Source organism: Thiohalocapsa marina (assembly GCF_008632335.1).
Classification (GTDB): Bacteria; Pseudomonadota; Gammaproteobacteria; order Chromatiales; family Chromatiaceae; genus Thiohalocapsa; species Thiohalocapsa marina.
Genome location: NZ_VWXX01000030.1, coordinates 1 through 48,989, shown reverse-complemented (window position 1 = coordinate 48,989; position 48,989 = coordinate 1). Strand labels below are relative to the sequence as shown.

Here is a 48,989-nt window from a genome sequence, read left to right as displayed (position 1 = left end):
GCGCTTGTCCACCCTACGCAAAATCATCATACCCGTAGGGTGGACAAGCGCAGCGCCGTCCACCAATGGCAGCGCGGGGTTCGGTGGACTTTGCTCTGGCTCGTCCACCTTACCGGCCGGCCCGATGATCAGGGCCGTTGTGGTGTTCGATCTGTTTTCTGGAGGGTGTCATGAGTTGGAAAGAGCAGCTGGACAAGGCGATCGAGACGGTGAAGGAGGCGGCGGAGAGCGACAAGGCGCGGGATATTGCGGCGCGGGCGAAGGCGTCGGCGAGTTCGCTGATGGCCAAGGTGAAGGAGGGCGCGGTGGGCGCGGCGGAGGCCTTTCTGGAGGCGAACCGTGATCCGTCGTCGCTGGAACTGCATTACCTGAATGCGCATCTGGTGGTGTTGTCGCCGTCCGGTGGGCTGGCGGTGACGCGGCCGGATGCGGGCTCGCTGGTGATTGCAGACGGTCATGGCAATGGCCTGGTGATCAATGCGGCGGCGGATCCGGCGTTTGTGGTGGAGCAGATCGGCACCGTGGCCCAGGTGAGCGGCAATACCTTCGATCTGGGGCCGGAGGACGGCGAGAACCTGGTGCTGACCAAGTTCTAGGCACCCGTTCCAGATCGCCGTTGCAGGCAGCAGGTCCAGGCAATGGTGGCCATGACCAGGGCGAGTGGCGATATCAATGATCCGGCCCGGGCGGAGGCCGGTCGGTCGCGGATCGACTGGGCTGCCGCGGAGATGCCGGTGCTGGCGGGCATCCGCGAGCGCTTTGCGCGTGAGCGGCCGCTGCAGGGGCTGCGCATCAGCGGTTGCCTGCACATCACCAGCGAGACGGCCAACCTGGCGCGGACCTTGCGCGCCGGCGGTGCCGGCCTGGTACTGTGCGCCAGCAATCCGCTGTCGACCCAGGACGATGTGGCGGCGTCGCTGGTGGTGCACGACGGCATCCCGGTGTTCGCCCGGCGTGGCGAGGACACCGAGACCTACTATCGGCATATCCGCGCGGCGCTGGCGCATCGCCCCCGGATCACGCTGGACGACGGGGCGGACCTGGTCAGCGAGCTGCACAAGACCCAGCGCGATCTGCTGGACGGCATGCTCGGCGGCACCGAGGAGACCACCACGGGCGTGATCCGCCTGCGCGCCATGGCCGCGGAGGGCGCGCTGCGCTATCCGGTGGTCGCCGTCAACGATGCGCTGACGAAACACCTGTTCGACAACCGCTACGGCACCGGCCAGAGCGCGCTGGATGGGGTGATCCGGGCCACCAACAGTCTGATCGCCGGGCGCGTGTTCACGGTGGTGGGCTATGGCTGGTGCGGGCGGGGCCTGGCGATGCGGGCCAAGGGCCACGGCGCGCGGGTGGTGGTGACGGAGGTGGAGCCGCTGCGGGCGCTGGAGGCGGTGATGGACGGTTTCGAGGTGATGCCGCTGGTGCAGGCGGCGGCGCGCTCGGACTTCATCGTCACCGTGACCGGCGACAAGCATGTGCTGGACCGGTGCCATTTCGAGGTGATGAAGGACGGCTGTGTCATCGCCAATTCCGGCCATTTCAATGTCGAGATCAATCTGCCGGCATTGGCGGCCATGGCGGTGCGCCGGCAGCGTCCGCGCGAGAGCGTGGAGGAGTTTGTGCTTGCGGATGGCCGGCGTATCCGTGTGCTGGCGGAGGGTCGGCTGGTGAATCTGGCGGCGGCGGAGGGCCATCCGGCGGCGGTGATGGACATGAGTTTTGCCAATCAGGCGCTGGCGGTGGCCTGGCTGGTGGAGCATGGTCCGCAGCTGGCGGCGGAGGTGCATCCGGTGCCGCGGGAGATCGATCAGGCGGTGGCGCGGTTGAAGCTGGATGCGCTGGGGCTGCAGATCGATCGGCTGACGCCGGAGCAGTCGGCCTATCTGGCCTCATGGGGCGAGGGGACCTGAGAGATACCTGTTGCAAACGCTCAGGGCGCTCTGTGTCAGGCAGCCTGTTGCTTGCCGAGCAGTTTGCGCTTGGCGCGTTGCAGGCCCAGCCAGACGGCGCCGACCACCAGGGGCAGGGCCAGGGCGATGGCCAGGTCGGCGTCGATGGGCAGGCCGCCGGCGCCCAGGCCCTTGAGCAGGTAGCCCACCAGGCCGAGCCCGTAGTAGCTGATGGCGACCACGGACAGCCCTTCGACGGTCTCTTGCAGGCGTAGCTGCAGGCGGGCGCGTCGGTCCATGGAATCGAGCAGGCTGCGGTTCTGCTCCTGCAGTTGCAGTTCTACCCGCGCGCGCAGCAGGGCGGTCATGCGGGCGGCGCGTTCGGCCAGGGCCTGCTGGCGCTCGCCGGTGGCGGCGCAGGTGGCGATGGCGGGGGCGACCCGGGCCTCGAGGAATTCGGTAAAGGTCTGCAGGCCCTGGATGCGTCGCTCGCGCAGCTGTTCCAGCCGTTGGCGCATGACCTGGTGGTAGGCGCGGGAGGCGTCGAAGCGAGAGGTGGTGCGGGCGGTGACGGATTCCACCTCGGTGGCCAGGCTGGTCAGCTCGTTGAGCAGGGCGCGTTCGGTGAGTGGGGCCTGTGGATCATTGCCGCTCGGGGGACGGGCGGCGTCCGGTCTTGGGTTGGCGGTCATGCGCAGGGCCAGGTCGGCGAGCTGTTGCTCGGCCTCGGACAGGATGGCGGCTGCCTTGCGCGCCGGCGGCAGGCCGAGCAGGGCCATGGCGCGGTAGGCGTCGACGTCGAGGATGCGCTTGATCAGGCGTCCGGCCTGGCCGTCGGACAGGTTGATGTCGCGCAGCAGCATGCGGCCGAAGCCGTCGGGATGGATGCGCATGTCGGACCAGGCGATGCCGGCGCCGCCGGCCACCTCGGCGCCGATCACGGGATTGCCGCCGAACAGCTCGGTGAGTTCGCCCAGGCCGTGCTCGGGATGCTCGCGTGACTCCAGGGCCAGCAGGATGGCGCTGACCACCCGGCCGGGCAGCTGCTGCAGCCAGTTGGCGGGCAGTGTGTCCAGCAGGGTGTCGGCGAAGGGCCGCTCGAATGGGCCCGGGCGGAAAAAGGTGTAGGTGACGAACTCGGTATGGCGCTCCCAGCGCAGCCGCAGTTCGCCGATGTCGACATAGAACTGCTGTCCGGGATCGCTGGGCGCGGGCACGCCGAAGTGGGTGAGCAGGCGCTCAAGATGGCGGATGTTGATGCCGCTGCCGCGCTCGCCGCACTGGTACACCAGGTGTGCCAGTCGCGTGGGTGCGCGGATGGGCTCGAAGGTGCGGACATGCAGCTCCGAGGTCAGTTCGTGACGTAGTGGGTGTTGCGGGTAGGCTGAAGGCATGGGTGTGGCGGTGCTCAGCTTGGGCGGGGCAGCGAGATCAGCACCTCGTCGCGGCGGTGCGCCGGGTCGAAGGCGAGTTCCAGCAACCGTTCGGCGACGAACGCCGGGGTGCTGAAGCTGTCGGCCTGTTTCAGGTCGAGAAACTTCTGCACCATGGGAAATTGTTCCGGCGAGCAGCGGCGGATCTCGGCCTGCATGTCGGTGTCGACGATGCCGGGGGCGACAGCATGCACGCGCAGGCCGTGCTCGGCCTGTTCCAGTGCGATGGACTCGCTCATGCGATCGACGGCGGCCTTGCCCGCGCAGTAGGCGGACCAGCCGGCATAGGCGTTGCGTGCGGCGCCGGAGCTGATGTTGATCAGCACGCCGCCGGCGGCTGCCTGTGTCTGTGCGTTGATGCCCTGAAGCCGGTGGCGAATGAAGGCGCGGCTGCCGTTGAACACGCCGAGCACGTTGACCTCGATGTGGCGACGGAAGTCGTCCGGGTCGACTTCATGCAGCGGCCCGATGGGCGCGAGCAGGCCGGCGTTGTTGATCCACAGGTCGATGGGGCCGAACTGCCGGGCGGACTCGGCGCAGAAGGCGTCGACGGCCTGGCTGTCGGTGACGTCCAGGGCGCGGCTGAGGCAGCGGTCGCCGTGGGTGCCGCAGTCTGGCGCGGTGCGGGCGCAGACGGCCACGCGCAGGCCATGCTGCAGGAAGCTGCGCGCCAGCCCGGCGCCCAGGCCACGACTGGCGCCAGTGATGACCGCAACACGATCCGTGAAATCAGGCATCGGGTGTCTCCGCTCAGTCGGCCTTCAGCCAGCCCTGCAGTGCGTCCACCAGGGCCTGGGCCTGGGCGCGGCTGGAGATGTTGAACTTGGACTGCTGGCGGTATTCGCCGCCGCGTTTCTGGTAGCGGCGGATGGTGAAGCGCTCGGGGCCGTATTCCTCCTTGGCGCGGTCCCAGTCCTGGTAGCGGAACAGGATGGTGGTCCAGCTGCCCTTGGACAGGATGACCTTGTCCAGTTCGCGCGTGGTTTCGATGCCGCCGTCGATATAGGTGACGGTCAGCTCGTCGATTGTCTCGGCCATCGGTTCGCTTCCTGAGAGAGTGCTGTTTGGGTGTTGCCGGACCGGTTGTACCCGCTATTGCAGGGCCCCGTACTGACGCAACAGGCCGGCCATGATGCCGGCGGTGCTGGGGTCCGGGATCCGCTCGGCCAGGGCCAGCGGGGTGTTGCCGGCGGTGTCGGTCAGATTGACCTCGGCGCCGGCGCTGATCAGGTGCTTGGCCAGCTTGACGTTGCCGGCGCTCACGGCCTGGTGCAGCGGCGGTGTGCCGGATGGGCCGGCGGTGTTCAGTGCTGCGCCCTGGCTGAGCAGAAAGTGCAGGCTGTCGCGGTCGGCGGTCTGATCTGCGACCAGCTGGAACAGCAGCGCCTGGGGGTCGTCATCGGTGCCGTGCTGCCAGAGCAGTTCCGCCGCGGGCAGTTTGCCGTTGGCCAGGGCCAGGTGCAGCGGGGTGCGGCCGAGCCGGTCGCGGACATCGGTGTCGGCGCCGTGGTCGAGCAGCTCGCGGGCGATGGCGACGCGTCCCTGGCTGACGGCCACATGCAGCGGGTAGGCGCCGTCGGCCCCGGGCTGGTTGATGTCGGTCTTCCAGAACAGGTGGCGCTTGATCTGGTCCAGGTCGCCGATGTGCACGGCCCGGTACAGGTTGACCGTGGGCTCGGGCGGGGCGCCGCAGCCGGCAACGAGGGCCAGGAGGCAGACGGACAGCAGAGTGGTTGGGGCGAGGCGCATGCGACGGGGTGCCTTGGCTTGGTGCGGAAATGGTACGCGGTTCATCGGGCGCTGGGCAAGCGCGCGGCAAACGCAAGGTTTCTTTGCCGCAGCGCGATTCACCGCAGAGACGCAGAGCACAAAAACTGAACGCAGGGGCGCGGACGAGAACGCTGGCTGGTCTCTGCGTGCTCTGGGCCTCTGCGGTTTGAAATTGGAATTGCTGCCATTCAACGTCCGAGGGTGAGAAAGGGGACGAGCATCAGGTAGAGTATGGCGGCGATGCCGGCAAGGTGGAAGGCGGTGCGAAACGGGTGCTGCAGGGCGCGTTGCCAGGCGGTTTCGGCGCGGCCGGCGTCGCACAGGGCGCGGTATTCCGCGGACAGTCGGGCGGCGCGCTGTTGCTGGTAGGCGTCGATCAGGGCGCGGGCTTCGCGCTTGTGTTCGGCCTGCAGCAGCCAGAGTCCGGCGGTGCCAAGGCCGAGGAAACCGGCGCCGGTCTCGTGGTAGGGAAAGCCGTTGTCGTCGAGCAGCTGGCGCACGTCAGCGGCCTCGTCGTCGTCGACTCCGTTCAGGCGAAAGATCAGTACGGACATCATGCTACTCAAGTTTCTGGTGACGGCGGCGGTGGTTTACGTCGCTTTTCTGGTGCTGCGCAACCGGCGGCGTGAGGCCGATGGCTCGGGGCCGGCGGTGCCGGTGCTGCCGGGCTGGTTGCCGCCGGGCTCGATGCGGGCAGCGGCCCATGCGGTGCTGGCGTTGATGGTGCTCGGCAGCGGATTTTACCTGTTCCAGCGCTGGGAGCACGCGCAGCAGGTGGTGGAGGTGCAGGTGGTCAATCCGTACAGCGGGCAGGTGCAGTCGTACGAGGCGCGACGGGGCGACATCGAGGGGCGGACCTTCGCGACGCTGGACGGGCGCCGCATCCGGGTTGCGGAGATGGAGCGGCTGATCGTGGTGGAGCCGGCGCATTAGCCGCGCCTGTTGCCGGTAACCTCCCGCCGTTTTCCCGTAGGGCGGATAAGCGTAGCGCCATCCGCCGCGGCGGTGGTGGCTGCTTTGGCATCTGGTGGAAACGCTGCGCTTATTCCACCCTACTGCTGTTGGTTTCCTATCCCGGTTTTCGTAGGGCGGATAAGCGTAGCGCCATCCGCCGCGGCGGTGGTGGCTGCTTTGGCATCTGGTGGAAACGCTTCGCTTATTCCACCCTACGGGCATCTGGTGGAAACGCTTCGCTTATTCCACCCTACGGGCATCTGGTGGAAACGCTGCGCTTATTCCACCCTACGGGCATCTGGTGGAAACGCTTCGCTTATTCCACCCTACGGGCATCTGGTGGAAACGCTGCGCTTATTCCCCCCTACGGGCATCTGGTGGAAACGCTTCGCTTATTCCACCCTACGGGCATCTGGTGGAAACGCTGCGCTTATTCCACCCTACGGGCATCTGGTGGAAACGCTTCGCTTATTCCACCCTACGGGCATCTGGTGGAAACGCTGCGCTTATTCCCTACTGCTGTCGGTTTCCTATCCCGGTTTTCCGTAGGGCGGATAAGCGTAGCGCCATCCGCCGCGGCGGTGGTGGCTGCTTTTGCATCTGGTGGAAACGCTGCGCTTGTTCCACCCTACTGCTGTTGGTTTCCTATCCCGGTTTTCGTAGGGCGGATAAGCGTAGCGCCATCCGCCGCGGCGGTGGTGGCTGCTTTTGCATCTGGTGGAAACGCTTCGCTTATTCCACCCTACGGGCATCTGGTGGAAACGCTTCGCTTATTCCACCCTACGGGCATCTGGTGGAAACGCTTCGCTTATCCAAAAATAGGAAAACCCCCGGCTTTGCCGGGGTGGCAGTAGAAGTTTGACATTTCCTGGAGTCCATCGGGGAAACTCCTCGCCGTGAGCCGCCAAGCACACGAAAGAGGAGAAACCCGATGGACGACAGCGAAAGCTTAAGCCACTCCAAGTGGGAGTGTAAATACCACGTAGTGTTCATCCCGAAGTGCCGCCGCCGGACGCTGTACGCGCAGTTACGTCGGCACCTTGGGGAAGTGTTCCGCACCTTGGCGGAGCACAAAGAGAGTCGGATCTTGGAGGGACACCTGATGCCCGACCATGTGCACATGCTGATCTCGATTCCGCCGAAATATGCGGTGTCACAGGTGGTGGGCTACATCAAGGGGAAGAGTGCCATTCACCTGGCGCGGGTGTACGGCGAGCGCAGGCGCAACTTCGTTGGCCAGCACTTCTGGGCACGCGGCTACTTCGTGTCCACGGTCGGGCGGGACGAGGAGGTTGTGCGGCGCTACATCCGACACCAGGAGCAGGAAGATCAGCGACTGGAGCAGCTGAACCTATGGCGCTGATCCGCCGCCTTTAGGCGGCCCCCAAACCGCGGGGACGCGTTAGCGTCCCCATAAGCCGCTTTGAGCGGCTCACGAATTCAATGCCCCCGGCTTTGCCGGGGGATTGTTACTCCACCCTACGGGCTTCTGGTGGAAACGCTGCGCTTATTCCACCCTACGGGCTTCTGGTGGAAACGCTGCGCTTATTCCACCCTACGGGCATCTGGTGGAAACGCTGCGCTTATTCCACCCTACGGGCATCTGGTGGAAACGCTGCGCTTATTCCACCCTACGGGCATCTGGTGGAAACGCTGCGCTTATTCCACCCTACGGGCTGCGGTTGTTCCACGCTACGGGTTCAGCTGGCCTCGGTTGCGTCGTCGGATTCTACGGTCTTGGCCATGCGCTTGGCGAAGTAGTAGATCCGCTTTAGCTTTTCGATGATGTCGATCTCGATGGTGTAGGCGGGGATGCGGTTGGGTTCTTCGGCCACCAGGCGTTGTGCCTGGTGGGCGGCGGCGGAGTCGGCGATGCGCGTGATCTCCTGTTTCTTTGACGTGACGGTGCGTGCGGCGAGTTCGCTTTTCTGCGCCACGGCGAGCACGGCGGCCTCCACGGCCTGGTTGACGGCGACGTGGAAGTTGTTGAGGATCTCGCGGGTGGGCTGGCTGATGGACACGCCCTGGTCGATGCGTTCGTTGCCCAGCACGATGAGGTTGGTTTCGATGACGTCGCCGATGTTTTCCAGGTCGTTGACGGCCTCCATCAGGCGGATCATCTCGGCGGTCTGATTCTCGGTCAGCGACAGGCGGCTGATCTTGCCCAGATAGGTGATGATCTGCGCATGCAGTGTGTCGACGTCGTCGTCCATGCGTTCGATGTCGTGCAGGGTCTCGCGGTTGCCGCTGAGGATGGCGGGCATGATGCGTCTCATCATGTCCTGCACCCGCTCGCCCATGTGCAGCACCTCCAGACGCACCCGGTCGAGGGCCAGCGAGGGTGTGCTCAGCAGTTCTTCGTCGAGGTACTTGGCGCGGACCACCAGCGCCTCTTCTTCCAGCGGTTTGTCCGGCACCAGCCATTCCGCCAGGCGCGCGAACTGGCCGGTGAGACCGATGAACAGGATGGTGTTGGCGACGTTGAACAGGGTGTGGGCGTTGGCGATCTGCCGTGGCGTCTCGGCGGCGATGCGCTCGGTGCCGGCGAGTTCGGGGTATTGCGGCGAGATCCAGGTGACGAACTCCGCCAGCTGGCCGATGAGGCCGACCCAGACCAGCACGCCGGCAACATTGAACAGGATGTGAACGACAGCGGCGCGCACGGCCTCGCGGGGTTTGCCGATGGCGGCCAGCAGGGCGGTGACGCAGGTGCCGATGTTGGCGCCGAAGGCCAGGGCGATGCCGGTGGGCAGGTTGACGAAGCCCTGGCTGGCCATGACGATGACGATGCCGGTGGTGGCCGCGGATGACTGGATCAGCCCGGTGAAGGCGGCGGCCACCAGGATGCCGATGAGCGGGTTCTGCATCGTCTGCATCAGGTCCAGGAAGGGCTGGTAGCTGCGCAGCGGGGCCATGGCGTCGCTCATCACGCCCATGCCGAAGAACACCATGCCCAGGCCCATGAGCATGCCGCCGTAGTGGCGGATGCGCTCGCGCTTGGAGGCGAACAGCATGGTGAAGCCGATGCCGATCATCAGCAGCGCGGCCTTGGTGACCTTGAAGGCGATGAGTTGCGCGGTGACGGTGGAGCCGATGTTGGCGCCCATGATGACGCCGACGGATTGCGCCAGGGACATCAGGCCGGCGCTGATGAAGCCCACCACCAGCACAGTGGTGACGGACGAGGAGTTGATGACGGCGGTGACGAAGGCGCCGGTCAGGGCGCCCATGAAGCGATTGGTGGTGAGCCGCGCCAGGATGTCCTTCATGCGCTCGCCGGCCACGGCCTTGAGCGCGTCGGCCATCTGATCCATGCCGAACAGGAACAGGGCAAGGCCGCCGAACAGGCCCATGCCCATGGTGAGCCAGTCGATCTCGACGCCGTTGCTGCTGCCGTCGTCGGCCCAGACCGCGAGGGCTGCGACCAGCAGGGCCAGGCCGGCCAGGCCGGGCAGCCAATAGGGGGCGGCCTGTTGGGCGCGGCGGGACAACAGGTTGGCAATCAAGGCGGGCTTCCTCCTACTTTTTTTGCGGCGGGCACTTGACCACCGTGACCGGGATGCGTGCCAGGTGTACTACCTGTTCGGCCACGGAGCCGATGAGCAGGTGTTTCCAGCCGGTCAGACCGGTGCTGCCCATGACGATCAGGCCGGCGCCGATCTTGTTGGCCACCTCCAGGATACGTGAGGTGGGCAGCCCCTTGACCAGCATGGAATCCAGCCGCTTGAGCTTTTTCAGCTCGCGGTGCTGGGCGATCACTCGCTGCAGGAACTCGTCGAGCATGTCCGCGGCGCCGTCTTCGATGCGGCTGAGCTGCTTTTTCTTCAGCGCGCGGCTGTAGTACCCCGGCATCGAGCCCGGGTCATGCACCACGTGCATGACCATCAGCGGCCGGTTGAGACAGCGCGCCAGATCGACGGCATGGATCAGCGCGGCCTCCGAGGGGGCGGAGAAGTCCACCGGTACCAGGATGGGGCCGCTGTCCGATTTGTTGGTCACGGCTTTGGTGTCGCTGTGGCTGTCGGTGGTCGTCTTTTTGGTGTCGCTGTGGCCGGTGTTGTCGGTGTCCGGTGCTACGGGCGGGGTCTCCCTGGGGTCGTTCATGGGTACCTCGGCTGAAGTCGTCCGCATTATGACATTTGTGTTACTTGAGTGTTACGCAAGGTTGCCGTGGCGGCGCCCGTTCAGGCCGTGAGGCGGCCGGTCCGTATCAGGCGGTTGATCACCGGCAGCAGGGGTTCCACCGGGTAGGTCAGCGGTAGCAGGTGGCCGCCGGAGCGGGTGATGACGCCGATGGTCTGCGGATTGGCGCCGAACAGCACATGGTGGTGCTGGATGCCGCCAGCGTTGAGCCATAGGGTGCCGTCGCTGCTGAGCGGCGTGTGGCCGACGATGAACGGGGTGTCTGGCGCCACGCCGAGCCGCTTGCACAGGCGGCGCACGTCGCCGGGGCCGTAGCCGCTTGGCGAGTTGGACTTGCGCAGCCGGATATGGGTGAGCTGGTGTTGCAGTTTCGGCTTGCGGTGGGCATTGATCAGGTCGGCGCGGGAGGCCTTCATGGTGGGCGCGCCGGCATGGCAGGCGACGTAGTGCGGCGAGACGGCGATGTAGGGCAGGGCGTCGTAGAGGCGCTGCATGGCGTTGCGATAGTGCGCGCCGCGGCGGTCGTACAGGGCCTGTTCCCACAGCACGCCCTGGGGCACGCCGCCCTTGCTGATGTCATCGGCGAAGCTGTCGTGATTGCCGCGCAGGTAGAACACGCGCTCGGGAAACTGCAGCTTCAGCCGGAAGATCAGGTCCATCAGCAGCATGGACATGTCCATCTCGGCCTCGTGGCCGGGGGTGTCCGGGTGGACCGCGTCGCCGACCAGGATGAGCACGCCGCTGCCGTCGCGCAGGGCGTCGAGAAAGGCGTTCTGGGTGAGCAGCACCAGCAGGTTGTCGATGCTGGCGTGCAGGTCGCCGACGAAGATGGGGGCGGGCCTGCCGGGCAGCCGCAACACGCTGCCGGGCCGCCCGTCGCGCGTGCTCAGGCGGTAGGCCTCGCGCTCCATCACCTGCGTCACCCGCTCGAGCAGGTCCAGCGCGGTGCTGCGCGAGGGTTCCTCGATGGGATCCTTGAGGATGCTGGCCAGGGCCTCGAGCTTGCCCTTGCGCCAGCGTAGCATCCGGTCGAGCAGCACCTTTTTGGTCAGGGGCATGACGCAGGCGCCGCGCTTCGGCGATTTGTTCTTCAGCGCCAGCCCGTTTTCCGTCAGCTTCAGCCGCAGGTGCTTGTCGGCGACGCTGGAGGGATAGGCCAGCAGTCGCCGTTGCAGCGGGTCTTCGCGGCCCAGGGTGAGCGACTCGCCGGCGGACAGCCGGAGAAAACCGCTGATGGTGGAGAAGAAGCTGTCCGGATCGAACAGCAGATAGTCGCCGCTGCGCTGGAAGTGGCCATCGGCGCCGATGACGATCTCGGGGTCGAGGGTGAGGCTGTAGCCTTCCTCCGTGCCGAGCATCAGCCGCAGCGGCAGCGATGGCTCCGGAATCCGCACCTTTTTCTCGCCGAGCCGCAGCGATCCGCTGAGTTCCATGTCGTCGCACTCCTCCATGTCCTGGAGCAGATCCTGGAAGTAGCGCAGGAAGGTGTTGCGGGATTCGGTGGAGAATTGAGTCATGGCTTATGGCCCGTCTTGGGCTGGCGCAACGGGGGTGGCGAGGCGGTAGGGTCGGCTTCTGACCCGCTGGCGCAGATAGACCTGCATGCCTCGTCGATGAAACAGTGCGCACACGTGGCCGAACAGGCGCACCTGGGCGCGGATCTGGTCCAGATCGACGCAGGCGTCGATGGGGTGCGTGCCGGCGCGGGCGCGCTCGCAGCGGGCGCGGTAGATGCGCTCCGGCGCGGGCAGGATGAACTCGAATACATAACGGGCCTGCCAGTCCACCGCCAGCAGGTGTCGTTTCGGGCCAGGCAGCTGTATGCGCGACTCATCCAGCACCAGGTCGCGCCAGTTGCGCTGCCAGGCCTCGTCGAACAGCGACAGGGCGTCCGGCTGGCCGACGAACGGCAGACCCAGATGGATCTCGCGCGGGCGCACCGCCAGTACCTGGGCGCGCCACCAGGCGCGCTGGCTCAGATCGATGTAACCCTCTTCCGGCCAGCCACCCAGTTGCCGGATGAAGGTGGACTTGCCGGCCCCGGGCGGGCCGGTGACGATGAGCTGGTTGAAGCGGACGCGGCGCGCCACGGGCACGCGACGGAACAGCCGCAGATCGGTGACCGGCTCCAGGGGCACCCCGGGCAGCGCGGCGAGTTCTCGCGACATGCTGTTGTATGTGCTCAACTGCGAGATTCAGGTCGCGCCGCGCGTGCCCCAAGCCGCCGGTCGGCATGGCGTCAGCCGAAGATGGCGCGGAAGATGAAGAAGAAGATGGCGGCGAGAATGGCGCCCGCCGGCAGTGTCACCACCCATGATACGACGATGTTGCCGATCACGCGCAGGTCCAGGGCGCCGACGCCGCGGGCCAGGCCGACGCCCATGACCGCACCGACGGCGATATGGGTGGTGGATACCGGCAGTCCGGTCTTGGAGGCCAGCACCACGGTGGAGGCGGCGGCCAGGGTGGCGCAGTAGCCCCGGGTGGGGGTCAGCTCGGTGATGCGCGTGCCGATGGTCTGCATGACCCGGTAGCCCATGGTGGCCAGACCGATGACGATACCGATGCCGCCGAGGATCAGGATCCACAGGGGCAGCGCCGCCTTTTGCGCCACGGCGCCGCCGCTCTGCACGATGGACACCACCGCTGCCAGCGGACCGATGCCGTTGGCCACGTCGTTGGAGCCGTGGGCGAAGGCCATGGCGCAGGCGGTGAAGATCATCATTGGCGTGAACACGCGCTCGACGCTGGCGAAATGGAATTTGCGGTCGGCGGCTTCGTCCACCTTTACCCGGTCGATGAGCACCTTGCCGATGAGGGCAATGACGATGCCGATGCCGGTTGCGGCGGCGAGGCTCTGCCAGGTGGTCAGGTCGAGATTGAGATGCTTGAGCCCCTTGAACAGGGTGACCAGGCTGACGATCCAGCCCACCAGGAAGATATAGAACGGGCCCCAGCGCTTGGCGCTCCTGAACGGGTTTTCACTGTTGAGAATGAGCGTGCGGATGCTCAGCATCAGCAGCAGCGCGATGACGCCGCCGAGCAGGGGCGAGACCACCCAGCTGGCGGCGATCTGTCCGATGGTGCTCCATTGCACGGCATCGACACCGATACCGGCGATGGCGAAGCCGACGATGGCGCCAACGATGGTGTGGGTGGTGGAGACGGGCCAGCCGCGGCTGGTGGCGACCATCAGCCAGATGGCGGCGGCCAGCAGGGCCGCCAGCATGCCGTAGACCAGCAGTTCCGGCGCGCCGGCGATGGGGGCCGGATCGATGATGCCCTTGCGGATGGTGGAGGTGACGCTGCCGCCGGCAAGGAAGGCGCCAGCGAACTCGAAGATGGCGGCGATGATGATCGCCTGCTTGACGGTGATGGCGCCGGAGCCCACCGAGGTGCCCATGGCGTTGGCGACGTCATTGGCGCCGATGCCCCAGGTCATGTAGAAGCCGAAGATGACTGCCAGGACGATGAAGATCGTGCCGTAGGTTGCGATGATGTCCATGATGCCTCTCGAAGCTGGACGTGATCCGTGGACCTGGTTTCGCCCGCGCCTGCGATGTGCCGGTATCGGGCGGTGAGCGTGACCTTGGCGGTGTCAGCGCGCGATCAGCAGCAGCAGGCGATCGCCGACCTTTTCGGCGTAGTCGGCCAGGTTGCCGATCCAGTGGATCAACCGGTACCAGAACATCACCGACACCGGGCTCATGCTGTCCTCGTGCTGGAACAGGGCGCGTGCCAGCGCCATGCCGAGATCGTCCGTCTCGGTCTCGATCCGGTTCAGCTCCTGCACCATGGCCTCGACGCGGGTGGCCTCGGGACCGCGGAAGCCGGTTTCCACCAGCTCGTCGAGCTCGCCGATGATGGCGTTGGCCTGTTCGCAGGCATCGGCGCAGCGCCGCACCAGGGTGCGCAGGTCCGCCTGCATGTCCTCTGGTACCGTCATCTGGCGCTGCATCAGCAGCCCGGCGATGTCCTGCGCGGTATCGGCGATGGCGTCCTGAACCGCCAGGATCTCCAGCAGGTCGCGCCGGTCTACCGGCAGGAACAGGCTTCTGGGCAGGTGGATGCGGACCTGGTTCTTGATGCCGTCGGCCTCGCTTTCCTTTTCGAAGATGGCGTTCTTGGCCTGCTCCAGCGCGGCCGCGTCGGCGCTGATCAGGGCCTCGAAGAGGTGGGGCACATGGCTGACGCAGGCGTTGACCACCGCCATGTGTTCCTGCATCGGCTTGAAGGGGGAGCGGGCGAACAGGGCCGCGATTGGATTCGTGGAACGCATCGAGGAAGAGCCTCCCGTATCTGAGACATGAAACGCCGCCGGGCTAGCGTCGGCGCGTCGTCGGTCACGGATCGGGTCGTGGCCGACCGGGGATGCGTCGACATGGCTGCTGGTCGTGAATCGCTCGAACACTCGTACGACTCACTAGTATTGTTAACCGTATTGCAGGAAAGCCGCAATAATTTTGTCATGAAGACGCGATATAAGGAACGTTTGTCTTGACGAACAGTACGCCGTAGCGAACAGCCCAAGGGTGTCGGCGTCCTGATGTCCGAATCGGTGTGGCCGGCATTGGTGTGGCCCGGCAGACGCCGCGAGTGGAGCGGCATGGGGGTGGCGATGGGCGGATTGGGTGTGAGACTGCGCGTTGGCGAGAAGATCGGCCTCGGCTTTGGCCTGGTGGGGGCGATCTTTCTGGGCGTGCTCTGGTTCTATCACGTCAGCCATGACGAGATCATCGCCGATTACCGGGATCTGAATCAGACCTACGGTGCGCGGCAAGTGGCCGCGTTTGCCATCGAGAGCCGGCTGACAGCCATGCGCGCCGCCGCCGACCGGTTTTCGCTCACCCGGGAGGAGACGTTTGCGCAGGAGGCCCTGCGACAGGCGGATGCCCTGCGGCAACAGACCGAACAGCTGGCGCGCGTGGACCAGGCGTCGCGGCAGACCGCCGAGCAGATCCGTGCCCTGACCGACGGCTTCGCGCTGCGGCTGGAGGACATGCTGGAGGCCTGGCGCATTCGTGGCCTGGACGAGGCGTCCGGCCTGCAGGGGGCGTTCCGCGAGGCGGCGCACATCCTGGAGGAGCAGGCCGGCCAATACGGCAGCCAGCATGCTAGCCAGCAGGGCGCGGAGCAGTTGCAACTGACGCTGCTGCAACTGCGGCGGCGCGAAAAGGACTACCTGCTGCGCGCGGACACCCGCTATGTCGACATGGTGGACGGCATCGCGGCGGACTTTCGTCAGCAGCTTCGCGGCCTTGACCTGGCGGCGCCAGCCCGGGAGCGGCTCGAGGCGCTGCTGACGGGTTATCTCGATGACTTTCATGCCCTGGTGGAGCAGGATCGGCGCATCGCGCGGTTGAGCGCGGAGATGTCGCAGGCCGCGACGCGGATCACGCCGGTGGTGGAGGTCAACCTGGTCCAGGCCAGCGGCGCCATGGCGCGGCGCAGCGCCGAGATCGCCGAGGGGGCGGCGGCGCAGGCACGCTGGAGCCTGGGTGTTGCCGTCGCGGCGGCGCTGTTCGGCGCGCTACTGGCGGTGCTGATCACCATCGGCATCGTGCGGCCGGTCAGGGCCATGGCCGGGTTGCTGGACCGGCTCACGCGCGAGAGTCCGCGTGAGCGCGTGCCGGCCGATCCCGACGGCCGTGACGAGATCAATGCCATGGCGATGGCGCTGAACACCCTGGCCGATCACCGGGCCAGGCTGGTCGACTGGTGGCGCAGTTCCATGCAGGAGGCGACGGCGGCGCGGGAACTGGGCCAGGCGCAAACCGGCGACGAGCGCGTGGCGGCGGCGCAGGCGATGCACGCGGCCGCGCACGAGCGGCTGCGGCAGCTCGACGCGGTGCGGGAGCAGCTGCTCGCCGACGCGCAGCGCATCGAGCAGATCGCCGCTCAATTGAACGGCGACGACGCCGATCGCCAGCACGCCGCGCGGTTGCGCGATGCCGCGGGCGATCTGCGGCGACTGTTGGGGGTGGTGGCAGGGGATGTGTCGCCCGCGTGACTGTGTGTTCGGTTATTTATCGTAATGTGGCCAATTGATTCGAGATCTGTCCACTCATGGCGAGGGATCCATCGTATCATCCACAGGTGGCTTAGGTATTAACCACAACCTGACAGGTGTTGTCATGTTTGCTCCGAAGACGCCCTGGTCCAGCGCCATGGCGGACGACATGTCTAGCGGGCATCCGCCCATCATCGCGGCCGTCTCGTTCGACGAGCAGGGCAGGCAGTGTCTGCGGCAGGCCTGTCTGCGGGCGGTGCATGCGGCGCAGCCAGTGGTAGCGCTGCATGTCGTGCACGAGACCAGCCGCACCGCGGGGCAGTATGCGCGCTACAACCAGGGCGCGGGTCTGCTGCCGCTGACGGACATCGCCAAGAGCATGCTCGCTGCCGTGGTGGACGAGGTGACTGGCAGTGATCCGGCCTGTGCCGCGGCGGAGATCCGGCAGCTGGTCATCCCGGGCGTTCCGGCCAACCGGATACCGGAGGTGGCGGAGCTGGTGCAGGCCGAGCTGATCATTCTTGGCGGCAAGGATCGGTACGGGCTGGAGCGGCTGCTGGCACCCGGAACCCCCCGCTCGGTGCTGAAGCGGGCCGGCTGTAAGGTGCTTGTGATCGACGAGACCGGGCAGCCGCAGGATGCCGGGAAGCTGGAGGCCACCGGCGACGCGGGTGCCTACTCCTCTGCCTGAGTTCGGGGGTCCGTGTCGCGGCGCTTGATCAGGATCACGAGCGCCGTGTCTGTGGTGATGTCGTTCAGTTTGCCGTTATGTTACGGTTCCGTGACGGGGCCGGCGCAGGTGACGGCACGCTAACAATCCCACAGCAGCTGGCGGCATTCGGCTCGACCGGGCGCCGCAGCCATGACACGACGGCCCGGGTGGCGCCGTAAACATTTGCAAGAACTGTTCTTTCTCCTCGTCCTGCTGCTGCTTTCCGGCCTGTTTTCCGGCTCGGAGACGGCGCTGGTCTCCATCTCCCTGGCACGCGCCGAGGCGCTGAACCGCGAGGGTCGCCGCGGCGCGGCCTCGTTGTATCAGCTGAAGAGCAATCCGGCGCGAATGCTGATCACCATCCTGATCGGCAACAATGTGGTCAATATTGCCGCCTCCGCCATGGCAACGGTGCTGGCCACCCGCTGGCTCGGGCATATCGGCCCGGGGGTGGCGGTGGGTGTGCTGACGGTGCTGATCCTGGTGTTTGGCGAGATCACGCCCAAGAGCCTGGCGACCCGTTACTCCGAGCGCATCTCGCTGGCCATTGCGCCGGTGCTGGTGGCCTTCATGCGTGCCATCTATCCGCTGGTCTGGCTGTTCAATACCTTTACCAACCGGGTGCAGGCGCTGGCGGGCCGGCAGGCAGATCCGATCGTGACCGAGGCCGAGCTGATCACCATGACCGAGCACGGCGAGGAGGAGGGCACCATCGAGTCCGACGAGCGGGAGATGATCGAGCGGGTGTTCATCCTGAACGATCTGAAGGCGGGTGATGTCATGACGCCCATGCGTCGGGTGTTTGCACTGGACGGGCGGCGTTCGGTGGCGGACATTCTGCAGGAGGTGCTGGCGCGGCCGTTCACGCGCATCCCGTTGCATGGCCCGGATCACAACGAGGTGCTGAAGGTGCTCTTTCTGCGCGATCTGTTCGCTGCAGCGGCCCGTGGCGAGATGGAGCAGCCGGCCTTCGACATTGCCCGCACGCCGCTGTACGTGCCGGAAAACCAGAAGGTGGACCTGCTGCTGCCGCTGCTGCGCAAGGAGAAGCAGCATATGGCGGTGGTGGTGGATGAGACCGGGTACCTGCAGGGGGTGGTGACGCTGGAGGATGTGCTCGAGGAGCTGGTGGGCGAGATCTACGACGAGGTCGACGAGCTGCCGGATCAGCAGATGCGGCTGTCGGACGACAGCATGCTGGTGGACGGGCATGTGGAACTGCGGGTGGTGGAGGCGTTCTTCGATACGGAATTGCCGGGCAAGCCGACGGATACGGTGAATCGGTGGATTCTGGAGCACACGGCGCGCATCCCGCGCCAGGATGAGCGCTTCGTGCTGGATGGTCTGGAGATCCACGTCAAGAATGCGTCGGAGCGGCGGATTCGACAGGTGGTGCTGAAACCGGTGCCGGAGGAGCCTGTCACTGCGGACCCTGTGCAGGTTGAAGCCCGTAGCCCGTAGGGCGGATAAGCGCAGCGCCATCCGCCGTGCCGGAGCCTGAGGTTGCTGGTGGAAACGCTGCGCTTGTTCCACCCTACCGGCTGTGCCGGTTGAAGCCCGTAGCCCGTAGCCCGTAGGGCGGATAAGCGCAGCGCCATCCGCCGTGCCTGAGGTTGCTGCTGGAAACGCTTCGCTTGTTCCACCCTACCGGTTGTGCCGGTTGAAGCCCGTAGCCCGTAGGGCGGATAAGCGCAGCGCCATCCGCCATGCCTGAGATTGCTGGTGGAAACGCTTCGCTTATTCCACCCTACCGGCTTGTTCCACCCTCCGGTTGTGGTTGCTGGTGGAAACGCTTCGCTTATTCCACCCTACCGGCTTATTCCACCCTACCGGCTTGTTCCACCCTCCGGTTGTGGTTGCTGGTGGAAACGCTTCGCTTGTTCCACCCTACCGGCTTGTTCCACCCTCCGGTTGTGGTTGCTACCGGCTGTGCTGGGGCCGAGGTTGAAGGCGATGGACAGGCGCAGGTCGGGGCTGTGGTTTTCTTCCACGGAATGCAGCAGGTCCGGTGGGAACAGCAGCAGCAGGCCGGGGGTGGGGGTGACGCGGGTCTGGAACGGGTGGTCGTGGAACAGGATGTCGCCGGCGTTGGGCGGGGCGGTGACGTAGTAGACGGCGGACAGCTGTTCGTCGTTTTCGTCGTGGGTGTGGCGGCTGGTGCGTTGTCCGGGGTGCATGGCGTTTAGCCAGAAGCCACAGCGCAGTGCCGCCGGTGTTGTGTCCAGCGCGGTGGCGGCGTGCTGGAGGACGAAGTCGATCAGGTCCGGCGCACCGTCGAGTTGTTGGGCGTCGAGGTACAGGTTTTCGAAGCGGCCGTCGATGAAGTGGCTGCGCCGGGTGAAGTCAGCGTCCTGAAGTCTTTGGAAGGCGCCTGCAAGGCGTGCGTTGAGGTCGTCGGCGTCGGGGTGGCGGACGGCGTCGATGGGGCGTATGCGTTGCATGGGGTGTGGCGCCGATGTTTGTTTACGGGTGGTGGGGTGTGGCCGACAGGCCGTTGCTGCTCGGCTGTCGACGGCCTTGCCGTCAGCGCTCAGTTGCCGGCGCCGGCCCAGGGTCTGACCACGACCACGGAGATGGCGTTCTTGGGCGAGCCTTCGATGATGCGGTCGCTGTAGTTCAGGTAGACCAGGGTGTTGCGGGGTGCGTCGTAGAACCGCACCACCTGCATGGTCTTGGTCAGCAGCGAGGTGCGTTTCTTGAACACGTCTTCGCCGTCTTCCTTGCCCTTGGCGATGTGCTCGGGGATGGTGACCGGGCCGACCTGCCGGCAGGCCAGGGAGGCGTCGGAGGTGTCTTCGGCCACGCCGACGGCGCCGCTGATGCCGCCGGTCTTGGCGCGGCTGAGGTAGCAGGCGACGCCGGGAATGTCGGGGTCCTGGAAGACCTCGACGACGATCTTGTCGTTCGGGCCCATCCATTTGAACTTGGTGCTGACCTGGCCGATGACTTCGGCCGAGGCCGAACCGATGGCGAGGATGCCGAGGCCGGCAAGGCCGGTCAGAAGCAGGGTGGTGCGCATGTGAGGCTCCTTTGAGTCGATTTCCCGTGTGCTGATCCTATTGGCGACGGGGCAGGTCGTCGCCGAAGCGGCGGACGTGTTCCTGGCGGCTGCGGGTGACACAGTCTTCGATGGAGACGCCGAGGAACCAGTTGCCGGTCACGCCGATGCGGCTGCCTTGCAGGCTGGTGTCCAGGGCCTGCAGGCGCTGGCCGTGCCCCTTGCGCAGGCTGGGCAGTCGGTTGCGGGTGTGGCGGATGGCCGCGGCCTGCTCGGGCGTGGTGTCCAGGGCGGTGCAGGCGGCCTGTACGCGGGCCGCATCGTCCAGGGTGTCGGCGGGAAAATGGAAGGCGAAGCCGCGCCAGCGCGGATCGGCCAGGAAGTCGCGCGACACCGCGGACAGGAAGGGGCCATCAACGCTGATCAGGCCCGCCAGTTCGGGGATGGTCAGGGCGTCTTTGGGAAAGGCCAGCAGCAGGCTGTCGATCTCCACCACGCCGATGTCACTGATGACGGCGGCGGCCTCCGGCGCCAGCGGCTGCAGCAGTCGCGCGGCGACGTCCGGCGGCACCGCCAGGGTCAGGTGCCGGCAGCCGAGCCGGCTGCCGTCGCTGAGGCGCAGGATGTAACCGGGCTGTGCGCTGTCCGGGGCGGTTTCGATGGCCTCGACACCTTGGCCGGTGCGGACCTCGATGCCGCTGCGTTCGGCAATGGCGCGGGGGATCTGCTGCAGGCCTTCGGGCATGGTGAAGCTGCGCAGCACGTCCTTGCGGCGCGGTTTCTTGCGGAACAGGGCCTCGGCGGGAAAGTCGTCGGCGCGCTGGCAGATGACAGAGCGGAAGGCCGGCCCGAACAGGTCCTGGTAATTGCGTCTGCCGAGCCCGCGGCCGTAGTACTCGGCCACGCTCGCGCCGGCCTTCGACTGGGTGAACAGCCGCGGCAGCGAGCGCAGCAGTTCCGCCAGGTGCAGTGCCGAGAAGATGGAACTGCGCTTGCCGCCGCGCCACAGGGCGTAGCTCTGCTTGGCCTTGGCGGTGGCCAGGGGCAGCAGGCCGAGGGGCTCCAGGATGTCGATCAGGTTGCCGTAGCTGTTGAAGCAGCTGTGGCTGCCGGCCTCGATCCAGAATCCGTCCAGGGTGTCGAACATGGCGGTCTGCATGCAACCGCCGATGCGTGTGTCCTGTTCCAGTACCAGGCTGTCGATGCCGGCGCGGGTGGCATAGTGGGCGGCGCTGATGCCGCTGATGCCGCCGCCGATGACGATGTGCGAATGCTGTTGCGGAGTCATGGGGTTCGTGGTCTGGCTGATGGTTCGGCAGCGGTTGCAGCGGACGACGCTGCCTCAGGCTCTGCCGATTTTTCCGGGGTTGCTTGCGGAGTCGGTTCCGGCAGGGGCTCGAGCGCGAGGCCGCTGATGTCGATGTCCGGGGGCGACGGTGGCGGCGGCTGGCAGTCTTGCAGCGTCCAGTCGTGGCCTTCCACCAGGCGCAGCGTGCTGGTGTCCCAGGTGGCGGTCGGCGCGGGCGCGCTGGTGTCCTCGCCCTGCCAGTCCGCGCCGTCGTCGTCCAGTCGGGCCCTGAGGGGGGCCAGTGCCAGCCCGGGGGGCGGTGGCGGCTGGTCAGGGGGCTGTTCGGGCGGCTGCTCGGCTGGCTGGTCGGAGGCGGTCTCGGGCTCGATCCGGGCCTCGGCGCCGGCGGCCTGAAAGGCCTGCTGGAAGCGTCGGGCGGTGGCCTCGTCGACGCCGCGCTTGACGATGATCCGCCGACCGCTGAGCAGGTGATCGGCCCGTTCCGGGCTGAGCTTGAACAGTGTCTGCAGGTGCTGGCGAACGGCGTCGACGGATGTGTCCGCCGACACCGCGCCGGTAAAGACCACGTTGTATCGATCGCCAGACATCGCGGCTCCGGTGCGGCAGCTTGTGATCAACCCGCTCCGCGCCCCTCTTGGTGATTCGATGCGGATGCGATGGCGATCCGGTACCGAGTCGGCCCCCGATTCAGGGGGCAGTGGCTCAGAGCGGCTTGGAAAGGCTGAAGGCGCCGCGGAGATCGCCCAGGGCGAAGCCGCGTGCCCGGTCGTCAGGATAAGCCGCATCGATGGCTTCGGCCAGCCCCGGCTCGATGTCGCTGCCGTGACAGGTCAGGCAGACCTGGCCGGTGGGGATGGCCTGCATGAAGCGGTAGGTCTTGCCGCCATCGTCGTGGATGACCTCGGCATAGGTCATGCCGGCGACGGCCTCGCCGTTGCGCTGGCGGTCGGCGAACTGGCGCAGCACCTTCTGCTCCCAGGCGTCGGGGGTGTTGTTGGCCGCATTGCGGGGTTTGTCGCTGGTGCGGCCGATGTCCCAGCCGGAGGCCTCGGACAGCTCGGCGGCGATGGCGGGGGCACGGTCGGAGCAGACGCTGACGGCCTCGACCGGGCCGCCGGCCTTCATGGCGGCTTGCAGTTCGCCCTGGAGGGTGCCGGCAAAGGTCTTGATCAGGTCTCTGGCCTGCTGTGCGTCACGGGCGGTGTCGGCATTGGCGGCCAGCGCGGTGACGGCGAGCACGGCGGCGATGGCGATGGGGCGGGTACGCATGGGTCGGATCTCCTGGGTGTCGGGTTGGAATCTGTGCGGTCGCGCACTATGCCTGCATGGCCAGGATTTGGCCATGGTAAAGCGCAACCGTTGCAGGCCCGGCAACCTGGTCTGCGGCTCAGGCAGGCAGGTCGGCATCGACGAACGGACGCAGGCGCTCCAGCATGGCCCGGTGGACCTTGAGTCCGCCAGCGACGACGTTGCAGGTGTCGAAGAAGCGATCGCCCCCGGACAGGTCGGTGACGGTACCACCGGCCTCGGCCACCAGCAGGGCGCCGGCGGCGAAGTCCCAGGGCGACAGGCCCAGCTCCCAGAATCCGTCCAGCCGGCCGGCGGCGACATAGGCGAAGTCCAGCGCCGCGGAGCCGGGCCGACGAATGCCGGCGGTGTCCTGGATCAGTGCCTTGAGCATGCCCAGGTAGCGGTCCAGGTGGTGCTGTTCGCGAAACGGGATGCCGGTGCCGATGAGGGCGCCCTCCAGTCCGCGGCGGCTACTGACCCGGATGCGGCGGTCGTTCAGCTTGGCACCGCCGCCGCGCTCGGCGGTGAAGAGCTCCTCGTGCAGCGGGTCGTAGACCACCCCCAGTTCCATGCGCCCGCGCACCCGTAGCCCGATGGAGACGGACCACTGCGGAAAACCGTGCACATAGTTGGTGGTGCCGTCCAGCGGGTCGATGATCCACTCGAACTCGTTGCCGCCGTGGCTGCCGCTCTCTTCCGCCAGGATGGCGTGATCCGGAAACTTGCCGCGCAACTCCTGGATGATGGCGATCTCGGCGGCGCGGTCGACATCGGTGACGAAGTCGTTGCGGCTCTTGCTGACGACCTTGACCGTGTCGATCCGGTCGAAATAGCGCATGGTGACGCGCCCGGCGGCCCGTGCGGCACGCACGGCAATATTTAGCATCGCTGACATGGCGCAACGATACTCCAAGCGCCGCCGTGGTGGAAGGGCCGGGGCAATTGATCGGAACCGGATGCGTCGCGGCCGGCGATGCCTGACAATGGCAACGACGTTGGTCCCAGCAGGTGTATCGCCATGAGTCATTCGCCCGAGCCCGCTTCCGAACCGGCTTCCGAACCGGCTTCCAATATGGATCGAACTGCGCAGTCGCCGTTGGCGCGCATCCGCTTCGTGCTGGTGGAGACCAGCCTCAGCGGCAACATCGGCGCCGTGGCCAGGGCCATGAAGACCATGGGCCTGGCACGCATGGAGCTGGTGCGGCCGCGGCGGTTGCCGGATGCCGAGGCGGTGGCGCGTGCGTCCGGCGCCGATGACCTGCTGGCCCGGGCCGGCGTGCATCAGGAGCTGGCCCAGGCCCTGACCGGTTGCCGGCTGGTGGTGGGCTCCAGCGCGCGGTTGCGCTCGGTGGAGTGGCCGCAGCTGGATCCCGCCGCCTGCGGCCAGCGGCTGGTGCACGAGGCCCTGCAAGGCGACGTGGCGCTGGTGTTCGGCCGCGAGAGCTCGGGGCTGACCAACGATGAACTGGGCCTGTGCCACTACCTGGCGCACATCGACAGCGATGCGGCCTTCAGCTCGCTCAACATCGGTGCCGCCGCCCAGGTGTTCGCCTACGAGATCCGTCGCAGCTGGCTGAACCACGCCGCTGATGCAGTGGCTGCCGGAACCGGGACCGGCACCGGTGCGATCACGCAGGCGCCGACCGGTGAGCCGCCGGCGACGGCCGACGAGATGGAGGGCTTCTACACCCATCTGCGCGAGACCCTGGTGGGCATCGGCTTTGCCGATCCTGATCAGTCGAAACGGCTGCTGCGCCGGCTGCGTCGGCTGTTCAACCGCGCCCGGCCGGACCACACCGAGCTGAACATCCTGCGCGGTATACTGTCGGCGGCACAGGGGCGCAAGGCGCCCGGGCGGTTCATGCGCTGATAGGAGAAGAGGCGGATTTCCGGCGAGATGGCCGACAAATCCATATTTCTCTGATGGAAATGGAGTATGCAGTATGTTTGGTCGGCTTCGGGAGGATATCCGCAGCGTGTTCGATCGCGATCCGGCGGCCCGAAATGCCTTCGAGATCCTGACCACCTATCCGGGCCTGCATGCGGTACTGACCCATCGGCTCAGCCATGCGCTGTGGCGCCGCGGGCTGAAGTGGCCGGCGCGCATGCTGTCGAACATCGCGCGCCTGTTCACCGGCATCGAGATCCACCCGGGGGCGCAGATCGGCCGGCGGTTCTTCATCGACCATGGCATGGGCGTGGTCATCGGCGAGACGGCGGTGGTGGGTGACGACTGCACCCTGTACCACGGCGTGACCCTGGGCGGCACCACCTGGCAGAAGGGCAAGCGGCATCCGACGCTGGGATGCGATGTGGTAGTCGGCGCCGGGGCCAAGGTGCTGGGGCCGATCGAGATCGGCAACGGGGCCCGTATCGGCTCCAATGCCGTGGTGGTGAAGGCGGTGCCGCCGGGGGGTACCGTGGTGGGCGTGCCCGGGCGGGTGATCGAGCACCGGGCGGATGCGGCGATGCAGCGGCGCGCGGACACTGCCAAGCGCATCGGCTTCGATGCCTATGGCGCGGTGCGCGATGCGCCGGACCCGGTGGCGGATGCCATCAACCGCATGCTGGACCATATCCACATCATGGATCGGCGCATGGAGGCCCTGTCGCGGGCGCTGGAGGAACGCGGCATCACGCGCCACTTCGAGCACCTGGACGACCTGGACGACTGCAGCATCGACCCGGCGCTGCCGGCGGCGCAGGGCGCGGACACCGCGGACAAAACCAGGGGCGGAAAGCCCGCGGCGGGCTGACGCGCCGAGGCTGTCGTTCGATCCCTGTTGCAAGCGAGACTTCGGTGCTCGCGGCTGATCTCAGGCGGCCCGGCTGGCGGCCCGACCGCGGGGACGTCCCCGACGCGGGCGCCCGGCGATCAGGCGATACTCATGGTCGGCAACGCCCATGATGGTCGCGCGGCCGAGTTCATCCGCCGAGCGGTATACCTCGAGCAGGCGTTGCTCTTCGTCGTTGAGCCGGAGCTCGCCCTCGTCCAGGCACAGCAGGTGGGCGGTGGTGACGTTGCCCAGGGCCTGCGCCAGGATCTCGGCGGACTCGATGCGCAGGCGTCGCAGGCCCTGCTCGTAGTTGCTGATGCGCGACTTGGTCAGCCTGCCCTGGGTCTTGTCGGACAGTTGCTTCAGGCTCAGGCCAGTGGCGGCGCGGGCGGTGCGCAGGCGGTTGGCGATGGTTTCGGTCAGCGCTTTGGTCTCTTCGTTCATGGTACTCGGCTGCATCTGATGGACCCATGCGGGACGTACCCTGCAAGACTATCACGCCTGGCGGGGCCGGCGTGAGCCTGCGATGGACGCGCTTGACCACGCAGGTCGAGGAAAAATTGATGATATCGGTCAGGTATCGTAGCATTCCGTCAGATTTGGTGCGCCCGGAGGAACTTCAGCCAATGCGCCTCACGACCAAGGGCCGCTATGCGGTCACCGCCGTGCTCGACCTCGCGATCCACGGCGGCCAGGGTCCGATCTCGCTGGCGGACATTGCCGATCGCCAGGGCATCTCCCTGTCGTACCTGGAGCAGCTGTTTGCCAAGCTGCGCAAGCGCGGCCTGGTGGCCAGTGTGCGGGGTCCGGGCGGCGGCTATCATCTGGCACGGGAGGCGTCGACCATCAGCATCGCGGCGGTGATCACCGCGGTGGACGAGAACATCGACACTACCCGCTGCGGGGGCGAGGGCAACTGCAAGGACTCCGGCCCCTGCCTGACCCATGGCCTGTGGATGGACCTGAGTGAACGTATCCACGACTACCTGAGCCACATCAGCGTGCAGGACCTGGTGGACCGTCGGCCGGATCATGAAGCCGAAGCCAGCGCCGAACCGCGTCGGCGGGCCGGCGGCGCCCGGTCCGCCGCAGCGGTGGCGGTGCCGATCAAGCCATCGCGGGACGACGCCAGCCTGCACACCTGACACGGGCAGGCCGGTCGCTGTTCAGCACTGCTCCCAGGGCAGGCCGTGGAATCGCCAGCCGCCGACGGTGCTGCGGTGGTGATGCTCGTCCAGTTCGCCCTCGAAGCCCTCGTCCACGTGGTAGACATTGCTGAAGCCGTTGCTCAGCAGGGCCTTGCCGGCCTCCAGGGAGCGCTTTCCGCTGCGGCAGATCAGCACCACCGGCGCGCACGGGCCGTCCTTGCTGCAGGTGGCGCCGCCGAGCAGCAGCTTGCGGATCTCGGTGACGAAATCCGGGTTCACCGTCCAGTCGGGCTCGTCGATCCAGGGCACATGCACTGCCCCCTTGGGATGGCCGACGAACAGGAATTCCATGCTCGAGCGGATGTCTACCAGCACAGCCCGGGGGTCGTCCTCGATCAACTGGTAGGCCTGCTGCGGGGTCAGTTCCTTGGGGATTGGGTCACTCATGGGGGCTCCTTTGGTGTTGGCGTTTTTCGCCGATTCTGCAACGATGACGGGTTTGAATACAAGGGCGGAACAGGAGCGGACGCATGAGCGGGCCTGAACGGCGAGACACGCGCACGAAACAGCACCAGGAGCGTCTGCTGCGGGCGCTGCTGGGCGGCCTGTCGCATCTGCCCCTGGCGGTGTTGCACGGCCTGGGCGTGCTGGTGGGCTGGGGCGTGATCCTGCTGCCGAACCGACAGCGGCGCAATGCGCTGATCAACATCAGCCTGTGCTACCCGCAGCTGCCGGCGCGGCAGAAGATCCGCCTGCGCAATCGCTGTCTGCGCGAGTTCGGCAAGACCTATCTGGAGCTAGCCCGGCTGTGGCTGCGCCCGAGCGACCAGGTGCTGGGCCTGGTGCGCGAGGTGCGCGGCGCCGAGCTGCTGCAGCGTCGCGACGGTGAGGGGCTGATCGTGCTCTCGCCCCATCTGGGGGCCTGGGAGCTGGCGGGGCTGCATCTGGCGGCGCAAGGGCCGACCACCATCTTCTACAAGCCGCAACAGTACCTGGACGACCTCATCGTCGCCGCGCGCAATCGCAGCGGGGCAACCCTGGCGCCCATCACCGGTCGCGGCATCCGCTCGCTGGTGCAGGGGCTCGCCCGGGGGGAGTATGCCGGCATCCTGCCGGATCAGGAGCCTCGCGCCAGCAAGGGGGCGGCCTTTGCGCCGCTGTTCGGCCTGCCCGCCTGGACCATGGTGCTGGTGAACCGGCTGGCGCGCAAGAGCGGTGCGCGAGTGATCTTCATGTTCGCCGAGCGCCTGCCCTGGGCGGCGGGGTACCGCGTGCACTGCCTGCCGGCGCCGGAAGGCATCGACAGCGTGGACGATGCCATCGCTGCGGCGGCGCTGAATCGCGGCATCGAGCAATGCATCGCCGTCTGTCCGGAGCAGTATCTGTGGCCCTACCGCCGCTTCCGTCGACGCCCGCAGGACGGCCCCAAGGCCTACACCGGTGGCGTGGGCGATTACGCTGCCATCGAGACGGCGGAGCGCTGGCGGCGGCTGAGCCTGAAGGCCGAGGGTGACGGATGATGGGCGAAGGAGGGACTCGCGGTATGTCGGAACTGACCCACTTCAATGCCGCCGGCGATGCGCACATGGTCGACGTCGGCGCCAAGGAGATCAGCCATCGCCGGGCTGTGGCGGAGGGCGTGATCCGGATGCAGGGGCGTACACTGGACATGATCGCCGCGGGCGAGCATGCCAAGGGCGACGTGCTGGGAATCGCGCGTCTTGCGGGGATCATGGGGGCCAAGCGCACTGCTGACCTGATCCCGCTGTGCCACCCGCTGGCGCTGACCCACATCGACGTGGCGCTGGAGGTCGATCGGCCCCAGGGGGCGGTCCGCTGCCGCGCGGCGGTGGAGACGCGAGGCCGCACCGGTGTCGAAATGGAGGCCCTGTGCGCCGTGCAGGTGGCGCTGCTCACCATCTATGACATGTGCAAGGCGGTCGACCGCGGCATGTGCATCGACGCCGTCGGCCTGCTGGAGAAGTCCGGCGGCCGATCGGGGCACTGGCGGCGGCCGTCGTCGCAGTCGCCTGAGCCCCTCCTGTCGCCCGAGGAGTCGACATGACCATGCAAGCCCGGTTCCAGCGCGCGGCCTTCCTCACCGCCGCCTCCAGCCTGCGCGACCTGCCGCCGGACAGCGGCCGCGAGGTGGCCTTCGCCGGGCGCTCCAACGCCGGCAAGTCCAGTGCCATCAACGCCCTCTGCCACCAGACCCGCCTGGCACGCACCAGCAAGACACCGGGCCGGACGCAGCAGTTGATCTTTTTCGCCCTGGACGACGAACGCCGGCTGGTGGACCTGCCGGGCTACGGCTTCGCGCGGGTCTCCAAGAGCGTCAAGGAGGCATGGCAGGCCCTGATGGGCCGCTATCTGCAGCAGCGCACCGTTCTCCAGGGGCTGGTGGTGGTGATGGACATCCGTCATCCGCTGACGGACTTCGACCGCCAGATGCTCGACTGGGGGGAAGCCGCCCGCCTGCCGATGCTGTTGCTGTTGACCAAGGCCGACAAACTCAAGCGCGGCGCGGTCCAGCAGACCCTGCTGCAGGTCCGGCGCGCCGTCGACCAAGACTGGACCATCGACGCCCACATCGAACCCTTCTCCGCCACCAGCCGCCTCGGCCTTGAAGCTGTCCAGCAGCACCTCAGCCAATGGCTCTATCCCCACGATGCTGGGGATAATTCCGGGGACAGCACACTTTATTAAACCATTCCCCGAAAGGCGCTCCCCGGCTGTGGCGACAGTGCCTTGAACTAGACCGCTCAAGGGATGCGCTCCCTATAGGGCACCACCGGGGGTCGATCACGACCCCCAATGGCAAGCACTTGGCCCACTCGGTCAGCGGCGGACATTCGGGAGTCCGCCGAAGACGTTGTCGGCGGTCAGCCTGCGGGCTGCGTTTCGGCCTGCGGGGCGGCTTCGGGTTCGGCGGCTCCGGGCATTGGAGCTCCAGGCATGGGGCCGCGCGGCATCATGCCGGGGTGGACGGGCGGTCTGCCGTAGCCGTGCATGGGGCTGCGCATCGGGGCACGCTGACCGCCGAAGAGGGCGGAGATGGCCTCTTTCTGCTCGTCGGTCATGGCCTCGATGATGCTGCGATACTCGTTGTACTTCTCCAGCATGGCCTGGCGGCGTTGCTCGGCGGCCTCCCAGGGCGGGGTCTCGGGCAGTTCCATGCCGCGCTCGGCGGCGCGCGCGCGCATCTCTTCCCATCGCTCGGCACGCATGGCGTCGCGCTCTTCTGGTGTCATGGGCGCCTGCATCGGTGCCGGGCGGCCCATCATGGGCATTTCGGGCATGCCTTCGGGCATCATGGGCATGCCTTCCGGCATTTCCGGCATCTGGGGCATGGGCGGCATGCCTTCCGGCATGCCGGCCTGGGCCCAGGGCGGGGTCTCGGGCAGTTCCATACCCTGTTCGGCGGCCCGCTCGCGCAGCTCCTGGTAGCGGCGCTCGCGCTCGGCCATGGCGTCGGCCCAGCGCTGCTCCATGGCGGCGCGTGCGGCATCCGGGGTCGCGGCCGGCGCGGCGGTGCTGGCCTCGGCGGCGGGCTGGGCCGCGGGCTGCTCCGCCAGGGCGGGCGCCATGGCCAGCGTCAGCGTGGTGGCGGAGGCCAGGGTCAAGAGTCTGGACCTGTCGATCATCGTGTCGCTCCTCAAATGTCTGTTGCCGAGGGTGGTCTGTGCGGATGACACACAGCGCGTCGTATTGCGGTTGTCCGTTCGGGCTGGTCAGGCGGCCCGGCGCCGGACGTCTGCGACGATACCACGCCTGAGGGCGCCGAGGCATCTGCAGCAGCGGAAATCCCGCACGGACGTTGCCGTCCGCGCGGGCAGATCCACTATACTAAGAAGACGCTGATTTATTGGCCATCCTGACCAAAAATCAGCACGCGATTCGAAAACGCGGTTTCCGAATCGCTTCATTTTCAGCGGCTTGCGCCGCTAAAAATGGCGGGGCTTCCTGCCCCGCACGGGAAGCGCCGAATAAATCAGCGCTTCCCCAAGGGCTTGTGTCCGTTCGATAACGACCTGAGGATGCATCAACCATGCGCATCGGCGCCATGATGTCTGAAAGCGGTGTGACCTTTGGCACCAGCGGTGCCCGAGGCCGTGTGAGCGACATGACCGACCGGGTCTGCTACGCCTATGCCGCGGGGTTTCTGCAGTACGCGATGCGCTGCCATGGGCTACGCGCCGGCGCTCCGGTGGGCCTGGCCGGGGACTATCGCGCCAGCAGCGGTCGCATCATGGCCGCCTGCGCCCGGGCGGTGACCGACAGCGGCTGTGTGCCGCGCAATCTCGGCCGCATCCCCACGCCGGCCCTGGCCGCGTTCGGTCTTGCCCAGGGCATGCCGACCATGATGGTCACCGGCAGCCACATCCCGGACGATCGCAACGGTATCAAGTACAATCTGCCCACCGGCGAGATCCTGAAGCACGACGAGCAGGCGATCCGCGAGGAGGACGTGGCGTTGCCCGACGGCCTGTTCGACGCCGCGGGCGGCCTAGTGGAGCCAGCCGTGTTGCCGCCGGAGGAGCGGCTCGCCCACGAGGCCTATGTGGCGCGCTATCTGGAATTCTTTCCCGCCGACTGTCTGGACGGTCTGCGGGTGGGCCTGTACGAGCACTCCAGCGTCGCCCGGGAGGCCCTCTATGAGCTCCTCACCGGCCTGGGCGCGACGGTGGAGCGGCTGGGGTTTTCCGAGACCTTCATCCCCGTGGACACCGAAGCCATTCGCCCGGAAGACGTGGCCCTGGCCCGCAACTGGGCGGCGGACGGACGCTTTGACGCGCTGGTTTCCACCGATGGCGACGGTGACCGCCCGCTGGTGGGCGACGAGCGAGGCGACTGGTTGCGCGGCGATGTCGCTGGCGTGCTGGTGGCGCGCGCGCTGGGTGCCCGCGCCGTGGTCACCCCGGTGAGTTCCAATACCGTGGTGGAGCGCTGCGGCTGGTTTGCCGAGGTCGTCCGGACCCGGATCGGCTCGCCCTATGTGATCGAGGCGATGCAGGCGCAAAGCGCCCGGGGCGTGGCGCCGGTGGTGGGGTACGAGGCCAATGGCGGCTTCCTTATCAACTCGGATCTGCAGCGCGACGACAAGCGGCTGCCCGCGCTGCCCACGCGGGATGCGGTCATCGTTGTCCTCGCCATTCTGGCTGCGGCGAAGGCGAGCGGAAAGCCGCTGTCCCAGCTTGCCGATGCGTTGCCTGCGCGGTTCACCCACAGCGATCGCATCAAGGCGTTTCCCACAGCGATCAGCGCACGTCGGCTGGCGATGCTCGACAGTGGCGACAGCGCCGCGGACAAGCACGCGATCGATGCGCTGTTCGGCGCGCACTTCGGCCCCGTTGCCTCGGTGGACCGCACCGATGGGTTACGCATGACCTTCCGCGACGGTGACATCGTCCACCTGCGACCCTCCGGCAATGCACCGGAACTGCGCGCCTACACCGAAGCCGCCAGCGCGGAACGGGCCCGCGCGATGAACGCCGTCTGCATGGAGATTCTCGCCGGCTGGCGGGAGCAAGGCTGACAGCCGCTTTTTTCGCCACCGATCGGATCGACTGCGCGCGATGAGCCATTCTCTGCCCAAACCGCCGAAATCCCTGCTGCGGCAGGTCGGTCGTGCCATCGCCGACTACGCCATGATCCGCGACGGCGACCGCATCCTGCTCGGCGTGTCCGGCGGCAAGGACTCCCTGTCGCTGCTGGCGATCCTGCGCCACCTGCAGACCTACGCACCGGTGCGCTTCGAGCTTGCCGCCCTCACCGTCGACCCGGAGGTGCCGGGCTTCGAGCCGGCATCACTCAAGGCCTACTATGACGCCCTCGGCGTGCGCTGGTTCTATGAGCAGCAGCCCATCATGGAGCAGGCCAGGGAGCACATGGATGGCGACTCTTTCTGCGCCTATTGCTCGCGCATGAAGCGGGGCATCATGTATCGCCTTTGCCGCGCCCACGGCTTCAACGTGCTGGCCCTGGGGCAGCACCTCGACGACCTGGCCGAGAGCCTGCTGATGTCCATCTTTCACGGCGGCCAGCTACGTACCATGAAGGCCCACTACCGCAACGACGCCGGCGATGTGCGCATCATTCGCCCGCTGGTCTACTGCCGAGAGCGCCAGACCGCCGACTACGCCAGCGCCGCCGGTCTGCCGGTGGTGCCGGACAGCTGTCCGGCCTGCTTTCAGATGCCCACCCGCCGGGAGCATATGAAGCAGCTGCTGGCGCGCGAAGAGGCCGACAACCCCCACCTGTTCTCCAGCATGCTCCACGCCATGCGACCCCTGTTGCAAGAGGGCGCAGATACCTGAGTAGACGCTGATTTATTGGCCATCCTGGCCAAAAATCAGCACGCCGAATAAATCAGCGCTTCCCTGAGCCTGTCTCCGGGTATGACTAGTTGCGGGTGGTCAGCACCAGTTTGCCTTGCATGCCGCCGGCTTCCAGGCGGCGGTGGGCGTCGGCGGCGCGTTCCAGCGGGTAGCTCTGGTCGACGTGGATGCGGAGCTGGTTCTGGTCGAAGAGGTCGCCGCAGCGGCGCAGGATTTCGCCCTGGTGGGCCTGGGCGTCGGTGAGGCCGCGCAGTTGCGGGGTGAGCATCAGCTCCAGGCTGATGCGCAGGTTGCGGGTGCGGGCCTCTTGCAGGTCGAAGGGGCCGGGGTCGAGGATGCTGACCAGGTCGCCGTAGACGGCCATGGCGGGGATGGTCTGGCGGAACACGTCCGGGCCAACGGTGTCGAGGGCGACGTCGACGCCGCGGCCTTCGGTCCAGTCGGCGATGGCCTCCACCAGGTCTTCCTCGCGGTAGTTGATGGCGCATTCGGCGCCAAGGGCATGGACATAGTCGGCCTTTTCCGGACTGCTGACGGTGGTGGCGACCCGGGCGCCCGCCAGATGGGCCAGCTGGATGGCCACATGCCCGACGCCGCCGGCGCCGCCGTGGATCAGCACGGTCTGCCCTGCGCGGACCTGCGCCCGGTCGTGCAAGGATTCCCAGGCGGTGAGCAGCACCAGTGGTGCGGCGGCGGCCTGCACGAAGTCCAGCGACCGGGGTTTGGGCTGGGCCACGGATGCGTCGATGACGATGTATTCGGCGTAATTGCCGACCAGCCCGCCCAGACCGCCATGGCAGAACCAGACCAGGTCTCCCGGCTGGAAGCGGGTCACCTCGCTGCCGACGGCTTCGACCACGCCGGCGCCATCGCAGCCGAGCACGGTGGCGGTGGTCTCCGGCAACAACGGCCCGCGGCGGCGGATCTTGGTGTCGATGGGGTTGACGCCGGCGGCGGCCAGGCGCACCAGCAGTTGCGTGGGGTGCTGGATCTCGGGGGTCGGCAACTCGCTCTGCATCAACACATCCGGTTCGCCGGGCTCGCGCATCAGGATCGCCTGCATGGGGGTCATCCTCCGTATACTTGTCGCTCAGGCCATGGCCGACGGGTTGCTGCTTCTGGAATCCAGAGCGGCGGCTTGCAGTCCTGATCATGCACTCCAGCGCGTTTCCTCTCAAGCCGATGTCCAGCCTTGATGCAAGCTCCTCCTCATCTGCCACGCCGATCGCCGATGGTCCGGCGGAGGCCTCCTGTCTGCTGCTGCTGGCCCACGGCGCCGGACAGGGGCCGGCGTCGCCGTTCATGCAGACCGTTGCCGGGGCGGTGGCCGCATCCGGCGTGCGGGTGATCCGCTTTGCGTTTCCGTACATGGTCCGCAGTGAGCAGGAGTCGCGCCGACGGCCGCCGGATCGCGAGCCGGTGTTGACCGAGGCCTTTCTGGCGCAGATCGCGCGCCATCGGGGCGACGCCGAGCGCCTGTTCATCGGTGGCAAATCCCTGGGCGGGCGCATTGCCAGCCTGCTCGCGGATGAGGCCGGCGTGGCCGGGCTGGTCTGTCTGGGCTATCCGTTTCATCCGCCGGGCAGGCCCCAGCGGCTGCGGGTGCAGCATCTGGCGGACCTGCGAACGCCCACGCTGATCTGCCAGGGGGAGCGGGATCCGTTCGGACGGCTGGGTGAGGTCGAGGGGTACCCGCTGAGCCCGGCGATCCGGCTCGCCTGGATCCCGGATGGCGAGCACAGCTTCAAGCCGCGCAAGGCCTCCGGGCGGACCTGGGAGGAGAATCTGCAGCTGGCGGCGAGGGAGGTGGCGAGGTTTCTGGAAGTTTGAAGTTTGAAGGAAGAGGCGGGTAAGGGCGATGCCGCCGTCTTCGTATCGTTCAACTAGAATGAAACTGACGGGGCAGCGTTTGTGGAGGGCGAGATGCAGATCGAACACTGGCACGCCGAGCGGGACGGCCCGCTGTCGGAGCAGGCGATGCGGCAGAAGCTGGAAGATCGCGGCTACAGCGTCAGCCGGTATGTCTATGCCCCGGGCACCTTTTTTCCGGCCCACGATCACGGTGTCGACAAGATCGATGCGGTGTTGTCCGGGCGCTTGCGCTTGACCATGTCCGGGCAGGAGGTGGTGCTCGATACGGGCGATCTGGTGGTGGTGCCCAAGCATGTGACGCACACCGCCGAGGTTGTGGGTGAGGAGCCGGTGGTCAGCCTGGACGCCGTGCGTTTGCCCCGATGATCGAGGAATGAGTCCAGTCAGGGGAGGCGACCCGCTGGAGGTGCTCGGCCGGACCTTCGGTTACACGCAGTTTCGTGGTGCCCAGCAGGCGATCATCGAGCATGTGACCGGCGGCGGCGATGCGCTGGTGCTGATGCCCACGGGCGGCGGCAAGTCGCTGTGCTATCAGATCCCGGCGCTGCTGCGCGAGGGCGTCGGCATTGTCGTGTCGCCGCTGATCGCGTTGATGCAGGATCAGGTGGATGCCCTGCGACAGCTCGGCGTGCGCGCGGCCTTTCTGAATTCGTCCCTGGCGCCGGATGCGCAGGCGCGCACCGAGCGGGCGCTGCTGGGCGGCGAACTGGACCTGCTCTACGTGGCGCCGGAGCGCCTGCTGACGGAACGCTTTCTGGCGCTGTTGCAGCGTGCGCGTCCGTCGCTGTTCGCCATCGACGAGGCCCACTGTGTGTCGCAGTGGGGCCATGATTTCCGCCCTGAGTACATCCAGCTCAATCTGCTGCACGAGCGCTGGCCGCAGGTGCCGCGCATCGCGCTGACCGCCACCGCCGACGCCCCCACCCGCAACGAGATCGTCGCGCGCCTGGACCTGGGGCAGGCGCGGCAGTTCGTGTCCAGCTTCGATCGGCCGAACATCCGCTATCGCATCGTGGAGAAGGTGCAGCCGCGCCGGCAGTTGCTCGAGTTTCTGCGCGCTGAGCATGCGGGCGATGCCGGCATCGTCTACTGTCTGTCCCGCCGGAAGGTGGACGAGACGGCGGCCTTTCTGCAACGCGAGGGGTTTGCCGCGCTGCCCTATCATGCCGGCATGTCGGCAGAGCAGCGCCGTGCGCATCAGGCGCGCTTTCTGCGCGACGAGGCGGTGGTGATGGTGGCCACCATCGCCTTCGGCATGGGCATCGACAAGCCGGACGTGCGCTTCGTTGCGCACATGGATCTGCCCAAGAGCGTCGAGGCCTACTACCAGGAGACGGGGCGCGCGGGCCGTGACGGCCAGCCGGCGGATGCCTGGCTGTGCTACGGCCTGGGGGACGTGATGACGCTACGGCGGATCATCGAGCAGGGCGAGGCGGATGACCGCTTCAAGCGGGTGGAGCAGCACAAGCTGAATGCGCTGGTGGGCCTGTGCGAGACCGTGGAGTGTCGGCGACAGGTGTTGCTGAACTACTTCGGCGAGACGCTGCCGGGGGCCTGCGGCAACTGCGATACCTGTCTGACGCCGGTGCAGACCTGGGACGGCACGGTGGCGGCGCAGAAGGCGATGTCCTGCATCCACCGCACCGGGCAGCGCTTCGGCGCCGGGCATCTGATCGATGTGTTGCTGGGCAAGCAGACCGAGCGCATCCGTCGGCTGGGCCACGACCAGGTCAGCACCTACGGCATCGGTCGGGAACTGGATGCCGACCAGTGGCGTTCGGTCTACCGGCAGTTGGTGGCCGCGGGCCTGGTGGTGGCGGACATCGAGGGCTACGGCGTGCTCAAGCTCTGCGAGCGCAGCCGCCCGGTGCTGCGGGGTGAGCAGTCGGTGCGTCTTCGCCGGGATCCGGTTCGGGATGCCGGCCGGGCGGGACGTCGTGCGGCGCCGGCCAAGGCGGACATGACGCCGGAGGCGGCGACGTTGTGGGAGCGCCTGCGCGAGCGACGGCGTGAGCTGGCCCAGCAGCAGGGGGTGCCGCCCTATGTGGTGTTTTCCGATGCCACCCTGCGGGAGATGCTGGCCGCTCGCCCGCGCAATGCGGACGAGCTGGGTCTGATCAGCGGCGTTGGTGTGGTCAAGCAGGACCGTTACGGTGCGGCCTTTCTGGCGGTGCTGGCGGAGCACGAGGCGACTCACGGCCGTCTGTCTTGAAGATGGGCGCCGCACCATCAGTGCCTAGCTGCATTGGTTGTGTCACGAGACGGCGGGCTTCGTGGGTTGGGTGTCGGCGCTCTGGGGACGCCGTGAATCCGTCCGTGGAGGCTTCACGATCGCATCCCTGCGATCGAGACCCCAGAGCGCCGACACCCAACCCGCTCAGAGGGTGAGCGAGCACTGGTCATGGTGCACCCCCCAGAGCGCCGACACCCAACCCGCTCATGTTGTGACTGATGCGGCTGGGCTGGGCCAGGATCAGCGGCTGTGGGCGATGCGCTGCACGGCGCCCGTGGGATCCTGGTGCTCGATCTCGAAGGCGGTGTCGCACAGGTCGGCCTTCAGGCTGGCCCTGTGGTTGCCGCTGCGCCAGGTCAGGTGCAGCAGGTGCGGCGGCGTGTCGTCGATGTGCAGCTCGCCGGCGAATGCGGGGGAGGTGTTACGCAGCCGGATCATGTCCAGCTGGTGGCGCACCACGGGGCGCTGCAGGCCGGCGGTCACCTCGGCGACGCTGAGGTTGGTGCGGTTGATCTCCTTGTGGCCGGCGGTGCCGCCGCTGTCTGCGGCTGCGTAGTCGTTCTTGCCGGCGAACAGGTCCAGGTACCAGACCTGCGGGATACCGGGCATGAACAACTGGATGGCGCGGGCCAGCAGCAGTTTCTGTTCGTCTTCGCCCAGGGCGCTGAAGAAGGTGGCGTTGACCTGGTAGTAGGAGATCTTCTTGCCGTCGGGGCCGTAGAGGTTCTTGACCCGGCCGCCGCGCTCGATGATGCGCTCCATGGCGGTGTCGATCAGCTCGTCGTCCAGCAGCCCGTGGTGCTCGACGCCCTCGATCCGGGCGCCGCGCAGATCCAGCACCGGGATGCCGTCGTGGCAGCCGAGCATGTTGATGGTCTGCAGGTCCTTGTGCCGGATGTCGTCGATCCAGCGCCGCAGGGCCTCGCCGTTGCCGCGATCGAGGGCGTCGATGACCAGGCCGGGGAAGAAGAAGTCGTAGATCGGAAAGCCCTTTTCCGCCACCTCTTCATGCAGGCCGGTGCCGAACTCGGCGTGCACCTCGGGGAAGATGATCAGGTCGTACTGGCGGGCGAGCCCCTTTAGCCGCTCCAGGTAGTCCCAGGTGCCGGGCTTGTTGAAGAAGTTGCGCTCGCCGGGGCGCTTGTGCAGGTAGGCGAAGGCGTCCAGGCGGATGATGCGCGCGCCGTAGCCCTTGAGCTTGCGCAGGGTGTCGTCGTAGAAGGACCAGACCTTCTCGGACTCTGCGTTCAGGTCCATCTGGCCCAGGTAGCGCCGCTTGGTGTGCAGCAGGGACAGGATGCGGTCCCTGTGCAGGGCGTGGCCGTCCAGGTAGATCTGGTCCGGCTCGACCGCCTCTTCCAGCGCCGTGTTGACCATGACCGAGACCTCGGTGGCGGCCTCCTGGCTCAGGCCGGCGACGCCGGACAGCTCCTGCGGCGTGATGGGGTGGTAGCTGACCTGCTGGTAGAAGGTGTTCCAGTAGGGGCGGCTGCTGCCGTCCGGGAAGCCGACCTTGAGGATCGGCAGGCCGGGCTTGCGCATGAACAGCTTGTTCAGGTGGTCTTCATGCGGGATGACATGGCCCTCGGGCCCGGGTTCGCCGTGTGACTGCCAGAATTCGTTCCAGTCGATGAAGAAGTCGCGGTAGTCGGACTGGTCGCCATGGCGCAGCAGGTCCTGGAACTGCGGCGAGCCGACGGACAGGTGGTTCAGGATCAGGTCCAGCTTCAGCATGATGCCCAGAGCATCCAGGGCCTGCAGGTCTTGCGGGCTGACGAGCTCGGCGTTGAGGTCGTAGTCGATGATGGAGAAGCCGCGGTCCAGATCGCTGTTGAAGAAGGTCGGCAGCAGGTAGAGCAGCGAGAAGGCGTGTTCCAGTTCCGGCTGCTGCAGCAGGTGCACCAGGTCGGCCAGCCTGTGGCCGATGCTGTCCGGGTAGGCATTCAGCATGACGCCCTGGGGCAGTGTCTGTGGTGCCGGCCGGCTGGTGTCGGTGGCGGATTCGGGCGAGGGACCGACGGCAGAAGCGGGAGCAGGGATCGGAGCGGATGTGGCGAGAGGAGCGGGCCGGCTGGTTTCCGTCATGGTTCCGTATGCGCGTGACATGGACGTTTCGACTGGCGTTGCTGCATTATAGCGATCCGACCACAACGATTCAGCTCTGCGGCCAAATCCAGGTCGCACAAGTTTCTGCAAGTTAAGGAAATGCTGATTTATTCGGCATTTTCCGTGCGGGGCAGGAGGCCCTGCCATTTTTAGCGGCGCAAGCCGCTGAAAATAAAGCGATTCGGAAACCGCGTTTTCGAATCGCGTGCTGATTTTTGGCCAGGAGGCCAATAAATCAGCGTCTCCTTAAGGAAACCAGACATGGGTAGAACAGGGTGCGCCTGAAGCTGATCACCGTCGACCTGGATGACACGCTTTGGCCGTGCGCCCCGGTGATTCGCGGCGCCGAGCATGCACTCCATGCATGGCTTGCGGACCGGGCGCCGCGGCTGGCGGAGGCCCACGACACGGACAGCCTGCGCGCGCACCGCATGGCGCTGATGCGCGATCGCCCGGAGATCGCCCATGACCTCACGGCGGTGCGGCTGCATGCCATGCGGGCGCTGATGGAGCAATTCGGCTATGCGCCGACCCTGGCCGATCAGGCCGTGGCGCTGTTCCAGCAACACCGCAACCGGGTGCAGCCCTATGCCGACGTGGCGCCGGCCCTTACGCGGCTGGGCGTGCACTGCCGCCTGGTGGCGGTGACCAACGGCAACGCCGAGGTGCACGCGACCCCGCTGAGCGCTGTCTTCCACCACGCGCTGACGGCGGCGGAGGCCGGTGCGGCAAAGCCCGACCCGGCGCTGTTCCAGCTGGCCATGCGGCGGGTGGGCGTGGGGCCGGCGGAGACCCTGCATGTGGGCGATGACCCGGTGCGCGATGTGGAAGCGGCCCGGCGCGTCGGCATCGGCGCGGTCTGGGTCAACCGCGACGGGCGCCCCTGGCCCGAGGAGCTGCCGCCGCCATTGCTGCAGGTGACGGAGCTCGGCGCCATGGTCGACTGGCTTGTGCAGCAGGGATGGTGCGGAGAAGATCATGCAGTTTGAACGACTGGCCACCGACGGCCGCGCCCGCCGCGGTCGCCTGCAGTTTGCCCGCGGTACGGTGGAGACCCCGGCCTTCATGCCGGTGGGCACCTATGGCACGGTCAAGGGCATGACGCCGGAGGAACTGGAGCAGATCGGCGCCCAGATCGTGCTCGGCAACACCTTCCACCTGATGGCGCGGCCCGGCGTCGAGGTGATCGCCGCCCACGGCGACCTGCACGACTTCATGCACTGGCAGCGGCCGATCCTGACGGACTCCGGCGGCTTCCAGGTGTTCAGCCTGGGCGAGCTGCGCAAGATCACCGAGCAGGGCGTGCACTTTCGCTCGCCGGTGGACGGCAGCCCGGTGTTCATGGGCCCGGAGGAGTCCATGGCGGTGCAGCGGGCGCTGGGCTCCGATGTCGTGATGGTGTTCGACGAATGCACCCCGTACCCGGCCACCGAGGTCGAGGCGCGTACGTCCATGGAGCTGTCGCTGCGCTGGGCGGCGCGCTGCAAGACCGCCCACGGCGACAATCCGGCGGCCCTGTTCGGCATCGTGCAGGGGGGCATGCACACCGAGCTACGGGCGGCGTCGCTGGACGGCCTGATGGCGCTGGGCTTCGACGGCTATGCCGTCGGCGGTCTGTCGGTGGGGGAGCCGCCGGCGGAACGACTGCGGGTGCTGGACTTCCTGGCTGATCGCCTGCCGGTGGAGCGACCGCGCTACCTGATGGGGGTGGGCACGCCGGAGGACATCGTCGCGGCGGTGCAGCGCGGCATCGACATGTTCGACTGCGTGATGCCGACCCGCAACGCACGCAATGGTCATCTGTTCACCCATGCCGGCACGGTGCGCATCCGCAACGCCGTGCACCGGCACGACACCGGTCCGCTGGATCCGGACTGCGGCTGCTACACCTGCCGCAACTACAGCCGGGCCTATCTGCATCACCTGGACCGCTGCAACGAGATCCTGGGCAGCCGTCTCAACACCATCCACAACCTGACCTATTACCAGGACCTGATGCGCGGCCTGCGCGAGGCCATCGCCCAGGGCCGCCTGGATGCCTTCGTCGCGGACTTTTTCGCGCGCCGTGATGTGTCATAATGCGCCGCTGAGTCCCATTCCCGATTTCCATCGCGGACCCTATTCCCGGTCCGCCGCTGTCAGGAGTCACGCATGAGCTTCTTCATTTCCGATGCCTTCGCCCAGACGGCCGAGGGTGACCCCACCGGTGGCCTGCTGGGCCTGCTGTTCCCGATTGGCCTGGTGGTCATCCTCTACTTTCTGATGATCCGTCCGCAGATCAAGCGGCAGAAGGAGCACAAGGCCCTGGTGGAAGGCCTGTCGAAGGGTGACGAGGTGGTCACCATGGGCGGCGTTGCCGGGCGCGTGGTCGACCTTGGCGACAACTTCGCCCAGCTCGAGGTGGCGGACAACGTGGTGATCAAGATCCGCCGTCAGGCCGTCGAGGCGGTGCTGCCGAAGGGCTCGCTGAAGGAGCTGTAAGGTCTCGCCGTACAACCAGCGTCTCCGAAGGACCGCCTGACGATGAATCATTATCCGCTGTGGAAGAATCTGCTGATCCTGGTCGTGATCCTGGTCGGCTTGCTGTTCGCGCTGCCCAACCTGTTCTCGCAGGATCCGTCCATCGAGGTGGCCGGAACCCGTGACAACCCGGTCACCGAGGCGAGCATCGCCGAGATCGCCGCGGCCATGGAGAACGCCGGCGTCCCGGTGAAGGCGGTGGAGCCGCGCGAGGGCGAGAAGCTGCTGGTGCGCTTCACCACCCCGTCGGAGCAGTTGCGCGGCCAGGAGGTGCTGGACCAGGTGCTGTCCGACCGCTATGCCAACGCATTGACCACGGCCCCGGACCTGCCGGGCTGGCTCGAAGGGCTTGGGGCGCAGCCGATGTTCCTTGGCCTCGACCTGCGCGGTGGCATCCATGTGCTGATCGACGTCGACATGGAGGCCGCCGTGGACCAGGCGCTGGAGCGCTATGTCGGCGACTTCCGCACCGAACTGCGCAAGGAGAAGGTGCGCTACATCACCGTCACCCGCGACGGTGGTCGGCTTGCGGTGCGGTTCAAGGACGAACAGGCGCGGGACCAGGCCGAGGATATCCTGCGCAAGGCGTTTCGCGACCTGACCCTGGAGACCGGCGAGGAGGCGGGACAGTACTATGTCTACGCCGTGCTCCCCCAGGCCATCCAGCAGCAGATCAAGACCTTTGCGCTGCAGCAGAACATCACCACCCTGCGCAACCGCGTCAACGCCCTGGGTGTGGCCGAGCCCATCATCCAGCGCCAGGGCGAGCGGCGCATCGTGGTGCAGTTGCCGGGCGCGTCCGATCCTGCCCGGCTGAAGGAACTGCTCGGTGCCACCGCGACCCTGGAATACCGGCTGGTGGACACCGAAAACGATGTCCAGGACGCGCTGGAGGGCCGCGTGCCCGTCGGTTCCGCGCTGTACCGCGAGCGTGACGGCCGGCCGATCCTGCTGAAGCGCCGGGTCATCGTCACTGGCGATCAGATCACCGATGCCTCTGCGGGTTTTGACCAGCAGTCCGGCTCGCCGGCGGTGTTCGTCAATCTGGACGGTCAGGGCGCCCGGCGCATGCGCAGCATCACCACCGAGAACGTCGGCAAGCCGATGGCGGTGGTGTTCATCGAGAACCGCACCATTACCCGTATGGTGGATGGCGAGCCGGTGAAGGAGCGGGTGCGCACCGAAGAGGTGATCAGCGTCGCCAATATCCTGGAGCCCTTTGGTCGCCGCTTCCAGACCACCGGCCTGGACAGCTCCGACGAGGCGCACAACCTGGCGCTGCTGCTGCGGGCCGGCGCGCTGGCCGCGCCGATCGAGATCGTCGAGGAACGCACCATCGGCCCGAGTCTGGGTCAGGACAACATCGACCAGGGCTTCCGCTCGGTGATCATCGGCCTGGTGCTGGTGATGGTGTTCATGGCGCTCTATTATCGCGTGTTCGGTCTGGTGGCGGACCTTGTGCTGGTGATCAACCTGGTGATGATGGTGGCGGTGCTGTCCATGCTGCAGGCCACGCTGACGCTGCCGGGCATCGCCGGCATCGTGCTGACTGTGGGCATGGCGGTGGATGCGAACGTGCTCATCTTCGAGCGTATCCGCGAGGAGATCCGCAACGGCAGCAGCCCGCAGGCCAGCATCCATGCCGGCTATGACAAGGCCCTATCGACCATCGTCGATGCCAACATCACGACACTGATCGCGGCCATCGTGCTGTTCAGCTTCGGCACCGGTCCGGTCAAGGGCTTTGCGGTGACGCTGTTCATCGGCATCGTCACGTCGATGTTCACGGCCATCCTTGGCTCGCGTGCCCTGATCAACCTGATCTACGGCGGACGCCGTTTGAAACGGCTTGCCATCTGACGCCCGGCGCGTCACCGAGGAGATTCGGCTATGTCCCACGTGCAGATCCTGAAGGAACTCGACATCGACTTCATGGGCAAGCGTCGCAGCGCGGCGATCGCCTCTGGTGTGCTGCTACTGGTGTTGCTGTTGTCCATGCTGTTGCGCGGCTTCAATCTGGGCCTGGACTTCACCGGCGGCACCCTGATCGAGGTCGGCTACGAGACGCCGACCGAGGTGGCCGCAGTGACCCAGGCCCTGACCGACAACGGCTTCGTCGACGCGACGGTGCAGCATTTCGGCTCGCGCCGCGACATCTTGATCCGGCTGGCGCCGCAGTCCGGCGAGGAGGCCAGTGCACGCTTGAGCGACCAGGTGTTCAGTGCCCTCAGCGCTGCCGCCGACGGGCAGGTGGAGCTGCGTCGGGTGGAGTTCGTCGGCCCGCAGGTGGGTGAGGAGCTGCGCGAGCAGGGTGGCCTGGCGGTGTTGTTTGCGCTGATCGGCATCCTGATCTATGTGGCGTTGCGGTTCGAATGGCGCTTTGCCGTGGGTGCCGTCGCCGCCCTGATGCACGATGTGCTGTTCACGGTGGGCATCTTCTCGGTATTCCAGATCCCGTTCGACCTGACCGTGCTGGCGGCGGTGCTGGCGGTGATCGGCTATTCGCTGAACGATACCATCGTCATCTTCGACCGCATCCGTGAGAACTTCCGCAAGATGCGCAAGGGCTCGGTGCTGGAGATCAGCAACCGGTCCATCAACCAGACCCTGTCGCGGACCATCATCACCTCGGGCACCACGCTGCTGGTGCTGCTGGCGCTGTTCTTCCTGGGCGGAGAGGTCATCAGCGGCTTTGCGCTGGCGCTGATCATCGGTGTGCTGGTGGGCACCTATTCCACCATCTATATCGCCACTGCCATCGCCCTGTGGCTCGGCATCAGTCGGGCCGACCTGCTGCCGACGCCGAAGGAGGGCGAGGTGGTGGACGACCGGCCCTAGGCCCTCGGCAAGGGCGCGGCCGGGCCTTCGCCCGGCCGCCGCGCATCTCCCATGTGTACCCTGGTCATCCTGTACCGGCCCGGCCACGACTGGCCCCTGCTGCTGGCGGCCAATCGGGATGAATGGCTCGATCGTCCGTCACGTCCGCCCGGGCGGCATTGGGAGGATCGGCCGGAGGTGCTGGCCGGCCTGGATCTGACGGCCGGCGGCAGCTGGCTGGGGCTGAACGACCACGGTGTGGTCGCCGCGGTGCTGAATCGGCAGGACAGTCTGGGGCCGCTGGCGGGCAAGCGCAGTCGGGGTGAGCTGGTGCTGGAGGCCCTGGACCATGCGGAGGCGGGGGCGGCCGTCGGCGCGCTGGCGGATCTGTCTCCGGAGGCCTATCGGCCGTTCAATCTGCTAGTGGCGGACCCGCGTTCCTGCTACTGGGTGCGTCATGCTGGCGACGGCATCCGGGTGCATCCGGTCTCGCCGGGTCTGCACATGCTGGCCTCCGGTGATCTGGATGATCCGGTCCAGCCCCGCATCGCTCGCTTCCTGCCCCGGTTTCGCGCCGCGGCCACACCGGATCCGGAATCCGGCGATTGGTCGGCCTGGATCGCGCTGTTGCAGTGCCGTGCCGTAGACGCTGGTGCTGTAGCTGATTCTGGATCCGGAGCTGATGACGCTGTTTGTGCTGACGTCGGTGTTGATGCAGACGCGGCAATGAACCTGTCTGGTCTGTCCGTCGCCGGCAAGCCCTTCGGCACCCGGTCCTCGACCCTGATCGCCCTCCCTGCCTATCCGGGCTTCCAGCAGATGCCGATCCTGCTGCATGCCGATGGTCCGCCGGACCAGGCGGACTTTCTGCGGGTTGGTTAGCCGCTAACCCCTGATAGATAAGGTGATGCTGTCTGAAATTGGGCCGCTCATAAGCTGACGGCAATAAGGTGACAGTGTATTGAATGAGTTGGGGGGGTAGTGTGCGAAGATTCATCGCTGCGAGGGCATAGGCTCGCGGGTTGGGTATCGGCGTTCTGGGGACGCCGTGAATCCGTCCGTGGAGGCTTCACGATCGCATCCCTGCGATCGAGACCCCAGAGCGCCGACACCCAACCCGCTCTTGTGGTGACGGGCTATGGTTCGATACAACGCAGGGGCGCGGCGATATGACGATAAGGGTAGGCCAAAAAAGGCGACAGTGTATTGAATGGCTGTGGGTTCCTAAATAAAGAGACGGTGTATTGAATGCCTCGGGGGTTCCGGTGGTGTAGCCGTTTACCGTGACGCGAGCATGGATGCGCGGGTTGGAAGTTCGGTGGCTGGATTTCTCGGGGGCGCTGTGGTGTGGGTCAGGGTCGATTGAGAATCATCTATTGTCGACAATCCTGGTTGACAGGGCGGCTCATTTCCCTAAAATTGCCCTCATGCAACAAGTTCTGTCGACAAAATCGATGGCTGGCTCCAGTGGATCGATGCCGATGGGTGCGCCTGCGGCAGCCGCTGGTGCGACGATTGCGGATCGGGTGTTCGATCAGTTGCGTCGGGCGATTGTGGAGGGGGAGATCCCGGCGGGCAGCAAGTTGAGCGAGCCGGTGCTGGCGGAGCGCTTTGCCGTGAGTCGGGGGCCCTTGCGCGAGGCCATGCGGCGGCTGGAGTCGTCGAATCTGCTGGAGTGGCGCGCCAATGTCGGGGCGCGGGTGGTTACCCTGTCCAGCGAGCGGCTGCTGGAACTCTATCAGGTGCGCGAGGCGTTGGAGGGCATGGCGGCCCGGCTGGCGGCTGAGCGGATGTCCGATGGGGCGGTTGAGGAACTGAAGGCCCTGGTACAGCAGCATGGCAGGGATGTGGCCCGCGAGTGCTGGCAGGCCTATTTTCAGCAGGAAGGCGATCTCGATTTCCACTACCGTATCGTCATTGGCAGCGGCAATTTGCGACTGGTGCGCATCCTCTGCGACGATCTGTATCATCTGGCACGGATGTACCGTTGCCAGTTTGGCATGAAGAGCGACCGGGCCCGGGATGCGTTGAAGGAGCACGCCCTGATCGTGGATGCCATCGCCGGGCGCGACGGGGAGCTGGCGGAGTGGTTGATGCGCCGCCATGTGCGTGCCTCGTGCGCCAACGTGAAGCGTCGGCTGGCCGCGGAGCAGGCAGCCGCGGGGACGGAGGCCAGCTCGTAATGAGTGCTGGCGACGCGAATTCATTGGCGGCACCCTGAGCTGCTGGACATGGGCTGTTGAATACAAGGCGATGCGGAGACCCTGTTTCTGGATCGCGTGCTGCTTTCTGGCCCCGTGACAGATCAGGCCGTTCCCGCCTGGTAGGCTGATGAACAAGTGTCTCCCCAGGTGACGACCAACCCCATACCGCAACAGCGAGGATTCAAGATGACCCAATCACTGACCCCAGGCGCCCGGCTGCGCCTTGCCGTGCAGGAGGAGCGCCCGTTGCAGGTGGTCGGCGCCACCACGGCTTATCACGCCATGATGGCCCAGCGCACCGGTTATCGGGCGCTTTACGTATCCGGCGGCGGCGTGGCGGCGGGTTCGCTGGGGGTGCCGGATCTGGGCATCAGCAGCCTCGAGGACGTGCTGGTGGATGTGCGCCGGATCACCTACGCCAGCGACCTGCCGGTGCTGGTGGATGCGGACACCGGCTGGGGTGGGGCGTTCAATATTGCCCGCACGGTGCGCGAGCTGATCCGGGCCGGCGCCGCCGGATGCCATATCGAGGACCAGGTGGCCGCCAAGCGTTGCGGCCATCGGCCGGGCAAGGCGGTGGTGTCGAAGGCCGAGATGGTGGACCGGATCAAGGCGGCGGTGGATGCGCGCACTGACGATTTCGTCATCATGGCACGCACCGATGCACTGGCGGTGGAGGGCATGGATGCGGCCATCGAGCGCGCGGTGGCCTGTGTCGAGGCCGGCGCCGATATGATCTTTCCCGAGGCCATGACCGAACTGGCCCAGTACGAGCAGTTTGTTGCTGCGGTGGGCGTGCCGGTGCTGGCCAACATCACCGAGTTCGGCGCCACGCCCCTGTTCACCACCGAGCAGCTCGGCGGCGTCGGCGTGTCACTGGTGCTGTATCCGCTGTCCGCCTTCCGTGCCATGAACAAGGCGGCGTTGAATGTCTACGAGGTGCTGCGCCGCGAGGGAACCCAGGCGAATGTCGTCGACACCATGCAGACGCGCATGGAGCTGTACGATTTTCTCGGTTACCACGGCTTCGAGCAGAAGCTCGACGAGCTGTTCGCGGCGGATGCCGACAAGCCCTGAACCGGCGTTTACGCAGCCGGCGTGTCGCCGCGACCGAGCGGGGTTGCGCGCGGGCTGTTGATCCAACACCACAAGAGAGAACAGAACCATGGCCGAAGCCGAAAAGCCGAAGGCGAAGAAATCCGTTGCCCTGTCCGGCGTCGATGCCGGCAATACCGCCGTGTGCACCGTCGGACGCACGGGCAATGATCTGCACTACCGCGGCTACGACATCCTGGACTTTGCCGATGAGGCGGAGTTCGAGGAGATTGCCCATCTGCTGATCCATGGCCGCCTGCCGAACCGGGCCGAACTGACCGCCTACAAGCGCAAGCTCAAGGCCCTGCGCGGTCTGCCCGCGGCGCTGAAGGTGGCGCTGGAGCAGTTGCCGCCGTCGGCGCATCCGATGGACGTGCTGCGCACTGGGTGCTCGGTGCTGGGGACGCTGGAGCCGGAAAAGGACAGCATGCCCGTGGCCGCCGCCCGGGACATCGGCGACCGGCTGATGGCCAGCTTCGGCTCCATGCTGCTGTACTGGTATCACTTTGCGCATAACGGCCGGCGCATCGATGTGGAGACCGACGACGACTCCATCGGCGGCCATTTCCTGCACCTGCTGCATGGCGCGCCGCCGTCCGAGGACTGGGTGCGGGCCATGCATACCTCGCTGATCCTGTATGCCGAGCATGAGTTCAACGCGTCCACTTTCACCTCGCGTGTCGTGGCCGGCACCAACTCGGACATGTACAGCGCCATCACCGGTGCCATCGGTGCCCTGCGCGGCCCCAAGCACGGCGGCGCCAACGAGGCCGCCTGTGAGATCCAGCAGCGCTATGCATCCGCCGACGAGGCCGAGGCGGACATCACCGAGCGGGTCGGCCGCAAGGAGATCGTGATCGGCTTTGGCCACCCGGTCTACACCATCGGCGATCCGCGCAACAAGGTCATCAAGGACGTGGCTCGCCGGCTGTCGGAGGGTAACGGCGATCGGCGCATGTTCGACGTGGCCGACCGGCTGGAGACGGTGATGTGGGACCTGAAGAAGATGTTCCCGAACCTGGACTGGTTCTCGGCGGTGTCCTACAACCAGATGGGCGTGCCGACGGCGTTGTTCACGCCGATCTTTGTCATCTCGCGCACCAGCGGCTGGGTGGCCCATGTGATCGAGCAGCGCATCGACAAGAAGATCATTCGCCCCAGCGCCAACTACGTCGGTCCGGAGAATCTGGCCTGGACGCCGATCGACGCACGGTGATCTTGCATGGCGGCGCAGGCAGGGGCCGACACCGGCTGGCCATAGACCAAGGGAACTGCTGATTACTGGCCAGGCGGTCCGCTCAGCACGGTAGGGCGGATAAGCGAAGCGCATCCGCCACAGGCCACAACGGCGGATGCGCTTCGCTTATC

49 protein-coding genes are annotated in these 48,989 nt (G+C 66.7%); 27 read left to right on the top strand and 22 right to left on the bottom strand.

Features of this window, described 5'->3' with window-relative positions; genetic code table 11:
- Positions 1-170 precede the first annotated feature (170 nt).
- Together F2Q65_RS20230 and ahcY are read left to right on the top strand one after the other, a co-directional pair.
- On the top strand, positions 171-596 hold the full coding sequence (locus tag F2Q65_RS20230) for a hypothetical protein (protein ID WP_150094266.1): 426 nt from the start codon (positions 171-173) through the stop codon (positions 594-596).
- Positions 597-647: 51 nt separating this feature from the next.
- On the top strand, positions 648-1,913 hold the full coding sequence (gene ahcY, locus F2Q65_RS15220) for an adenosylhomocysteinase (RefSeq protein ID WP_150094265.1): 1,266 nt from the start codon (positions 648-650) through the stop codon (positions 1,911-1,913).
- Positions 1,914-1,948: 35 nt separating this feature from the next.
- Here the strand turns inward: ahcY and F2Q65_RS15215 are convergent, their stop codons facing one another.
- The 5 genes from F2Q65_RS15215 to F2Q65_RS15195 all read right to left on the bottom strand — a co-directional run bounded on the left by F2Q65_RS15215 (position 1,949) and on the right by F2Q65_RS15195 (position 5,649).
- The gene (locus F2Q65_RS15215; RefSeq protein ID WP_150094264.1) at positions 1,949-3,286 is read right to left on the bottom strand and encodes a DUF3422 family protein; all 1,338 of its coding nucleotides are present in this window, start codon (positions 3,284-3,286) and stop codon (positions 1,949-1,951) included.
- Between the two features lie 14 nt (positions 3,287-3,300).
- A complete protein-coding gene (locus tag F2Q65_RS15210; RefSeq protein WP_150094263.1) occupies positions 3,301-4,062 on the bottom strand; it encodes an SDR family oxidoreductase in 762 nt (253 codons plus the stop codon).
- A 13-nt stretch (positions 4,063-4,075) separates the two neighbouring features.
- Positions 4,076-4,363 carry a hypothetical protein gene (locus tag F2Q65_RS15205; protein ID WP_150094262.1) on the bottom strand — a complete coding sequence of 96 codons (288 nt, stop codon included), beginning with the start codon at positions 4,361-4,363 and terminating at the stop codon, positions 4,076-4,078.
- A 54-nt stretch (positions 4,364-4,417) separates the two neighbouring features.
- Positions 4,418-5,074: an ankyrin repeat domain-containing protein gene (locus F2Q65_RS15200; RefSeq protein ID WP_170265764.1), complete on the bottom strand. Its 657-nt coding sequence runs from the start codon at positions 5,072-5,074 to the stop codon at positions 4,418-4,420.
- Between the two features lie 209 nt (positions 5,075-5,283).
- Positions 5,284-5,649, bottom strand: a complete 366-nt coding sequence (locus tag F2Q65_RS15195; RefSeq protein ID WP_150094260.1) for a DUF6164 family protein — start codon at positions 5,647-5,649, stop codon at positions 5,284-5,286.
- 1 nt (position 5,650) lies between these two features.
- Between F2Q65_RS15195 and F2Q65_RS15190 the strand changes: the two genes are divergently transcribed.
- Entirely contained in the window at positions 5,651-6,028 is a 378-nt protein-coding gene (locus tag F2Q65_RS15190; RefSeq protein ID WP_150094259.1) for an EscU/YscU/HrcU family type III secretion system export apparatus switch protein, read from the top strand.
- 952 nt (positions 6,029-6,980) lie between these two features.
- The gene (gene tnpA / locus F2Q65_RS15185) at positions 6,981-7,412 is read left to right on the top strand and encodes an IS200/IS605 family transposase (protein ID WP_150094258.1); all 432 of its coding nucleotides are present in this window, start codon (positions 6,981-6,983) and stop codon (positions 7,410-7,412) included.
- A gap of 337 nt (positions 7,413-7,749) precedes the next feature.
- Here tnpA and F2Q65_RS15180 read toward each other — a convergent pair whose 3' ends face one another.
- From F2Q65_RS15180 to F2Q65_RS15155, 6 genes are all read right to left on the bottom strand, one after another.
- The gene (locus F2Q65_RS15180; RefSeq protein WP_246156265.1) at positions 7,750-9,555 is read right to left on the bottom strand and encodes a Na/Pi cotransporter family protein; all 1,806 of its coding nucleotides are present in this window, start codon (positions 9,553-9,555) and stop codon (positions 7,750-7,752) included.
- A gap of 13 nt (positions 9,556-9,568) precedes the next feature.
- Complete coding sequence (locus tag F2Q65_RS15175; RefSeq protein ID WP_246156264.1) at positions 9,569-10,153, bottom strand: universal stress protein; 585 nt, start codon at positions 10,151-10,153, stop codon at positions 9,569-9,571.
- A gap of 80 nt (positions 10,154-10,233) precedes the next feature.
- Complete coding sequence (locus F2Q65_RS15170; RefSeq protein WP_150094257.1) at positions 10,234-11,709, bottom strand: metallophosphoesterase; 1,476 nt, start codon at positions 11,707-11,709, stop codon at positions 10,234-10,236.
- 3 nt (positions 11,710-11,712) lie between these two features.
- Positions 11,713-12,360 carry an ATP-binding cassette domain-containing protein gene (locus F2Q65_RS15165; protein ID WP_150094256.1) on the bottom strand — a complete coding sequence of 216 codons (648 nt, stop codon included), beginning with the start codon at positions 12,358-12,360 and terminating at the stop codon, positions 11,713-11,715.
- 71 nt (positions 12,361-12,431) lie between these two features.
- On the bottom strand, positions 12,432-13,697 hold the full coding sequence (locus F2Q65_RS15160; protein ID WP_150094255.1) for an inorganic phosphate transporter: 1,266 nt from the start codon (positions 13,695-13,697) through the stop codon (positions 12,432-12,434).
- Positions 13,698-13,790: 93 nt separating this feature from the next.
- Entirely contained in the window at positions 13,791-14,471 is a 681-nt protein-coding gene (locus F2Q65_RS15155) for a TIGR00153 family protein (RefSeq protein ID WP_150094254.1), read from the bottom strand.
- A gap of 354 nt (positions 14,472-14,825) precedes the next feature.
- Here F2Q65_RS15155 and F2Q65_RS15150 point away from each other — a divergent pair, with 354 nt between their 5' ends.
- From F2Q65_RS15150 to F2Q65_RS15140, 3 genes are all read left to right on the top strand, one after another.
- On the top strand, positions 14,826-16,202 hold the full coding sequence (locus F2Q65_RS15150; RefSeq protein WP_170265763.1) for a coiled-coil domain-containing protein: 1,377 nt from the start codon (positions 14,826-14,828) through the stop codon (positions 16,200-16,202).
- A 124-nt stretch (positions 16,203-16,326) separates the two neighbouring features.
- A complete protein-coding gene (locus tag F2Q65_RS15145; RefSeq protein WP_150094252.1) occupies positions 16,327-16,893 on the top strand; it encodes a universal stress protein in 567 nt (188 codons plus the stop codon).
- 204 nt (positions 16,894-17,097) lie between these two features.
- Positions 17,098-18,375 (top strand): hemolysin family protein, encoded by a 1,278-nt coding sequence (locus F2Q65_RS15140; protein ID WP_170265761.1) that lies wholly within the window; start codon positions 17,098-17,100, stop codon positions 18,373-18,375.
- 365 nt (positions 18,376-18,740) lie between these two features.
- Here the strand turns inward: F2Q65_RS15140 and F2Q65_RS15135 are convergent, their stop codons facing one another.
- The 6 genes from F2Q65_RS15135 to F2Q65_RS15110 form a co-directional block, all read right to left on the bottom strand.
- Positions 18,741-19,355, bottom strand: coding sequence for a putative 2OG-Fe(II) oxygenase (locus F2Q65_RS15135; RefSeq protein ID WP_150094250.1), 615 nt, complete (start codon positions 19,353-19,355; stop codon positions 18,741-18,743).
- A gap of 89 nt (positions 19,356-19,444) precedes the next feature.
- Entirely contained in the window at positions 19,445-19,933 is a 489-nt protein-coding gene (locus tag F2Q65_RS15130; protein WP_150094249.1) for a CreA family protein, read from the bottom strand.
- A gap of 37 nt (positions 19,934-19,970) precedes the next feature.
- Entirely contained in the window at positions 19,971-21,200 is a 1,230-nt protein-coding gene (locus tag F2Q65_RS15125) for a protoporphyrinogen/coproporphyrinogen oxidase (RefSeq protein WP_150094248.1), read from the bottom strand.
- Positions 21,197-21,808 (bottom strand): hypothetical protein, encoded by a 612-nt coding sequence (locus F2Q65_RS15120; protein WP_150094247.1) that lies wholly within the window; start codon positions 21,806-21,808, stop codon positions 21,197-21,199. Before F2Q65_RS15120 ends, F2Q65_RS15125 begins: the two co-directional genes overlap by 4 nt.
- 115 nt (positions 21,809-21,923) lie before the next feature.
- Positions 21,924-22,490 (bottom strand): Tll0287-like domain-containing protein, encoded by a 567-nt coding sequence (locus tag F2Q65_RS15115; protein WP_150094246.1) that lies wholly within the window; start codon positions 22,488-22,490, stop codon positions 21,924-21,926.
- A 118-nt stretch (positions 22,491-22,608) separates the two neighbouring features.
- Complete coding sequence (locus F2Q65_RS15110) at positions 22,609-23,406, bottom strand: inositol monophosphatase family protein (RefSeq protein ID WP_150094245.1); 798 nt, start codon at positions 23,404-23,406, stop codon at positions 22,609-22,611.
- 177 nt (positions 23,407-23,583) lie between these two features.
- Here F2Q65_RS15110 and F2Q65_RS15105 point away from each other — a divergent pair, with 177 nt between their 5' ends.
- Positions 23,584-24,381, top strand: coding sequence for an RNA methyltransferase (locus tag F2Q65_RS15105; RefSeq protein ID WP_150094244.1), 798 nt, complete (start codon positions 23,584-23,586; stop codon positions 24,379-24,381).
- A gap of 73 nt (positions 24,382-24,454) precedes the next feature.
- Entirely contained in the window at positions 24,455-25,267 is an 813-nt protein-coding gene (gene cysE / locus F2Q65_RS15100) for a serine O-acetyltransferase (protein ID WP_150094243.1), read from the top strand.
- 60 nt (positions 25,268-25,327) lie between these two features.
- Here the strand turns inward: cysE and F2Q65_RS15095 are convergent, their stop codons facing one another.
- Positions 25,328-25,732 (bottom strand): helix-turn-helix domain-containing protein, encoded by a 405-nt coding sequence (locus F2Q65_RS15095; RefSeq protein ID WP_150094242.1) that lies wholly within the window; start codon positions 25,730-25,732, stop codon positions 25,328-25,330.
- 182 nt (positions 25,733-25,914) lie between these two features.
- Here F2Q65_RS15095 and iscR point away from each other — a divergent pair, with 182 nt between their 5' ends.
- Entirely contained in the window at positions 25,915-26,433 is a 519-nt protein-coding gene (gene iscR / locus F2Q65_RS15090; RefSeq protein ID WP_150094241.1) for a Fe-S cluster assembly transcriptional regulator IscR, read from the top strand.
- Between the two features lie 21 nt (positions 26,434-26,454).
- Here iscR and F2Q65_RS15085 read toward each other — a convergent pair whose 3' ends face one another.
- The gene (locus tag F2Q65_RS15085) at positions 26,455-26,883 is read right to left on the bottom strand and encodes a rhodanese-like domain-containing protein (protein ID WP_150094240.1); all 429 of its coding nucleotides are present in this window, start codon (positions 26,881-26,883) and stop codon (positions 26,455-26,457) included.
- Positions 26,884-26,966: 83 nt separating this feature from the next.
- On the opposite strand from F2Q65_RS15085, the gene F2Q65_RS15080 reads away from it, so the two are divergent.
- The 3 genes from F2Q65_RS15080 to yihA are packed head-to-tail and all read left to right on the top strand — an operon-like array spanning position 26,967 to position 29,142.
- On the top strand, positions 26,967-27,956 hold the full coding sequence (locus tag F2Q65_RS15080; protein ID WP_150094239.1) for a lysophospholipid acyltransferase family protein: 990 nt from the start codon (positions 26,967-26,969) through the stop codon (positions 27,954-27,956).
- Between the two features lie 23 nt (positions 27,957-27,979).
- A complete protein-coding gene (gene moaC, locus F2Q65_RS15075; RefSeq protein ID WP_150094238.1) occupies positions 27,980-28,501 on the top strand; it encodes a cyclic pyranopterin monophosphate synthase MoaC in 522 nt (173 codons plus the stop codon).
- Positions 28,502-28,503: 2 nt separating this feature from the next.
- Positions 28,504-29,142: a ribosome biogenesis GTP-binding protein YihA/YsxC gene (yihA, locus tag F2Q65_RS15070; protein WP_150094269.1), complete on the top strand. Its 639-nt coding sequence runs from the start codon at positions 28,504-28,506 to the stop codon at positions 29,140-29,142.
- A gap of 176 nt (positions 29,143-29,318) precedes the next feature.
- Here yihA and F2Q65_RS19530 read toward each other — a convergent pair whose 3' ends face one another.
- Entirely contained in the window at positions 29,319-30,080 is a 762-nt protein-coding gene (locus F2Q65_RS19530; RefSeq protein WP_170265760.1) for a hypothetical protein, read from the bottom strand.
- Between the two features lie 404 nt (positions 30,081-30,484).
- Here F2Q65_RS19530 and F2Q65_RS15055 point away from each other — a divergent pair, with 404 nt between their 5' ends.
- A complete protein-coding gene (locus F2Q65_RS15055; protein WP_150094235.1) occupies positions 30,485-31,972 on the top strand; it encodes a phosphomannomutase in 1,488 nt (495 codons plus the stop codon).
- Positions 31,973-32,012: 40 nt separating this feature from the next.
- Positions 32,013-32,753, top strand: coding sequence for a PP-loop family protein (locus F2Q65_RS15050; RefSeq protein WP_150094234.1), 741 nt, complete (start codon positions 32,013-32,015; stop codon positions 32,751-32,753).
- A gap of 85 nt (positions 32,754-32,838) precedes the next feature.
- Here F2Q65_RS15050 and F2Q65_RS15045 read toward each other — a convergent pair whose 3' ends face one another.
- Positions 32,839-33,837, bottom strand: coding sequence for a zinc-dependent alcohol dehydrogenase family protein (locus tag F2Q65_RS15045; RefSeq protein ID WP_150094233.1), 999 nt, complete (start codon positions 33,835-33,837; stop codon positions 32,839-32,841).
- Positions 33,838-33,926: 89 nt separating this feature from the next.
- Between F2Q65_RS15045 and F2Q65_RS15040 the strand changes: the two genes are divergently transcribed.
- The 3 genes from F2Q65_RS15040 to recQ all read left to right on the top strand — a co-directional run bounded on the left by F2Q65_RS15040 (position 33,927) and on the right by recQ (position 36,858).
- Positions 33,927-34,604 (top strand): alpha/beta family hydrolase, encoded by a 678-nt coding sequence (locus F2Q65_RS15040; protein WP_246156263.1) that lies wholly within the window; start codon positions 33,927-33,929, stop codon positions 34,602-34,604.
- Between the two features lie 93 nt (positions 34,605-34,697).
- Positions 34,698-35,012 (top strand): cupin domain-containing protein, encoded by a 315-nt coding sequence (locus F2Q65_RS15035; RefSeq protein ID WP_150094232.1) that lies wholly within the window; start codon positions 34,698-34,700, stop codon positions 35,010-35,012.
- Between the two features lie 7 nt (positions 35,013-35,019).
- Positions 35,020-36,858 carry a DNA helicase RecQ gene (gene recQ / locus F2Q65_RS15030; RefSeq protein ID WP_150094231.1) on the top strand — a complete coding sequence of 613 codons (1,839 nt, stop codon included), beginning with the start codon at positions 35,020-35,022 and terminating at the stop codon, positions 36,856-36,858.
- 261 nt (positions 36,859-37,119) lie between these two features.
- On the opposite strand, the gene F2Q65_RS15025 is transcribed toward recQ, so the two are convergent.
- Positions 37,120-38,829 carry an alpha-amylase family protein gene (locus F2Q65_RS15025; RefSeq protein ID WP_150094230.1) on the bottom strand — a complete coding sequence of 570 codons (1,710 nt, stop codon included), beginning with the start codon at positions 38,827-38,829 and terminating at the stop codon, positions 37,120-37,122.
- A gap of 431 nt (positions 38,830-39,260) precedes the next feature.
- On the opposite strand from F2Q65_RS15025, the gene F2Q65_RS15020 reads away from it, so the two are divergent.
- The 9 genes from F2Q65_RS15020 (at position 39,261) to prpC (ending at position 48,837) form a co-directional block, all read left to right on the top strand.
- Positions 39,261-39,974: an HAD family hydrolase gene (locus tag F2Q65_RS15020; protein WP_150094229.1), complete on the top strand. Its 714-nt coding sequence runs from the start codon at positions 39,261-39,263 to the stop codon at positions 39,972-39,974.
- Positions 39,964-41,064 (top strand): tRNA guanosine(34) transglycosylase Tgt, encoded by a 1,101-nt coding sequence (tgt, locus tag F2Q65_RS15015; RefSeq protein WP_150094228.1) that lies wholly within the window; start codon positions 39,964-39,966, stop codon positions 41,062-41,064. The genes F2Q65_RS15020 and tgt overlap by 11 nt, the downstream gene beginning before the upstream one ends.
- Positions 41,065-41,136: 72 nt before the next feature.
- Positions 41,137-41,466 (top strand): preprotein translocase subunit YajC, encoded by a 330-nt coding sequence (gene yajC, locus F2Q65_RS15010; RefSeq protein ID WP_150094227.1) that lies wholly within the window; start codon positions 41,137-41,139, stop codon positions 41,464-41,466.
- Positions 41,467-41,508: 42 nt separating this feature from the next.
- A complete protein-coding gene (gene secD, locus F2Q65_RS15005) occupies positions 41,509-43,365 on the top strand; it encodes a protein translocase subunit SecD (RefSeq protein WP_150094226.1) in 1,857 nt (618 codons plus the stop codon).
- A 30-nt stretch (positions 43,366-43,395) separates the two neighbouring features.
- The gene (secF, locus tag F2Q65_RS15000; protein WP_150094225.1) at positions 43,396-44,343 is read left to right on the top strand and encodes a protein translocase subunit SecF; all 948 of its coding nucleotides are present in this window, start codon (positions 43,396-43,398) and stop codon (positions 44,341-44,343) included.
- A gap of 51 nt (positions 44,344-44,394) precedes the next feature.
- Positions 44,395-45,204, top strand: coding sequence for an NRDE family protein (locus F2Q65_RS14995; protein WP_150094224.1), 810 nt, complete (start codon positions 44,395-44,397; stop codon positions 45,202-45,204).
- 593 nt (positions 45,205-45,797) lie between these two features.
- On the top strand, positions 45,798-46,505 hold the full coding sequence (locus F2Q65_RS14990; RefSeq protein WP_150094267.1) for a GntR family transcriptional regulator: 708 nt from the start codon (positions 45,798-45,800) through the stop codon (positions 46,503-46,505).
- Positions 46,506-46,712: 207 nt separating this feature from the next.
- Positions 46,713-47,603 (top strand): methylisocitrate lyase, encoded by an 891-nt coding sequence (gene prpB / locus F2Q65_RS14985; RefSeq protein WP_150094223.1) that lies wholly within the window; start codon positions 46,713-46,715, stop codon positions 47,601-47,603.
- A gap of 88 nt (positions 47,604-47,691) precedes the next feature.
- The gene (gene prpC / locus F2Q65_RS14980; protein ID WP_150094222.1) at positions 47,692-48,837 is read left to right on the top strand and encodes a bifunctional 2-methylcitrate synthase/citrate synthase; all 1,146 of its coding nucleotides are present in this window, start codon (positions 47,692-47,694) and stop codon (positions 48,835-48,837) included.
- Positions 48,838-48,989 lie beyond the last annotated feature (152 nt).

Bases quoted from the DNA above. Each gene is read 5' to 3' on its own strand.
- iscR (WP_150094241.1), top strand. From the start codon at position 25,915: ATGCGCCTCACGACCAAGGGCCGCTATGCGGTCACCGCCGTGCTCGAC.
- F2Q65_RS15050 (WP_150094234.1), top strand. From the start codon at position 32,013: ATGAGCCATTCTCTGCCCAAACCGCCGAAATCCCTGCTGCGGCAGGTC.
- secF (WP_150094225.1), top strand. From the start codon at position 43,396: ATGTCCCACGTGCAGATCCTGAAGGAACTCGACATCGACTTCATGGGC.
- F2Q65_RS15145 (WP_150094252.1), top strand. From the start codon at position 16,327: ATGTTTGCTCCGAAGACGCCCTGGTCCAGCGCCATGGCGGACGACATG.
- yihA (WP_150094269.1), top strand. From the start codon at position 28,504: ATGCAAGCCCGGTTCCAGCGCGCGGCCTTCCTCACCGCCGCCTCCAGC.
- secD (WP_150094226.1), top strand. From the start codon at position 41,509: ATGAATCATTATCCGCTGTGGAAGAATCTGCTGATCCTGGTCGTGATC.
- F2Q65_RS15135 (WP_150094250.1), bottom strand. From the start codon at position 19,355: ATGCAACGCATACGCCCCATCGACGCCGTCCGCCACCCCGACGCCGAC.
- F2Q65_RS15120 (WP_150094247.1), bottom strand. From the start codon at position 21,808: ATGTCTGGCGATCGATACAACGTGGTCTTTACCGGCGCGGTGTCGGCG.
- F2Q65_RS15110 (WP_150094245.1), bottom strand. From the start codon at position 23,406: ATGTCAGCGATGCTAAATATTGCCGTGCGTGCCGCACGGGCCGCCGGG.
- F2Q65_RS15165 (WP_150094256.1), bottom strand. From the start codon at position 12,360: ATGTCGCGAGAACTCGCCGCGCTGCCCGGGGTGCCCCTGGAGCCGGTC.
- F2Q65_RS15195 (WP_150094260.1), bottom strand. From the start codon at position 5,649: ATGTCCGTACTGATCTTTCGCCTGAACGGAGTCGACGACGACGAGGCC.
- F2Q65_RS19530 (WP_170265760.1), bottom strand. From the start codon at position 30,080: ATGATCGACAGGTCCAGACTCTTGACCCTGGCCTCCGCCACCACGCTG.
- F2Q65_RS15205 (WP_150094262.1), bottom strand. From the start codon at position 4,363: ATGGCCGAGACAATCGACGAGCTGACCGTCACCTATATCGACGGCGGC.
- F2Q65_RS20230 (WP_150094266.1), top strand. From the start codon at position 171: ATGAGTTGGAAAGAGCAGCTGGACAAGGCGATCGAGACGGTGAAGGAG.
- F2Q65_RS15055 (WP_150094235.1), top strand. From the start codon at position 30,485: ATGCGCATCGGCGCCATGATGTCTGAAAGCGGTGTGACCTTTGGCACC.
- moaC (WP_150094238.1), top strand. From the start codon at position 27,980: ATGTCGGAACTGACCCACTTCAATGCCGCCGGCGATGCGCACATGGTC.
- F2Q65_RS15215 (WP_150094264.1), bottom strand. From the start codon at position 3,286: ATGCCTTCAGCCTACCCGCAACACCCACTACGTCACGAACTGACCTCG.
- yajC (WP_150094227.1), top strand. From the start codon at position 41,137: ATGAGCTTCTTCATTTCCGATGCCTTCGCCCAGACGGCCGAGGGTGAC.
- F2Q65_RS14995 (WP_150094224.1), top strand. From the start codon at position 44,395: ATGTGTACCCTGGTCATCCTGTACCGGCCCGGCCACGACTGGCCCCTG.
- F2Q65_RS15105 (WP_150094244.1), top strand. From the start codon at position 23,584: ATGGATCGAACTGCGCAGTCGCCGTTGGCGCGCATCCGCTTCGTGCTG.
- tnpA (WP_150094258.1), top strand. From the start codon at position 6,981: ATGGACGACAGCGAAAGCTTAAGCCACTCCAAGTGGGAGTGTAAATAC.
- tgt (WP_150094228.1), top strand. From the start codon at position 39,964: ATGCAGTTTGAACGACTGGCCACCGACGGCCGCGCCCGCCGCGGTCGC.
- F2Q65_RS15125 (WP_150094248.1), bottom strand. From the start codon at position 21,200: ATGACTCCGCAACAGCATTCGCACATCGTCATCGGCGGCGGCATCAGC.
- F2Q65_RS15160 (WP_150094255.1), bottom strand. From the start codon at position 13,697: ATGGACATCATCGCAACCTACGGCACGATCTTCATCGTCCTGGCAGTC.
- F2Q65_RS15085 (WP_150094240.1), bottom strand. From the start codon at position 26,883: ATGAGTGACCCAATCCCCAAGGAACTGACCCCGCAGCAGGCCTACCAG.
- cysE (WP_150094243.1), top strand. From the start codon at position 24,455: ATGTTTGGTCGGCTTCGGGAGGATATCCGCAGCGTGTTCGATCGCGAT.
- F2Q65_RS15025 (WP_150094230.1), bottom strand. From the start codon at position 38,829: ATGCTGAATGCCTACCCGGACAGCATCGGCCACAGGCTGGCCGACCTG.
- F2Q65_RS15210 (WP_150094263.1), bottom strand. From the start codon at position 4,062: ATGCCTGATTTCACGGATCGTGTTGCGGTCATCACTGGCGCCAGTCGT.
- F2Q65_RS15130 (WP_150094249.1), bottom strand. From the start codon at position 19,933: ATGCGCACCACCCTGCTTCTGACCGGCCTTGCCGGCCTCGGCATCCTC.
- F2Q65_RS15175 (WP_246156264.1), bottom strand. From the start codon at position 10,153: ATGAACGACCCCAGGGAGACCCCGCCCGTAGCACCGGACACCGACAAC.
- F2Q65_RS15170 (WP_150094257.1), bottom strand. From the start codon at position 11,709: ATGACTCAATTCTCCACCGAATCCCGCAACACCTTCCTGCGCTACTTC.
- prpC (WP_150094222.1), top strand. From the start codon at position 47,692: ATGGCCGAAGCCGAAAAGCCGAAGGCGAAGAAATCCGTTGCCCTGTCC.
- F2Q65_RS15045 (WP_150094233.1), bottom strand. From the start codon at position 33,837: ATGCAGGCGATCCTGATGCGCGAGCCCGGCGAACCGGATGTGTTGATG.
- prpB (WP_150094223.1), top strand. From the start codon at position 46,713: ATGACCCAATCACTGACCCCAGGCGCCCGGCTGCGCCTTGCCGTGCAG.
- F2Q65_RS15080 (WP_150094239.1), top strand. From the start codon at position 26,967: ATGAGCGGGCCTGAACGGCGAGACACGCGCACGAAACAGCACCAGGAG.
- recQ (WP_150094231.1), top strand. From the start codon at position 35,020: ATGAGTCCAGTCAGGGGAGGCGACCCGCTGGAGGTGCTCGGCCGGACC.
- ahcY (WP_150094265.1), top strand. From the start codon at position 648: ATGACCAGGGCGAGTGGCGATATCAATGATCCGGCCCGGGCGGAGGCC.
- F2Q65_RS14990 (WP_150094267.1), top strand. From the start codon at position 45,798: ATGCCGATGGGTGCGCCTGCGGCAGCCGCTGGTGCGACGATTGCGGAT.
- F2Q65_RS15095 (WP_150094242.1), bottom strand. From the start codon at position 25,732: ATGAACGAAGAGACCAAAGCGCTGACCGAAACCATCGCCAACCGCCTG.
- F2Q65_RS15040 (WP_246156263.1), top strand. From the start codon at position 33,927: ATGCACTCCAGCGCGTTTCCTCTCAAGCCGATGTCCAGCCTTGATGCA.
- F2Q65_RS15200 (WP_170265764.1), bottom strand. From the start codon at position 5,074: ATGCGCCTCGCCCCAACCACTCTGCTGTCCGTCTGCCTCCTGGCCCTC.
- F2Q65_RS15155 (WP_150094254.1), bottom strand. From the start codon at position 14,471: ATGCGTTCCACGAATCCAATCGCGGCCCTGTTCGCCCGCTCCCCCTTC.
- F2Q65_RS15115 (WP_150094246.1), bottom strand. From the start codon at position 22,490: ATGCGTACCCGCCCCATCGCCATCGCCGCCGTGCTCGCCGTCACCGCG.
- F2Q65_RS15035 (WP_150094232.1), top strand. From the start codon at position 34,698: ATGCAGATCGAACACTGGCACGCCGAGCGGGACGGCCCGCTGTCGGAG.
- F2Q65_RS15190 (WP_150094259.1), top strand. From the start codon at position 5,651: ATGCTACTCAAGTTTCTGGTGACGGCGGCGGTGGTTTACGTCGCTTTT.